Here is a 57,671-nt window from a genome sequence, read left to right as displayed (position 1 = left end):
AACCAGGTGTTCAAGCAGCAGTTTGGCGGTACGCCGGACAACAAATACAACAACTTCTTCTCCAGCGTCACCTTCTCCGGTGGCCATGAGCAGGACGTCCTCGGCGTGTTGAACGGCCAGTTTGAAGGGGCGGTGACCTGGGCCTCGATGATTGGTGATTACAACACCGGTTATACCAGCGGTGCCTTTAACCGCATGATCCGTATGGATCACCCGGATTTGATGAAGCAGATCCGCATTATCTGGCAGTCGCCGCTGATCCCGAATGGACCGATCCTGGTGAGCAACTCTCTGCCGGCGGATTTCAAAGCCAAAGTGGTCACCGCCATCAAGAAACTGGATACCGACAACCATCAGTGCTTTATCAAGGCGATGGGTGGCAAACAGCACATTGGCGACGTCAAGCTGGCGGAATACCAGACCATTATCGATATGAAGCGTGAGCTGACCAAGGGCGACCGCTAAGGTTTTCCCCACCGCAGATTCGATGCTGCGGTCAGATGCAAGGGATAACCAGTGGCACGTTCAGTCCCCTCTCCCTGTGGGAGAGGGTTAGGGTGAGGGGACAACTCTTTCGCCACAACCTATTGGAACGCGATTTTGAATACAGACTTCGCACATTACTACCAACAGATCCGCAGCAAACAGAAGCGTGAAACCCTACTCTGGTCGCTCGGGCTGGTGGTGCTCTACCTTGGCGCAGGCAATATCGCCGAGTTCAATCTGCATACCGTCTGGGTATCGATCCCCCATTTCTTTGACTATCTGGCAGAAACCATCCCGGTACTGCACTGGCCGCTGCTGTTCGCCGACGGCCATACCGAAGGTTCCTTTGCTTATTGGGGCTACCGGTTGCATATCCAATTACCGCTGATTTGGGAAACATTACAGCTGGCCTTGGCGGCGACCATTCTTTCCGTACTGGTGGCGGGCGGGCTAGCTTTCCTCGCGGCCAATAACACCCACAGCCCAGCGACGTTGCGTTTTGCTATCCGCACGCTGGTGGCGTTCTTGCGCACCATGCCGGAACTGGCTTGGGCGGTGATGTTTGTGATGGCGTTTGGCATCGGTGCCATCCCCGGATTTATGGCGCTGGCGCTGCACACCATCGGCAGCCTGACCAAACTGTTCTACGAATCGATTGAAACCGCATCTAACAAACCGGTGCGCGGGCTGGCCGCCTGTGGGGCTACGCCGTTGCAGCGTATGCGCTTCGGCCTGTGGCCACAGGTGAAGCCGATCTTCCTGTCCTACAGCTTTATGCGGCTGGAAATCAACTTCCGTCAGTCGACCATTCTCGGCCTGGTGGGGGCAGGGGGAATTGGTCAGGAACTGATGACCAATATCAAACTCGACCGCTACGATCAGGTCAGCATGACGCTGCTGCTGATTATCGTGGTGGTGTCGCTGCTGGACTATGCCTCCGGTGAATTACGTAAACGCGTTGTCGAGGGGAAAGCCTGATGTCCGTTCAACCGATATCGAACACCAACCTGCAACTGCTCAAGCAGCAGAACCCGGAAATCTTCGCCAGGCAAGGGCGCTATCTGCGGACGCTGGGCATTATTGCCGTGGCGATTGTGTTGTACTACGTGTTCTTCTTCCTGGTGTTTGGCATTTCCTGGCCGCAATTCGCCAATGGTTGCCAGCAGATTAGCCGCTACTTTTTGCGCATGTTTGTTTGGCACGATTTTGCCAACTGGCCGTTTGGTTACTATTTCCAACAGATCTTTATCACCTTGGCGATCGTGTTTGCCGGCACCATCACCGCATCGCTAATCGCCTTGCCGCTGTCGTTTTTTGCCGCGCGCAACGTGATGTCATCACCTGTTCTGCGGCCGGTGGCGACGCTGGTACGCCGCCTGCTGGATATTCTGCGGGGGATTGATATGGCCATCTGGGGCCTGATTTTCGTGCGCGCCGTGGGCATGGGGCCGCTGGCCGGCGTGTTGGCGATCGTGATGCAGGATATCGGTCTGCTTGGTAAACTGTATGCCGAAGGCCACGAAGCGGTGGATAAATCCCCAAGTCGTGGATTAACGGCGGTGGGCGCTAACGGGTTACAAAAACACCGTTACGGCATTTTTACCCAATCTTTCCCGACTTTCCTGGCGTTGAGCCTGTACCAGATTGAGTCCAACACCCGTTCTGCTGCGGTGCTCGGTTTTGTTGGCGCAGGGGGTATCGGCCTGGTCTATGCCGAGAACATGCGTCTGTGGAACTGGGACGTAGTGATGTTTATCACCCTGATCCTGGTAGTGATCGTGATGCTGATGGACAAGATCTCGGCGATCCTGCGTAATAAATATATCGTCGGTGAAGAAATTCCGCTTTACCCGAAAAATCATTAACCTCTGCGGGCAAACCCAGGTTTGCCCGTGGAAATTCCATTGAGAAACCCCCGCCGGATCCCTATACTGCCGCCATGCAAGGTGTGCAGCGCTGCACGCCTCTCCTGATTGACAAGCTAAAGGCAATTCCATGATTAACAATGATGTGCTGCGCAGCGTGCGCTACATGCTGGCTATTAACGACGCGAAGATGGTTGAGATCGTCAAGCTGGACGGTTTTGACGTCGATGTCGCAGCCATGGGGACCTACATGATCAAGGAAGGCGAACCGGGTTTTGAAAACTGCCCGGATGAAGTGATGGCGCATTTCCTCAATGGTCTGGTGTTCTTCAAGCGTGGTAAAGACGATAAATTCCCGGCGCCGGAAGTTGAGTTGCCGATCACCAACAATCTGGTGCTGAAAAAGCTGCGTGTGGCGTTTGAACTGAAAGACGTCGACCTGCATCAAATCTTTACCGCCGTGGAGTTCCGTATCTCCAAGCCTGAGCTGAGCGCCCTGTTCCGCAAGCAAGGCACCAAAAACTTCCGCCCATGCGGCGATCAGATGCTGCGCTACTTCCTGAAAGGGCTGACCCAGCGTATTCGCGGCGCATAATCCTGCCCCTCACCCTAACCCTCTCCCAAAGGGAGAGGGGACCGAACGTGCTACAAATTGTCCCCCCGCACCTGACCTCGACTCCGAACTAGCCCCCTCTCCCCAAGCAAGTGCTGAAGGTGTTTCCAATCGGTGCCTTGGGAGAGGGCTGGGGTGAGGGGAAGTTGCTAGCCTTAATTGACAACCTCTTGCTTTCCTTGAAAGTTCTTTTTTTGTACGTGCCGAGTTTGTGGATCATACTTGATCACATTACACGTCTGAACTTTCTGACTGAATTAAGGGACTTATGGCGACCGCATCCACCACGCCGCCACCGGCGCTGAACAGCACGGCAATAGAACAAAAAATCCTGCGCAGGTCGATCTTCTGCACGCTGTTTATCGCCAGTGCCGGGATCGTGTTTGGCATTATCTGCGGTTCCATGTCGATCGTGTTTGACGGCATGTTCTCGGCGTTGGATGCAGGCATGTGTTCCTTATCCCTGCTGGTGTCCCGCCTGCTGGGGCAACCCCATAGCCGCCGTTTCCAGTATGGTTTCTGGCATGTTGAACCGTTGGTGCTGGCTTTTAACGGCAGTTTATTGGCGTTGTTGTGCCTGTACGCGTTTGTGAATGCCGTCAAAGGTATTGCCGACGGTGGTCGCGAGCTCGAGTTGGGTTGGGCAATTGTCTATGCCGTTACCGTCAGCATTTTCTGCTTTACCCTCTACGTTAAGCAAAGCCGGCTGAATAAGCAGGTCAAGTCGGAACTGATCGCGCTGGATAACAAAAGCTGGCTGATGTCGGCCTGCATCAGTTCGGCACTATTGGTGGCCTTTATTCTTTCCTGGTTGATGGAGGGAACTCGCTACGAATATCTCAACGTGTATGCCGACCCCTTTGCGCTGGCACTGTTGACGCTGGTCTTGATCCCGGTGCCCATCAAAACGGTAAAATCTGCCATTCAGGAGGTGTTGCAGATGACGCCCGACAGCCTGGATGCCAAGGTGGAAGCGATTATGGCGCAGTTGACGTTGGAATATGGCTTCCTGGACTATTCCAATTACGCCACCCGCGTTGGCCGTGGGCTGTTTATCGAGATCCACATCGTGATCCCGCCGAGCATGGAAAACAGCGGCGTGCACAAGCTGGATAAAATCCGCGACCAGATAGCCGACGCCATTGGTGAAGATAGCCCGCACCGCTGGCTGACTATCTCCTTTACCCATAATGCCAAATGGCTATAGGTTTTTGGCCATTACCCACATCTCAACGGATTGGCTGACGCTGGTATAGCTGTCCTCGCCGACGATCGCCAGACCTTGGCGCTGATAAAAGCGTTGCGCGGCAAGGTTGCTTTTCAGCACGTCCAGCCACAGCAGCGTTTGCCGCTGTTCAATGGCTTGCCGCTGCACTTCGGCATAGAGTTGTTCACCATAGCCACGTCCGGCAAACCCCGGCAGGAAATAGATCTTCTGTAGCTCGGCACCGGTGGTGGCGGTTGCCGCCAGCAGGCTGTCGAGATTGAGCTTGGCAAAGCCTATTGGCGTGTCACCCTCATAGGCTAACAGCCAGCAAGTTTGGCTGCTTTGCAGTGATCCGCCCAACGCTTCTGCGGAAAAATCCTTGGCCAGAAATGCCTGCAACTCTTGTGGGTTTTGCCAAAGCTCAGCAAAGTGAGCGACGTAGCTGGCAATACCAATTTCCCGCACGGTGGCTAAATCAGCGGGCAACGCTTGACGGATCGTGAACACGATAACCTCTCTGTGATTAATCCTGAGCGATCGGCTGGTTGCCGCTCAGTGCTCCCCATTCGCTCCAGGCACCGTCATAAAGCTTCACCTGGCTGGCACCCAGCGATTGCAGGCCAAAGGCCAGTACGGCTGCCGTGACGCCAGAGCCGCAGCTGACGATGGTGGGGGCGTCGATATCGACCCCTTTATCTGCGAAGGTTTTTTTCAGCGCGTCGAGTGATTTGAAACGGCCATTTTCCAGCAGATCGCCGTAGGGGATATTGATGCTGCCCGGAATATGGCCACGATGCAGGCCAGGGCGTGGTTCAGGCGCTTGGGCATGGAAGCGGGGCGCGGCGCGGGCATCCAGGATCTGTAACTTGTCGTTCATCGCCTGCTCAACCTGCTGCATATTCACCACGGCTTCAGGATTAAACTGTGCGTGGAAGGTGGTAGCAACGGGCTGAGCAGGACCGGTTGCTAATGCGTTACCGCGTGCGGTCCAGCCCTGCAACCCTTCATCGAGCACGTAAACGTTTTGCGCACCGAAATTACGGAACGTCCACCAGCCGCGTGGGGCAGAGAACTGATTGCCTTCGTCGTAGAACACGATGGTCTGCCGATCATTGATGCCCAGCTTACCTACTGCGGCGGCAAAAGCTTCCGCCGTGGGTAGCATATGCGGCAGCGTGGTATTTTTATCTGCAACATCGTCAATATCAAAATACACCGCGCCTGGAATATGACCGGCCGCAAATTCGGCCAACATGTCTTTCTTTGGCACCAGGCCTACCGGTGACATGCGTACGTCAACCAGCGCCAGATTTTCATCGTTGATATGTTGTTCAAGCCATTGTGCGGTCACTAAAAAGGGAGAGTTCATCGCTATTGTTCGCCTGTGATGACAAAGAAGGTTTTCACTATACCTCAACGATATTGCATATTGGTATGCTGCGGTTTGAAAGGGAGCGGGGCAGATGATTGAGCAAGACTTTGGCGGGGCGAAAATTGCGTTGCTGTATCACGGGCAGGTGCTGGTCTACCTGCGTGATGACAATCCGAAGATACCCTGGCCCGGCTGCTGGGACTTGCCCGGCGGTGGGCGTGAAGGTAGGGAAACGCCGGTAGAATGTGTACAACGGGAAACCGAGGAGGAGTTCGGTATTCTGTTACCCGCTTCGCAAATTGTCTGGCAGCAGCGTTTTGCCGGGATTGAGCCGGGTCTGCCGCCTACCTGGTTTATGGTAGGGGAGATTACTCTCGCGCAGATCGCAGCTATCCGCTTCGGCAACGAAGGGCAGCGTTGGCAAATGATGCCTGCGGATGAGTTTATCCTGCACCCGCAAGGCATTGCCCATTTGCGCCAGCGGTTAGCCGATCGTCTGGGCTTACTCAACTAACTGAACACGTTCGATCAGCGCTGCGATCTGATGCTCGGAAAACACCTCAATGCCGTGTTGGCGCAGTAGCTCGGCGGTAACACCGCTGCCGGGCTGGGTCTGGCCGTTGAATGAACCGTCGTAAATCGTCTGACTACCGCACGAAGGGCTGCGATCGCTAAGCAGGGCAAAACGGCAGCCATGCAGGCGAGCGGTATCCAGCGCCAGATGGGCACCCAGTAAATAAGCATCGGTAACATCCTCCCCCAGCGCGTCGATCACTCTGGCCTGATTAGCTATGACCTCTGCTCCATTGGCTGCGGCCGCAATCTCTGCCGGTGGGCGCGGCGTGGAGAAACCGGCGGCCAGCTCAGGGCAGCAAACGATCAGCCGTCCCTCTGCTTGCCATCGCTGTAAGGTGGTATCGATAACGGTTTTGCTGGAGGCGTTGTAGCGCACGTTGAAACCGGCCAGGCAGGCACTGATCAAGATTTTCGGTGGCATGATGTGTCTTCTGTTGAGGGGGCGAAAGTGTGGCACCAAGGCAACACGCTCGGCTTTATCATAGCAGCGTCGTTTTGCTGAATGCTAGCCGTACCCTCCCACTATTTTGCCAACCCCTTGCTGTTTATCTGCCGCGTTTTATGAGGGCAGTCACGGATCTGGGGCAAAGTTGACGAACGGCTGGTTTTTGAAATTAAAATTTCATATAAGATTAAATTGAATTTTAATTTCCATTAACGGTTCGGGAGAACAGGATGAAACAGGTACGCGTCGGATTGATCGGGACGGGCTATATTGGCCGCTGTCATGCCATCACCTATGCTCAGGCTGGCACGGTATTCCCGCTGAAAGGGGAACTGGTGTTGGAGATGCTGGCGGAAGTCACGCCCGAGCTGGCAGCTCAGCGGGCGGCAGAGTTTGGCTTCTCGCGCTCAACTGCCAACTGGCGTGAGTTGGTGGCCGACCCCGCTATTAATGTCGTCGATATCTGTGCCCCAAACTTCCTGCATAAAGAGATGGCCCTGGCGGCGATTGCGCACGGTAAGCATGTTTATTCCGAAAAGCCGCTGGCATTGGATGCACAAGACGCGGCCGAGATGGTGCAGGCCGCGCGCGCCAAAGGGGTCAAAACGCTGGTCGGGTTCAACTATATGAAAAACCCGACCAGCCAGCTGGCGCGGGAAATCATCGCCAACGGTGAAATTGGTGATGTGGTGCATTTCTACGGCACCCACAATGAAGATTATCTGGCCGATCCCCGTACGCCGATAGATTGGCACTGCCGCAAAGCCACCGCCGGGTTGGGCGCATTGGGCGATCTGGCTGCGCATATCGTCAATATGGCGCATTATCTGGTGGGGGATATCGTCGCGGTGTCGGGCGACATGCAGACCCTGATCAAACAGCGTCCCGATGCCAATAACCCGGCCAAGATGTGTGAAGTCGAAAACGAAGATCAGGCCAGTGCGCTGCTGCGTTTTGCCAACGGTGCGATGGGCACGATCGAAACCTCGCGCATTGCCTGCGGGCGCAAAATGGGCCTGACCTATGTGGTAACCGGCACCAAGGGCACGCTGAGCTTTACTCAGGAACGTATGGCCGAACTGAAGCTGTATCGCCATGACGAACCGGCAGAGCGCCAGGGTTTCAAAACCATCATGGTTGGGCCGAAGCACCCGGATTACGCTGCGTTCTGTGTCAGCGCCGGGCATGGGATCGGTTTTAACGATCAGAAAACGGTGGAGATCCGCGATTTGGTCAACGGCATTGCGGCGGATGATCGGTTGTGGCCAGATTTTGAGGAAGGCTGGAAGGTGTCCTGCGTGCTGGATGCGATTGCCGCCTCTGCCGAGCAACGCCGCTGGCTGGATATCAACCGCGACTGACTGGGCGTAAAAGTTGGCCCTGCAAGCAGGGCCAACTGTCGATTAAAACGCGAAACAGGAGCAGCCGAACGCGCCCCAGAAGGCATTGTCGTCACCAATAGTAATGCTGGAGCGACGGGCAATATCATGCTGGTGAGCATGAACGCCACAAGGGCCACAACATTGGTGCGCCTGGCTTGATACGCCCACTCTGCTGGTGGCAACGGGCGGTGCCGAGCGGTAATGTCCTGGAACATTAACCACCGGCGACCATTCCGGCAGCACCGGCAACGGCGGCGGTGAGAGCGGCGAGAAACTGCCCGCGGCATAGACCACTTTGCCATCTACCACGGTCATTACCGACTCAATCCCCTTGATCTGCTCTTCCGGCACGCTGAAATAATCCTCTGACAGCACGGCCATATCCGCCAGTTGGCCTACCTTGATCTGGCCTTTTTTCCCCTGTTCGGTGGAGAACCAGGCGCTGCCCTGCGTCCAGAGCATCAATGCTGTTTCAGGATCCAAACGTGCATGGTCGTCATACATCGCCATACCGCCAACCGTACGGCCAGAAACCAGCCAGTATAGCGCCGTCCACGGGTTATAACTGGCGACGCGGGTGGCATCGGTGCCTAAGCCAACCGGCAGCTCGGCCGCCAGCATTTTAGCCACCGGAGGCGTCTGCTTGGTGGCCTCCAGGCCATAGCGTTCGGCAAAATATTCGCCTTGAAACGCCATCCGGTGCTGCACGGCAATGCCGCCACCGAGGGCTTTTACCCGTTCGATATTGCGCTCGGAGATGGTTTCCGCATGGTCAAAGATCCAATGCAGCCCGGCAAACGGGATCTCGCGGTTAACTTTTTCAAACACGTTCAGCATACGGCCGATCGATTCGTCGTAGGTCGCATGCAGGCGGAACGGCCAGCGGTGTTCTACCAGATGGCGAACCACGCGTTCCAGTTCGTCCTCGGTACCTGCTGGCAAGTCCGGACGAGGTTGCAGGAAGTCTTCGAAGTCGGCCGCCGAGAACACCAGCATTTCACCTGCGCCGTTGTGGCGGTAAAAATCTGTCCCTTGGCCGGGTTTAAGCATATCCGTCCACAGTTGGAAGTCTTCCAACTCCTGTTTTGGCCGTTGGGTAAACAGGTTATAAGCGATACGCAAAGTCAGCTGTTGCTTGTCGTGCAGCTCCGCGATGACCTGATAATCCTCTGGATAGTTCTGGAAACCGCCGCCTGCGTCAATCGCGCTGGTCAGGCCCAGACGGTTCAGCTCGCGCATAAACTGGCGGGTTGAGTTGACCTGCTGTGCCAGCGGCAGTTTTGGCCCCTTGGCCAGCGTGGCGTAGAGGATCATGGCATTGGGTTTGGCGATCAGCATCCCGGTTGGGTTGCCGTTGCTGTCGCGCTGGATTTCGCCCCCCGGTGGGTTTGGCGTGTCTTTGGTGTAGCCGACCACTTTTAGCGCCGCGCGGTTAAGCAGGGCGCGATCGTACAGGTGCAGAATAAATACTGGCGTATCTGGGGCGGCGGCGTTGATTTCATCCAACGTTGGCATGCGGCGTTCGGCGAATTGGAACTCTGTCCAGCCACCGACCACTCTGACCCATTGTGGGCTAGGCGTACGCAAAGCCTGTTCCTTGAGCATTCGCAGGGCATCGGCCAGTGACGGCACGCCTTCCCAGCGTAATTCCAGGTTGTAGTTTAATCCGCCCCGGATCAGGTGGAGGTGCGAGTCATTCAGACCGGGTACCGCCGTATGGCCGTGCAGATCGATAACCTGGGTTTCCGGCCCGGCATGTTGCATGACGTCGTTCTCACTGCCGACGGCCAGAAACTTGCCGTCCTTGATCGCCACGGCCTGAGCGGTGGGGATCTCACGATCCACGGTATGGAATTTACCGTTGGTCATGATCAATGAAGCAGTGTGACTCATAGCGTTTTCCTTTAATGGCGTGTGAGCCATTGGTGAAACAGACGGGTGACGAGCGGCATCCACAGGAATACCACCAGGGCGACGACGCTGGCATCATTGAGTAAATGCCCGGTCAGCGTGCCACCAAGCTCTGGCAGCAGCTTGCCCCAAAACCAGGGCACCAGATTGGTCGAAGGGAAAATCACCAGCAGGGTGATTAAAAACTGCTTCCACTTGGCCGGAGGTCGCACGTTGGCGCTGGCTGGGGTGAACCAGAACTCGGCACCGGGGCGGATCTCGATATGATCGCTGCCTTGCAGTAATGGGGTGACTTCCTCAACGTATTTCATACGCTGCGGCGAGTGGATCCAGCGGTACAAATTGTCCAGACTATCAAAACGGACCAGCACCGTATAAGCCTGCTCACTACCCGAGGGGCGAATGACGTTAACGCCCAGATGGCCGTCAAACTGGGCGGCATCAGGCATGATGCGTTTTAACCAGGCCTCATAGGCCGGTTCCTGACCGGGGGTCAGATGGTGAGTGATCACCAGCGTTACGTGTTGCTGATGGGGCATGGAACCGGCTCCTGAAAATCCCGGCGCGGGGCCGGGAAGGGAATGAGGTCAGTTAAGGTGAACCAGTGGTGTTATTTGGCGTTGCGGGCCGGAGCGTGATGCACCAGGGTATAAGCATAATCAACGCCCATACCGTAGGCACCGCTGTGCTCACGCACCAGGTCCATTACTGCGTCGTAGGTTTCCTTGCGTGCCCAGTCGCGCTGGTATTCAAGCAGTACTTGTTGCCAGGTCACTGGAATAGCGCCAGCCTGTACCATGCGATCGATGGAGCGTTCATGAGCATCCACCGAGGTGCCGCCAGAGGTGTCGGTGACGACATAAACCTCATAACCGGCTTCCAGAGCCATCAGCGCCGGGAAAGTCAGGCAGACTTCGGTCCACAGGGCGGAGATCACCAATTTTTTACGGCCGGTGGCTTCTACCGCTTTAACAAACGCGGCATCTTCCCAAGAGTTCATTGAGGTGCGCTCAATCGGCGTGAGTTCAGGATGCACGGCCAGTAGTTCCGGCCAGATATAGCCGCTGAAGCTTTCGCTTTCGACCGAAGTGAAAATAGTGGGGACGTTAAAGATTTTGCCGGCCTTGGCCAGCCCAACCACGTTATTTTTTAACTGTTGGCGATCGATATTCGCCACGCCAAACGCCATTTGAGGTTGATGATCGATAAAGATCAGTGCGGAATTTTTCGGATCAAGCAGTTGAAACTTGGACATAATGTACCTTCAAATAGTATTACCGTGAATAAGACAGATGCGCTGAATCAATGGAATGAATGGTAGGTAGGTGTCGTTTTCAAAGATAGCGTAGAATTTTTACCTTCTTGTTAAGTTTTTTTATCTACGGGAGAAAAGGGTGAGATTAAACCTGGACGCGCTATTGATCCTGGACGCCTTGGATCGTCATGGCTCATTTGCCGCCGCAGCTGCTGCGCTGTTTAAAACGCCTTCCGCCCTGAGCTATATGGTGCAGAAATTGGAGAGCGATCTGGCTGTCACGCTGCTCGACCGATCTGGTCACCGGGCAAAATTCACCGCGACCGGCAAGCTGATGCTGGAAAAGGGGCGGATATTGCTGCGTGCCGCGCAAGACCTGGAGCAACAGGCACGCTATGTGGAAAGTGGCTGGGAGAGCGATCTCACTCTTGCGGTGGATGCATCGTTTCCCTTTGCTCGTCTGCTGCCGCTGATTGAAGAGTTTTACCAGCATCACCATCACACCCGGTTGCGTTTTAGCCACGAGGTGCTGGCTGGCTCCTGGGAGGCGCTGGTCCATGGCTGTGCCGATATTATTATCGGTGCGATCTGCGAGCCGCCTTCGCGCGTGGGTTATGCTTTCAGCCCGTTAGGGCAGTTGGAGTATGTGTTTGCCATTGCCCCAAATCATCCGTTGGCTGCCGAGCCGGAACCGTTGCAGAAAAGCAGCATCCGCCAGCATCGTGCGGTGGTGGTTCATGACACGTCGCGGGTGAGTGCACCGCAAAATCTGCACGTGCTGGATGAACAGGATCAACTGACGGTATTCAGTTTTGAAGCCAAATTGCAGGCGCAAATCGCCGGATTAGGTTGCGGTTATCTGCCGGTTTACCTGGCCGAACCATACCTGAAAACGGGCGAACTGGTGGCGAAAGTCGTAGAAACGGAACGTTACAGCGACACCGCCTATTTTGGTTGGCGAGAAAGTGCGACGGGTTTAGCTGCTGCCTGGTGGCGTGAGCGATTGCAGGCTTATGCCGCTGATAATGGCTCAGGAGAGTAGACGGTAGGGAAGGCTCATGCTGGCCTTCCCGGCTCGACATCAACGGTAGGTTATTGGTTGAAATCGCTCAATATAGCGCTGACTTTTTCCATCACGGAGCCCGCCTCTTTGAGGCCTTTTCCTTCCTGATCTTGCACCCAGGCGGTTTGAACTTGTTGGTAGCGGGTGGCCGTCTTCCATTGCTCCAGCTCCATTGGTTGCAGAGTGCGGATTTTTACACCGTCTTTTTTCAGCTCGGCAACCTGCGCGTCAAAACTGGCGTTCATCACCGTGCCCAAGGTTTTATAGGCGGTGGCGGCAGCGCGTTGAATGGCCTGCTGATCCTGCAGCGCCAGGTTATCCCAGGTGGTTTTGTTCATTGCCAGCAGATAGACGTGCCCCATCCAAAGCTGTTTGGAGAACAACACGTTGGGAGCCACTTTATGAACGCCTAGCTGATAACCCCCGTCCACGTTCACCATCAGCCCATCCAGCGTACCGGCGCGCATCGCCTGGTAGATTTCGTCTCCCCAAGGCATGGAAACCGGCGTTGCTCCGGCATTACGCAAAAAATCCTGGTGCCAGAAACTGGGCGAGCGCCACTTTTGCCCCTTGATCGTTTCCAGACGATCTAGTGGTTTGGTGCTGAAAAACGCCACCGGGTAGCCGGTACTGAACAGCAGATTGACCGAATTTTTTTGTTGCGCCAACTCGGCTGGGAACGCGGGAATTTCTGCATAAACGCGGCGGAAGAAGGCAACCTGCTGGTCTCCGGTCGGGCCGGTGGGAAAACTTTTGAAAATCTGGTGCAAAGGCAGCTTGTTGGGAGAGTATTCGGGCACCACCGTGGCCATATCCGCCCCGCCTGATTTGCCAACTACGCTGAGGGCATCATAGCCGGTAGCGAGTTTGCTATCCCAATGTGCTGCTATCTTCAGCCGCCCCTGGGACTCTTGTTCAATCGCAGGGAAGAAAACCTCCTGGATGAAGCGGGTGCGCATGCCACCTAGGGGTTCATGATCGCTATAAATCAAGGTTTGGGTGGCGGAGACCATGGTGGGGGCGAGTAACGTGGCGAAGGCCATGGCCAACATTGTCCTGACGTGGCGCGTGAGCTGCATAACTTTTCCTTAGCGTTGCATAAGCAAATAGAGTTAATCCCGCGACAGTTTACCCGCTTGTTGATTAAAGTCTGCACAAGCCGCTGATTTTTAACTTTGCTTTGCCACTTTTGTTATTTTGAGCGCCGATCCGCTTCGCAGATACTGAGAAAAATAGCCGCCAGCGAGCCGGAAAATGCCCTCAGCCAAACCCCATAGCCAGTATCTGCACGACGAACAACGTGCCTGGATCCAACAACTTAACCAGCAGTGGTTCTGGCGGCTGGAGCTGCCGACCTGGGGTATCATGTTGCTGGTTTATGGCAGTTGGTTCGGCATCGTGTATTACTGGCAACAGCTTGGCCCGTGGTTGGGCGCACCTTTGTTGACGGTGGCCACCACTTGGTATCTCTCGTTGCAGCATGAGTTGATCCACGGTCATCCCACCCGTTGGCCACGACTCAACCAACTGTTCGGCATGTTGCCCCTGGCGGTGTGGTATCCCTACGGATTGTATCGCGACAGCCATATTAAACATCACCGAGACGATCACCTGACCCAACCTGCCGAAGATCCGGAAAGCTACTATTTCAGTCAGGTGCAGTGGCAACGTTTTCCTGCTTTGCTGCCCCTACTGGCTAAGGTACGTAATACCTTGATTGGCAGGATGATCCTTGGTCCTGCATGGGATATTACCGCCACGCTGTTTGATGCGCTGAAAGCCATTCTGGCCGGTGATTGGCGCACGTTGACCATGTGGTTAGTACACGTTACGCTGTTGTTAGCGCTGCTTGCCTGGCTGCAAACTCAGGGTATTTCTGCCGCATTTTATCTGCTGGCGGTGAGTTACCCGGCGCTGGGATTGACCAAGATCCGTTCATTTTATGAGCATCGTGCGGTGGAAGCTCCGCAGGCACGCTCTATTATTAATGAGGCAGCTTGGCCGTGGCGGCTGCTGTTTCTCAATCTGAACTATCATTTAGTGCATCACGATTTACCCGGTTTACCCTGGTATGGGCTGCGAACAGTCTATCTGGCCGAACGTGAAGCTTACCGACAACGCAGCCAGGGATTTGTGGTACAGGGCTACGGCAACTGGTTTGTTGACCATGCCGTGACGCCGATTACGGTTGAGGTGCACCCGTTTGAACAGGAGAGTGCCGGGGCGCAACGTGAACTGCGATGGACCCATACCGCTCAGGATTTTCCAATCGATCTGGCGAAATAGCCGGAAAGTATCATCAAAGAGGATCAAGCATGGCTATTACCCCATTACGCGCGCGTTTTCTGGCATTGGCATTGACGGTTCTGGCTGGGGCCTGCGGTGTTGCACAGGCGGCCGATACGGTTCGCGTGGGTTCTAAAATTGATACCGAAGGCTCGTTGCTCGGCAATATCATCGTGCAGGTGCTGGAAGCCAACGGCATCAAAACCACCAACAAACTGCAACTGGGCACCACCAAGGTGCTGCGTGGCGCGATCACCTCCGGCGAGATTGATATCTACCCGGAATATACCGGTAACGGGGCCTTTTTCTTCTCGGATGAAAAAGATGCTGCCTGGAAAAACGCTCAGGCCGGGTTTGAGAAGGTGAAAAAGCTCGACTATGACCAGAACAAAATCGTCTGGCTGGATGCGGCTCCGGCAAACAACACCTGGACGATTGCCATTCGCCAGGACGTAGCTCAAGCCAATCAGTTGAAAACCCTGGCGGATCTGGCCAAGTGGATCAACGGCGGGGGCAAGTTCAAACTGGCCGCATCGGCGGAGTTTATCGAACGCCCGGACGCGCTACCGGCTTTCCAGACTGCCTACGGCTTCAAGCTTAATCAGGATCAGTTGCTGTCATTGGCTGGCGGCGACACGGCGGTGACCATCAAAGCGGCGGCGGAGCAAACCTCTGGGGTAAATGCGGCGATGGCCTATGGCACCGACGGTCCGGTAGCGGCGCTGGGCTTACAGACGCTGGAAGATCCAAAAGGCGTACAGCCAATCTACGCGCCGGCACCGATTATCCGTGAGGCAACGTTGCAGCAGCACGCCAATATTGCCGAACTGCTCAAGCCGGTGTTCGCTACGCTGGATGGCCCAACCTTGCAGCAACTGAACGCGCAGATCGCCGTAGAAGGGCAGGATGCCAAACAGGTAGCGGTCAATTACCTGAAACAGAAAGGGTTGATTAAGTAACTTTTATTCGACGATGGAGTCCTCTCACCCCAGAGCTGCATTCAGGTGCAGAAATTAATCTGCGACGAGGTGGATGTTGAGGGCGAATACTGTCGTTAAGTTGTCGCACATTCAGTCCCCTCTCCCTGTGGGAGAGGGTTAGGGTGAGGGGGGCATCGGGAGTCATTTTGATTATTTTTTTGAAGAATCGCGTATTACTGACCTTATTTGTTTTGCTGCTGTTGGCGGCCTTTGGCCTACCGTTTCTCAGCTATGCCCCGAATCGCCTGCTGTCTGGCAAAAGTATCCCTCTGATTTCGCTGTTGCATGGCCCAGCCCTTTGGTTGCTGTTGCCCTTGCTGGCTCTGGCCGTACTCAGCCTCCTGACACCCACGCGTTACCGAGCGTTGCTGACTGCCTGCATTGCCTCCATGCTTCTCGCCACGATCTTTTGGTTGAGCGGTTATACCGCGCAGCAGTTGGCATTGCAGGGTTCCCCGCTGGCGCGTACCTCCTGGAGCAGTGGCTGTGCGCTGATGGCGGCGTTGAGCGGCCTGATCGCCGCCGATGCGATGACGCGCATCACGCCATCGCACCTGTGGCGCATTCTGGGTAATACCTTGGTCATGCTCCCTGCCGCGCTGTTGTTGTTTACTCACCAGTTGGACCATCTTTCCCTGCTCAAGGAGTATCACAACCGGCAGGAGGTATTTGACGCCGCATTGCTACAACATCTGACTATCTTGCTGGCAACCCTGGTACCGGCTTTGTTGATTGGCGTACCGCTGGGCGTGCTGTGTTTCCGCTCAACCCGCTGGCAGGGCCCGATCTTCTCGACGCTGAATATTATCCAGACCGTGCCTTCCATTGCGCTGTTTGGCCTGTTGATCGCGCCGTTGGCCGGGTTGGTTGCTGCATGGCCGTGGCTTGCCCAATTGGGTATCAGTGGTATCGGTATGGCTCCGGCGGTGGTGGCGCTGGTGCTCTATGCCCTGTTGCCGCTAGTGCGTAGCGTGGTCGCCGGTTTACAAAGCGTGCCCGCCAGCGTGATTGAGTCTGCCAGTGGGATGGGAATGACGCGCGGGCAGATTTTCTTTGGCGTGCAGCTTCCGCTGGCATTACCGCTGTTTCTGACCGGCGTGCGGATCCTGGCGGTGCAAACCGTGGGGATGGCGGTGGTGGCCGCGTTGATCGGCGCCGGCGGTTTTGGAGCGATTGTGTTTCAGGGATTGCTTAGCAGCGCGCTGGATCTGGTGCTGCTGGGCGTGATCCCGGTGATCGCCATGGCGGTGATCGTCGATTCGCTGTTTAAATTTATAATTTCAATGTTGGAAGTGACAGGCCGATGATTAACTTTGACCGGGTAAGCAAAATTTTTCAGGGGAAACCGGCGGTGGACGATCTCTCGCTGAACATGGCGGAAGGGGAGTTTACCGTGCTGATCGGCACTTCCGGCTCTGGTAAATCCACCACGTTGAAGATGATCAACCGTCTGATCGAGCATGATGAAGGCAAGATCAGGTTTGCTGGTGAGGAGATCCATAAATTCAAGCCGCAGGATCTACGCCGCCGTATGGGCTATGCCATTCAGTCGATCGGCCTGTTCCCCCATTGGACGGTGGAAGAAAATATCGCCACGGTGCCAAAGTTGTTGAAGTGGCCACGGGCACGCATTCGCGACCGAGTCACCGAGCTGCTAGAGCTGTTGCAACTGGAGCCCGAACTGTTCCGCCGCCGTTATCCGCACCAGCTTTCCGGTGGGCAGCAGCAGCGGGTTGGGGTGGCACGGGCGCTGGCAGCCGATCCCGAGGTGTTGCTGATGGACGAACCTTTTGGCGCACTCGATCCGGTAACCCGTGCCTCGTTGCAGACTGAAATTGCCCGTATTCATCAACTTTCCGGTCGCACCATCGTGCTAGTCACGCATGATATCGATGAGGCTCTGGCACTGGCCAACCGGATCGTGCTGCTGGATCAGGGGCGAGTGGTGCAGCAGGGCACGCCGTTAGAGTTGTTGACCAACCCGGTGAATGATTTTGTACGTGATTTCTTCGGGCGCAGCGATCGTGGGATCAAGCTGCTGGCGTTGGGCAAGGTAGCCGAAAGGGTGCGGCCGGGCGAGGCGGAAGGAGAGCCGATCCCTGCCATAATGAGCCTGAGAGAGGCACTTTCGGTGTTTGTTGCCCGAGGCTGCGAACGCTTACCGGTAGTTGGCGAGCAGGGGCAAGCGCTTGGCGTGTTGCATTTCAGCGATTTGATTACCCAAAAGGCCCTGTCATGAACATCAGGCGCTGGTGGCGCGATCCGCTGCCGTGGACATTTGCTCTGCTGGTGGCGTTGGTCTTTGGCATGAGCCATCTGCATTGGCTGTTTGCCGCCTGGTTCCCGGATCTGGACCGGCCGGTGTATCAGCAGGACAGCTTCTTCTCGTTGGTTGAGGCGCACTTATTGCTGGTCGCGATCTCGAGCCTGATTGCGGTAATGATTGGCGTAACCGCTGGTATTGCGGTTACGCGCAAGGCAGGGCGGGAATTCCGCTCGTTGGTGGAAACCGTGGTTGCCGTCGGGCAGACTTTTCCCCCGGTCGCGGTGCTGGCGGTGGCGGTGCCGGTGATGGGCTTTAGCGAACAGCCCGCGATTATTGCGCTGGTACTGTATGGCTTGTTGCCGATCCTGCAAGGCACCTTGACCGGGATCGAGTCGGTTCCGGCGGCCACGCGTGAAGTCGCGCAAGGGGTGGGGATGAACCGCTGGCAGATCCTGTGGCGCGTTGAACTGCCGCTGGCGGCCCCGGTGATTGTCGCGGGCATCCGCACCTCGGTGATTATCAATATCGGCACGGCAGCCATTGCTTCAACGGTGGGCACCAAAACGTTGGGTACGCCTATCATCATTGGCCTGAGTGGCTTCAACACGGCGTATGTGATCCAGGGGGCGGTGGTGGTGGCGTTGTTGGCGATCATTACCGATATGCTGTTTGAACGCTGGGTGCGCTACCTCACTGCCTGGCGCCAACAGCGGCTGACTGTCTCATCTTCTGCGGGGTAACTTCCATGGCGATAGTCTCTTTACCGATGTATGGCGTTAGCCACCAACAGGTGGAACCGTTCTGGCAGGCGCTGCGCGATAAGCTGCGGCAACTGGGTATGGTCGATGTTCCCCAAGAGCTGAGTTGGCCACCGGATTTACCGCAACACTGGCAGCGGCCGGATCTGCTACTTAGCCAGACCTGCGGTTACCCGCTGGTGACGGCACTGCCGCAGGTACAGTTGGTGGGCACTTACCATTATCGCGTGGAAGGGTGCAGCGGAGCTAACTACAGCAGTTGGTTGATCGTGCGAGAGGAAGAACCGGCCGACCGTCTGGAGGATTTTCGCGATCGCGTGGTGGCGTATAACAGCCAGGATTCCCAGTCGGGGTATAACAGCCTGCGGGCCTTGATTGCACCGTTGGCACGTGAAGGCCGATTTTTCCGTCAGGCTATCGCTTCTGGTAGTCATTATCGCTCGCTGGAGATGATCCGGGATGGGCAGGCGGATATTGCGGCTATCGATTGCATCAGCTTTGCCTTGTTGAAGCGGGCACGGCCACTGGCCGTTGCTGGCCTGAAAATTATTGGCCGTACGGCTGCGGTTCCCGGCTTGCCGTTGATCACCGCTGCGGGTACGTCACCTTCACAGTTGGTCATTTTGCGTACCGCAGCCAACGCCATGGTCAACCATGCGGCCAGTGAAAGCCTGTTAATTGGGGATTTCAGTTTGGTACCGCGCGCCGCCTATCAGCGGGTGACCGAGCTTGAGCAACTGGCGGCCAACGCTGGCGTAACGGCGTTATAACGCGGATTATTTAGCTTGGAGTGGTGCCGTTGGAGCGCTATCGGCAGCGGCGTCGTTGGTAGTCGTGGTCTCTTCTTGTGGCGTGGTGGAACGGGTGTAGATATTCAGCCCGGCCAGGAACACACCGGCCAGAGAGCCGAAGGCGCATAAGGCGATGACGATGAGAAACGCTTTTTTCCGCATAATTATTTTTTTCGCAGGTTGTCCAGAATAGCGGGAATTATAGCCCCTTCGGCAGGTGAAACAACCCTCGTTTTGTTGGGGTATGTGGTATTAAAAGACTTTGCGAGGCGGATCCAGACCCCATGCGGCCGTAATGTGAACCGGTAATAGCCTGTGGTAGTTTTTTTATGTCAAGTCCAAGGAAGAACGACATGAAAAACACCACCCCTACACCACATGATGCGGTATTTAAGCAGTTCCTCACCCATCCCGATACCGCCCGTGATTTCTTGGAGTTGCACTTGCCCCCGGCCTTGCAACAATGTTGTGATTTACGCACGCTGAAGTTGGAATCCGGCAGTTTTATCGAAAATAACCTGCGCCCCTATTACTCCGATGTGATCTACTCACTGAAAACGGAACAGGGTGACGGTTATATCTATACTCTTATCGAGCACCAAAGTGTCCCTGATAAGCATATGGCATTTCGCTTGGTACGCTATGCCATTGCTGCGATGCATCGCCATCTGCAGGAGGGACACGATCGACTGCCCCTGGTTATTCCGATGCTTTTTTATCACGGGCAGGTAACGCCCTATCCGTATTCTATGGGCTGGCTGGAGGATTTCAGCGAACCCGAAATGGCCAGGCAACTTTATGCGGGTCATTTCCCGTTGGTTGATGTTACGATCATTCCAGATGATGATATTATGCAACATCGCCGAATGGCCATTTTGGAGCTGTTGCAAAAGCACGTGCGGCAGCGTGACCTGGCTGAATTACAAGAGCAACTGGTCACATTGTTGTTGGCCGGATACACGACTCAAGAACAACTGATATCACTGATGAACTACATGTTGCAGGTAGGCAGTACGAGCGAACCGGAGCGGTTGATCCGTGAAATGGCCAGTCGTGCGCCACGGCATGAGGAGGATTTGATGACTATTGCAGAATATCTCGAGCAAAAAGGACGCGAAGAAGGGCGAAAAGAAGGGCGTGAGGCAGTCCTGAAAATAGCGAGTGCCATGCTGGCTAATGGCTTCGAACGTGCTATGGTCATGAAATTGACTGGTCTTTCAGCAGACGATTTGGCACAACTTTCGCCGCAAGCATAGGCAGTAGCTTAAGGCTTGCACGCAGGGTGTCACTGCTGTCTCTTGGGCAGGTGATATGTCAAGAGACAGCTTCGCAGGGGTCTTTATTCTTGTACGGATTGGACCTTTGCCGGCCGGCCAAACAGGTATTTACCCAGCGTCACCAACACCACCGCCGAAACGATGATCACCAACGCCAGCCACTCACGTGGGCCTAGCGTTTCGCCAGCAAAACCGACGCCGAGCAACACTGCCACCACCGGATTAACGTAGGCATAGCTGGTTGCTACCGCCGGGCGGACGTTTTTCAGCAGGAACATATAGGCGCTGATCGCCAACATCGAACCGAAAACAATCAGATAACCGAGCGCCATAAAGCCGCTGAAGCTCGGCATTTTATCCAGGTGTTCACCGCTCAATTGGCTGGCGATAGTCAGCACCACGCCCGCCACCAACATCTCTGCGGCACCGGCCATCGGCCCTGCAGGGAGTGAAATGCGCGAACCCAGTACCGACCCAAAAGCCCAACTGGCGGAGGCCAATAAGATCAGCAGCGCGCCGGTCGGGTTACCCACCAGGTTATTACCGGTATTGAGCAGCACAATGCCCACTAGGCCAAGGGCGATACCGATCCATTCCAGCTTGGTATTACGGATGCCCCAAAACATGCTGAAACACAGGGTGAACAACGGCACGGTGGCGACCATCACTGCGGCAATGCCGGAAGGCACATCCTGATGCTCGGCTACCGTGACCAGGCCGTTGCCCACGGCCAGCAACAAAATGCCAATGGTGCCAGCGGCGACCCACTGTTTCAGGGTTGGCAAGGCATGGCCCCGCAACAACAGGAAAACGAACAGGATGATACCGGCAATCAGAAAACGAATGCCCGCCATCATCAAGGGCGGCCAGCTTGCCACCCCAACTCGAATGGCAAAGTAGGTCGATCCCCAGACAATATATAAGGTAAACAGCGCCCCCACTAATGGCAGGAGATGACGATTTTGTTGGCTCAGCATGGGTTTTTATTCGGTAGGGTGAAAAATCGTTAGGACACTCAGTAAACCTTAAAGCATAGCCGATGAGCAATGCTTTTTTTGCCGGTTTAATCCTGTCGTGTTGCCGGATGATGCTCGCCAATCCCTGGCTAAAATCAAGGGATTATGTTGGAGAGATCTGATAGGCACAGCGGCGGGCACCGGTAAGAATATGTTCGCTGCGCTCCACCTTGGCCTGTAGCACCTCGGTAAATACGTTCAGCTCGGCGCGGCAAAAACCTTGGCAAACCGCAGCGGCGGTGCAAATTGGGCAGTGGTTTTCCACCAGCAGAAACTTCCCGTTGTTCTCTTCGCTCCACTCGGCCATATACCCTTCACGGCAACGGATCGCCGCCAGACGCGCCACCCGTTCACGCAGATCGGTTGCACCGACCATCGCCTGTATATAATTGATACGGGTTTCCTGCTCCCGGCTGTCGATCAGCAGATCCATCGCTTGCTCACCCAATTTGTCACGCACCGTGCGCAGCAACTGGGCGGTTAACTCGGCATGGGCGTCGGGAAAGTGGGCGTTGCCTGCGGCGGTCAACTGCCAAAGTTGTACCGGCCGACCGACGCCACGGGTTTCGGCCCTGGCTTCCACCAGACCCTCTTTTGCCAGCTTGACGAATTGCTGACGGGCGGCTTCGCCGGTCGTGCCGAGCACTTTACCCGCCTCAGAGGCTTGCTGTGGGCCGTGGGTTTTCAACAGCTTCAGCAAGCGGTCACTGACCGAATGTGCGGTGCATTCGCCATTTTCCAAGTTAATTCTTGACATATTACAGCGCCTCGCCCTTAATTATTCCAAGATATTGCTTGTTAAATTTAGCCTAATAGCAACATCAACTCAATGCCATTCCTCTGAAAACAGGACGATAACCGTGATAACCGATGATAATAGCCGTTGGAGCGATCTCTTTTCCGGCAAAAATGCCGCCAGTGCCATCGCACTGTCGCTCGGCGTCGCCTTACATGCGATCAATATTCTGGTCGCGACCACCATTTTACCCTCAGTGGTGCAGGATATCGGCGGGCTGGATCTCTATGCCTGGAACACCACGTTGTTTGTAGTGGCCTCAATATTAGGCTCGGCTCTGTCGGCACGTTTGCTCAGTGGCTACGGGGCACGTAGCGCTTATCTGGTGGCTTCGCTGTTTTTCATCGTGGGTGCGATGCTGTGCGCACTGGCCCCTTCCATGCCGGTGATGCTGATTGGTCGCACGGTGCAGGGGTTTGGCGGTGGTCTGATTTTTGCGCTTTCCTACGCCATGATTAACCTGGTGTTTGAACAAAAACTCTGGCCACGTGCCATGGCGCTGATCTCCGCGATGTGGGGGATCGCCACGCTGGTGGGGCCTGCCGTCGGAGGGATTTTTGCTGAGTTGAATGCGTGGCGTTGGGCGTTCGGTATTCTGTTGCCGATCATGGTGCTGTACGCGGCCTTTACGTTCCGTATTCTGCCCAAGGGGAAGCCACAGCAGCAGGCAGCTCCGCTGCCGCTGTTGCAGCTATTGTTGCTGGCCGGAGCGGTGCTGGTGGTGTCGGCGGGTAGTCTGGCAAATAACGGCTGGGTTAACGTGGGCGGTATTGTTGTGGCGTTGTTATTGATGATTTGGCTGATCCGGCGTGAGGGGCGTTCTAGCGCTCGCTTGTTGCCGCATCAGGCGTTGCGTCGTGGTTCGGCTTTGGCTTCGCTGTATGCCACAGTCACCCTGTTGGTGATAGGCATGACCAGTGAGATCTTTGTGCCTTACTTCTTGCAAACCCTGCATGGTCAGTCACCACTGATCTCCGGCTATATCGCGGCCACCATGGCGGCTGGCTGGACCTTGTCGGAAATTCTCAGCTCTGGATGGCGTGGGAAGGGGATCCGCCTGGCGATCGTCAGCGGGCCGATCCTGGTGCTGCTTGGCCTGTTAGGGTTGGCGGTGCTGATGCCTGTCCCTTCAAACGGGCAGTGGCAGGCGCTGGGGCCGATTGTGCTGGCCTTGACGTTGGTCGGTTTCGGTATCGGTTTTGGCTGGCCACACCTGCTGACGCGTATTTTGCAGGTGGCCCCACAGGCCGATAAGGATATTGCCGGGGCATCTATTACCACGGTGCAACTGTTTGCCACAGCGTTCGGCGCGGCACTGGCGGGGATGGTCACCAATCTGGCCGGATTTACCTCACCGGGAGGCCTTGAGGGCGCAGCTTCCGCCGCTCATTGGTTGTTCCTGCTGTTTGCCTTGGCCCCGTTGTTGGCGATCTACAGCGCCTGGCGCAGTGCGGCCATTAGCCAGCCAACCGAGGAGTCTAGCCACTCTCCGAGCACATCGATTTCTTGATAAAGCAACGGTGGCTGAACCGATGTTAATCAACCGCCATCCTGGTTTTTGTCCGCGGATGGCGGTGTTTTAAACATGGCGCAAATAACTTTATGGAGCACAATAATAAAGCAAATTGAAAAAAATAGTGAAACGACAAGTTTGGATATTCTCTCTGGGGCCGAGTAGAAATAATTGACCTCGACCCCAGCGCCGGACAGGAAAATTGAGGATATAACCAGTCCGAGGATGACTGAGACGAACCAATAGAGACTATTCATGTTTTTCCTTATACCCATTTTTTTAACCACCGTTACTATTTTATAGAAACGACTAAATTGCTGTGCCGAATAGAACAACAGGAGAGAGTCATGCAGAACGCCGACACGCCGTAACCCGGTCCTTGTGGGCTCGCAATCGCGCATCCCTATGGTCAGCGGTCGGCTAACCTGCAATGATCTCACCCTGTTTCAGGCATAGGGTGGAGCGGTATTAAATGCAGTTTTTTAGATGTGTAGTCCGATAAATATAATACGATAATCTATCATGGGAAACATTTCCCCATTGCCTGTTTTTGAATGGGTTTATTATTTATCCATTCGCGATTGATCTCAGTTGTTTTTAAATAATCAAACGTGACACTTTCTATTTAATAGTCTCTGTAAGTTTGAAGTGTTATTTTTTATCGTCATCTTAATATTTAAAACGCAAGTTAAGTCTTGGAAATGTCGCTCCATTCTCTTTAGCGGTATGCGTTGTCTGGAACAGGGGCGGGTGAGATGGGCAATTTTGTACAAACGCCCGATCTCGCTGAGTGCTAGAATGCGTTTCATTCAGCGGAGAAGGTAAGTATGGCAGAGAGCGTGAGCCGGAAAGGGCGTCAGGAACAGGCTAACTTTATGCACGTCGACGATCTCGGCGGGCTGGAAGTGTTGCAGGCCACCTATCGCCGCCAGACCTTCTCGCGCCACAGTCACGAGGGTTTCTGCGTAGGGGTGATTGACGAAGGGGCCCAGCGTTTTTACCGCACCGGTGGTGAGCATGTGGCGCCACTGGGCAGTGTGATCCTGGTTAACTCCGATGATATCCATACCGGCAGTTCTGCCAGCGAGGATGGTTGGTCCTATCAGGCCATGTATCCCAAACCGGAGTTGCTGGCGTTCTTATCCCGCGATCTGAAAACCGTAGCTGGAGCCACGCCGTACTTCCCCAATCCCGTCGTGCAGGATGCCGGGCTGGCCGGGCAACTGCGCTTGGCCTTTGGTATGATGCGCAGTAACGAAAATCGCCTGGTGAAAGAGACATTGGTGTTTTCTGCACTGACCTGGTTAATGCTCCGCCACGGAAAAAGCCGCATAGAACCTGTCGCACAAAGTAAGGCGCAGAGCCAGATCGCGCGGATCAAAGCCTTTCTGGACGACTTCCCCGAGGCTAATATCTCCCTGCTGGAATTGGCGGAGAAAGCCGGGCTTAGCCCTTACTATCTACTACGCCAGTTTCAACAGGCCACCGGTTTGCCTCCTCATGCCTATCAGATCCAGGCGCGTTTGCGTAAAGGGCGCCAGATGCTAAAGGCGGGCAGCGGCGTGCTGGAAACGGCGCTGGCGTGTGGCTTCCACGATCAGAGTCACTTCCACCGTCATTTCCGCAAGTCCATTGGCGTGACGCCTGGCGACTATGTCAAGTCGCTGAGATAAATGCGCAAATAGATACAATACTCATTCCCCATCCTGCGTTATTCTGATCCTTCGATCGAAGGAGAAGAGAATGACTTACCAATCAACACTCACGGAGCCACCAACGTTGCGCCTGCGGCCGGCTTTGCAAGGGGCGGTGGCGATCTTGCCGCTGTGCCTGGCTGTGCTGCCTTGGGGGATACTGGCAGGGTCAATGGCGATCCAGAGTGGCCTGACGGCGGCAGAAGGGCTGGGGATGTCGGCGATCGTTTTTGCCGGAGCTTCACAATTGGTGGCAATGGGGATGATCAAGAGCGGTGCCAGTATGCTGGCGATCCTGATTTCCACTTTTTTTGTTACCGCTCAGCACTTTCTCTACGGCCTGCGCCTGCGGGAATGTATTGCTCCGCTACCGCTGAGATGGCGTGTGGCGCTGGCGTTTTTGCTGACCGATGAACTCTTTGCCTTAACGGGAGATCACGGGCCAGCGCGCTTTAACCGCTGGTACGCGCTCGGGGCCGGTTTGGCGTTCTATCTGAGCTGGTTTTTTGCAACCTTGCTCGGCGTGGTGGCGGCCAGCAGCGTCAGCGATCTGGACAGCTACGGTCTTGATTTTTCGATCGCCGCGACCTTTATCGCCATTATCGTACCACTGGTGCGTAATGTGCCCGTATTGGCCTGCGTAGTGACGGCGTTGGTACTGTCTATTGGCCTACACCACTATCAGGTGCCAGGCGCATTGATTATTACCACCGTGGTGGCGATGTTGGTTGGGCTGCTGTGCAGCAGGGGGCAAGAATGATCTGGTTGACCATTGTGCTGATGGGCGTGATCGTCTTCTTCAACCGCTACTGTTTTCTGGCACCCAGCCTGCCAGTACGTTTATCACAACGGATGAGAACCCTGCTGAGCTTCTCGGTACCCGCGGTACTGACCGCTATCTGCGGACCTATCATCGCCTTCAACGGAGATGAGTGTCGCGCCCTGCCTGAAAATCCTTATCTGTGGGGGGCATTGTTCGCCATTGTCCTGGCCATATTCCTGCGTAATACGCTGGCGGTCGTGGTGCTAAGTATGCTGATGTTTATTCTGTTGCGCACATTGCTTTAACTCTTGCCTCAAAACAATCCCCAGATCCGTTCTGGGGATTGCGTTCACATTGTCATCATCATTTCAAACTGTCGCAGCGGATCTTCGCGCCAACCAAGGTGCAGGAAGAAGGGCGCAACGTCGTCTGGAACAAACACGTTGGCAGATAGCGCCAGTGGGGCAAATTGCGTTTGCAGCGCTTGCAACAGACGGCGTGCGTAGCCTTGGCCGCGAAGCGCTGGCGGCACGTAGATCATACGCAGGTGGCACTGTTGTGCGCCCGGCATCACCAAAGCAAAAGCCTGTTGCTCTAAAGTGAAGGCACGCGGGGTGCCGGGCAGTTTATACAGCGATTCTGGGGCGATCAGCCATGGCAAATCACGTTGGCCATCAGTGATCATCTGCCGGGAAAGTGCCAACGGGTCGATCTCTTGCAAGGCTGTGGAGGGCTCAGGAGTTTCCAAAGGGGCGTGAAATCCCAACAGCGTGCGGGTGATGGTTAAACCAGCCTGTTGATACAGCGCCAGTGCCGCTTGATTACCGGCGATCACCTCCAGCGACAGTTGACGGTCGCCGCGCCCACGGGCATCCGCAATAATGCGTTGCATCAACGTCTTGCCTAACCCTCTGCCACGCATTTCCGGGCGGATAGACAAGGCGGCTACGCGGCTATGCTGGCCACGGCGTGTGATCAAGGCCAGCGCCACCGGGTGCTACTGGTGAGTGACGATAATGCTGTGTTTCAGGCTGAGGTCCTCGGCGGCAAAGCGGCTGCCAAAGGTTTCGCCATCGATCACAAACGGGACAATGTAGTTTTCAAAACAGTGGCTGAGTATTTGCGCCAGCTGCATGCTGCTGTAGGGCAAGGCGGTATGAAACTCGAACTGGGTATCGCTAGGCATGGCGGTTCCAAAGGCAGCTGTGGGAACTCTATATCTAGCTGCGATTGCCTTATCAGGCAAGTATTAAGCGCTATTTTCCGGATGTTATCCGCTGTTGCGGCAGAGGCATGATGATGAAAAAACCGGGCGTTGCCGCCCGGTAAAGAACATTGAAATAGCCGAAGCTATAAATTGCAGTAGTGGTTATGGGTCACAGCGTAAATCAGAACTGATAGGTCAATGCTACGGCAACGACATCGTCGGTTTTCAAGCCCAGTTTGTTATTGTCATCAAGCTGGTTGATTTTATAATCGATGTACGTAGACATATTTTTGTTGAAGTAATAATAGGCACCGACATCAACATATTTCACCAGGTCGGTATCGCCGATATTTTCAATGTCCTTGGCTTTAGACTGGACATAGGCCAGTGACGGACGCAGGCCAAAGTCGAACTGATATTGTGCCACTACTTCCACGTTCTGGGTTTTATTGGCAAACCCGCTGACCGAGGTGGCGGCATTATTAATGGTTGCGGTCCCGGAAATTGGTGTCAGATTACGGGTTTCGGCATAAGTGGCAGCCAGATACACGCTGTTGGCATCGTATTTCAGGCCGGTTGCCCAGATGTCGGCTTTATCACCTTTGCCGAAAGCGCTCTGCTTCTGGCCGCTAGTCCGGTTGGAAGAAGCGTATGCGCCGGTCACGCTGACGCCATCGATGATTTCGTAGCTGGAAGACAGACCGAAGCCGTCGCCGTTAGCTTTGCTGCTGGCACGACCATCGTTTTCGTTTTTGCCCTGATACTGCAAGGCAAACTTCAGGCCATCAACCATACCGAAGAAGTCGTTATTACGGTAGGTGGCGACGCCGTTGGCGCGTCCGGTCATAAAGTTGTCGGTTTTGATATAGGTATCATCGCCGAATTCTGGCAGCATATCCGTCCAGGCACCGACGTCGTAAATAACGCCGTAGTTGCGGCCGTAGTCGAATGAGCCATAGTTTTTCACTTTCAGGCCGGCAAAGCCAAGACGGGTTTTCGTATCTTTAGTGCCATCCGCTTCGCTGTGGTTGGCGGCAATCTGATATTCCCACTGGCCGTAGCCGGTCAGAATATCGTTAATCTGGGTTGCCCCTTTGAAGCCGATACGCACGTAGGTTTTATCACCATCGTTGCTGGTATCGTCAGAGAAATAGTGCAATGCCTTTACACGACCATAAAAATCAAGCTTATTGCCGTCTTTATTATAGATCTCAGCTGCCTGCGCGGTCTGGGCAATTAAAAGTGCCGCGATAACGGCAAGAAGGTTAGGTTTCATGGTGTTCCCTGCTTTATACGATTGAAAGACGCTTATCATCAGTTGTATCACTGTTTCAGTTTGCTGCCGGAGCTAGCGCAGCGCAGAATTTTTACCGCAGTTGTGTGATGTATTTATGACAGAACATTGTGATCCGTATCAAAAGGTGAAAATTTACGCAGAGGCTGCATGAGAATGCTGAGCAACCCACGCCGATCTCAAAGCGTAGGGGCGCTGCACGCCGCGCCCGCCTGAACGTCGCCGAGCTATGGGCTGACGCTACGTCACTTCTCTGGTTAGCGTGAAACAGGTGTTCATTTCGTGGCTGTTTGTACCTATTTTCTGCAACAGGTTCCCTTTGCAAAGCGCAATTGTTATAACCAATACACTGAAAGCAAGTTCAATATAATGACAATAACGCCCTATCATTAGAGGAATGACTATGTCTGGACTGCGGCAACGGACTCTGGAGAATATGCAGAAATTATCCAGAGCCATGATTGGAGCTGTATTATTTTTGCCCGTGATAGGTTTGATCTTGGCATTGAGTTCTGTGCTAACCAATCCCAATATTATTGCTGAAAACAATTTCCTTCACCATCTTGGCGTATTGCTCGGCGATACCTTTTGGCCTTTGTTTGGTAATTTAGGTTTACTATTCTGTGTCGGTATCAGCTATGGCCTGGCAAAGGATAAAAAAACGGAAGTCGCGCTGGTTTCGGTGATGTGCTTTATTATGTTTCTTGGCGCGAACCACTCCTGGCTTCAGTTTACCCACGGTATCGCAGAAAAAATAAATGGCGAATATTATGGTACCGGGCAGACCCAATTGCTGGGCTTTGTGGTTGTCGATATGGGCGTTTTCCTCGGTATTATTCTGGGTTGCACCATAGCTTGGGTACATAACAAAGTCACACTAATTGAATTACCCGGTGCGCTGTCGATGTACGGTGGGGCAAAACTGACGTTAATCGTCATGACCCCGGTGATTATTATTTATGCTATGGCCTTTACCTGGATCTGGCCATATATGACCCATGGTATCACCACCCTGACCGGCTTTATGAAAAATGCCGGAGTTGCCGGGGTATTTGTTTATGGCTTCTTTGAGAAATTCCTGATCCCTACTGGCTTGCACCACTTTGTCTGGTCACCTTTCCAACTGACGCAGATTGGCGGTACGATCACCGTTGACGGACAAACGGTATCCGGTACTCAGGCCATCTTCCTGGCTTACATGCGTCACCCAGATTTAACCCCGATGATGAACGAGGGATTGCGCTTTGCACAGCAAGGCATGACGACGATCTTCGGCTTGTCCGGTGCGGCGTTGGCCTTCTATCATACCGCCAAGCCGGAGAAAAAGTTAATGGCGAAAGCCATCCTGTTACCGGCGATTATCACTTCTATTCTTACCGGGATCACTGAGCCGATTGAATTCACTTTTCTGTTCATCTCCCCGTTACTTTGGGTGATCCATGCGACGTTGACCGCGGCCTCACAGGCATTGTGCGATGTCTTTAGCGTACGGCCTTGGGGGGCCTCAGGCTTAATCGAGTTCGTCATTTATAATTTACCGTTGCCTGCTTCACTAACGCGTTGGCCGGTATATATTCTGATCGGTATCGGGCAATTCTTTGTGTATTACGTCGTATTCCGCACCATCGTAGTTAAACTGAATCTTAAGACCCCTGGGCGCGAAGATGATGATGGCGTAAAACTATACAATAAAAAAGATTATCAGGAAAAAGTACAGAAAGAGAAAAAACCTGCTGTGCAACAGGTTGGGGATATTATCAAAGGGCTAGGGGGAAAAGATAATATTGTCTCGGTAGATAATTGCTTTACCCGGCTACGTGTAGTTATTCACGATCTCACTCACGTTGACGATAGCGTATTAAAAACCACAGGCGCTAGCGCGGTGGTGCGTAACAGAAATGAAGTTCAGGTTATTTATGGTATCAAAGTTGGGCAGGTTCGCTCAAAAGTCGATGCCTGGCTTGCTGATAATTAATTGGGAGTTTGTATGAAACTGACAGTATTAGGTGGTGGTGGCGTTCGCTCGGCGTTCCTGGCTAAATCATTGGCTTATAACGCGCATCGTATTGGTTTAAAACAGGTGGTGTTCCTCGATAACAGCGAAGACAATCTGGCAATATTTGGTGAAATCGCCAGCTATATCTTTAAAACCATCCGTCCGGATATCGAGTTTAGCCTGTCAACCGAACCAAAAAGCGCGTTACAGGGCGCTAACTACGTGATCACCACGCTGCGCGTCGGTGGAGATAGCAGCCGTATTCGTGATGAACGTATTGCGCTGGATCATAATACCCTGGGCCAGGAAACTACCGGTGCTGGTGGCTTTGCCATGGCGATGCGATCCATCCCGGCGATCCTCGACTACTGCCGGTTAATTGAAGAGCATGCGGCCAGCGACGCGATCCTGTTCAACTTTACCAATCCCTCAGGGCTGGTGACCGAAGCGATCATCAAATCGGGTTTTAAACGCCGCGTGTATGGCATTTGCGATGCGCCGTCGGAGCTGATCCGTGAGCTGCCATCAATTTTGGGCTGCACAGAGCATGATTTACAGGTTGAATGCTACGGGCTGAACCATTTCTCCTGGTTTACTCACTTTACCGTTCAGGGCAAAGACGTCACAGATACCCTGATCAGCAAGCCAGAACTGTATAGTAAAACCGCGATGCAGTATTTCTCGCCTGAGTTGGTGCAGCTGTGTGATAAGCAACTGCTAAACGAGTATCTCTATTATTACTACTATAAAGAAGAGGCCCTGCAGGCCATTCAGGCGTCGGGTGAGACGCGTGGTGAGCAAATTGCGCATATCAATCAGCAAATGCGCGATGAGCTACGGTCTATCGATGTTAAAGCCAACCCGGCTCAGGCTTTTGATATCTGGATGAAGCACTATTTACGTCGCGAAAACAGCTATATGCAAAACGAATCGCAGCAGGAAAAATTCAACACCAGGGAACCTTTGACCCTTCAGCAGTTTATTGAAGAACCAGACAGCGGCGGCTATGCCGGTGTCGCGCTGGACATTCTTGAGGCGGTGAATAGCGATACCACCAAGCGTATCGTCGTCTCACTGACCAATAATGGCACACTCGATTTCTTACGTGACGACGACGTCATTGAAATCAGCTGTGACCTAAGTAAAGACGGGTTGAAGCCCGTTACGCCGATCCACGTGCCTACGGCACAGAAGAATATGATCTCCTGCGTGAAAGAGTATGAACGTCTGGCGGTTGCGGCCATCTTGCAGCAGGACAAGTCGCTAGCCGTGCGCGCATTGATGGCACACCCATTGGTCGGCTCATGGTCACTGGCCGACAAACTGGTCACCGCCTATCTAAGTGGGCCTCAATTTACCGACTGGAAATAGGTTGTGGCACTGGTGGGCGGAACTCGCCCGCCTTAAGGGGAGCCGCAAAGTTACTTATTTTGCCTGAACCAGAGCTTTAACAGGTGTTCAAATCCGAGAATACAATAACCGAAGAACGGATTGGACCAGTAAATATCATCATCGTATTTTTGTGGATCATGAATGATGAATGCCGTATTCGCCGCCTGGGCCAACGGGCTTTGATAATCGCCGGTGAAACAGACAAGTTCGGTTTGTTTATCTTTTAGGGCGTTGATCCAACTCAGTGCCGAGGAACTCCGGCCCGATTTGGAAATAATCCAGATTGAGTCAAATTTGGCGGCATTTTTTTGTTCAAGAATTTCATAGTCCGGCCATAACGCCAGACTGGCATTGACGCCAATCACCAGGAATTTATTATAAATATATTGAGCAATCAGTTGGGAAAAGCCGCTGCCGTGGATCAGGATCCGTTCGTTTTGTAATCGTTGCAATAATGGATCGAGTTGCTCGGGTGGCTGGATGCTCATAAAGTTGATGTCATTAGTCACATCCAACTTTGGCAGGGTAATATTAAATTTAATAAAGTATACCAGCTCTAACCAACCGCTAAATTTCAACTTTTTAGCCAGGCGTACCAAAGAAGAAGGGTTACTATAACATTGTTCGGCAACGCTGCGAATACCTTGACGAAGGCATGACTCCGGGTCGGACTGGATGTACTGAAGCACGGAAACTTCTGTTTTGTTTAACTGAACTTCACGGAAAAGATTGGTCAGATCCATTATTTACCCCTCATTCGGTCGCATAACAATAGCACAAATTTGCCAGAGGGCATGAATAGTCGATCACAATTACCACATTAGGGATTAAAAAAACAATATGGGTAGAAATTTTTTCATGCTGGCACCGGTGTTTTTTTTATGGGGAAATATCACTGCCATAAACAGCACCTTGATTTTATTCTTTTTTAACTATTTTCATATTTCATGGCAACAAGCCATAATCATTAACGCGATGTTTTATATTGCCCCTTTCTGCACCTGCCTTCCCTGCGCCACGCTGATTGCCAGATATGGCTACAGAAGCATGCTGAGGGCGTCGTTATCGCTGGCAGCACTGGGCTGTATGATGATTGTAGCCGCTTTGTTGAGTGACGCTTTTATGTTGTTGTTGCTGGCCGTGTTTGTTATTGCTACCGGCGTGGCGGCGATGCAGGTGGTGGCTAACCCTTATTTAGCCTTACTGAGTGAGCCGCGTAAACGAGTTGGCAACCTTAGTCTTGCTTCTGCGGTAAACTCATTGGGCGCAACGCTGGCACCTATTTTCATCGCTTTATTACTGCAATACTCCCCGATAGATTATCTTCATCGTCAAGAACCGATAAAGTGGTTATGGTTATCGCTGGCGGTATTTTCAGGATTACTGCTTATCGCCACCTATCTGTTACGCTTACCCGATGTGGCCGCCTCTGGTCATTTTCGCCAGCGCTTTGCCGATTTATGGCAACATAAAATGTTTATCTTCAGCACGGCAGCTATCTTTGTCTATGTTGGCGTTGAAGTCGCCATTGCGACCAGTGCGATGAAATATTTAACCGTGATTGCCCTGTGGAGCACGGACAAAGTCGCGGCAGGGATTGCTATTTACTGGGGAGGGGCGTTGATAGGGCGGTTTATATTTGGTCTGTTTGCACATAAAATTCGCCTGCAATTTGCTTTTCTGGCAGTGACGTTAATTTCAGTGTTGCTGGTACTGACGGCTGTAAAATTAAATAACTCGGCGGGTGGTTATCTGTTATTGCTGACAGGTCTGGGCAACGCCATTATCTATCCGGTGATTTTTGGTCATAGCATCGGCAAGCTACCTCAACTGGCAAATATTGCTGCGGGAGTGCTGGTGATGGCGGGGATTGGCGGGGCAATCATGCCCTATGTGCAGGCCACGCTGATTGATGCTTTTGGTTTACGTTTCAGTTTCTTGTTCCCCGCCGTGCTGTACTTGTTTTTGGTGCTTTGGGGCGCCATTGCGATGGGCAAAAAAGAGGGCGTGAGCTGAATAGCGTGCACACAGAACTCGCTGCAAAGAGTCGAGTTACGTTGCGGTACGCTTCGCAATGTTGGCGAGCCGACCGTAACTCGGGCTGACGCCGCCGACGGTCTGTGGGACAATAGCGCCATCATTTCGTTTAGATAAGAGTTGAATGGCGCTTTCCCCCGCAGTTAAAGATCAGATCGGCCAATGGTACAAAGCCCTGCAGCAGCAAATACCGGATTTTATTTCCCGTGCCCCTCAGCGGCAGATGATTGCCGAAGTGGCGAAGACCCTGGCTGGAGATTACCCTCGCCATCTGGCGATCGAAGCGCCAACCGGCGTGGGTAAAACGCTTTCGTACCTGATCCCGGGTATTGCCGTCGGCCGTGCCGAAAGCAAACCGCTGGTGGTCAGCACCGCCAACGTGGCGTTGCAGGATCAGATCTACAGCAAAGATTTACCGCTGTTGAAAAAGATCATTCCCGATCTGAAATTCACCGGTGCGTTTGGCCGTGGGCGCTATGTTTGTCCGCGCAACCTGGCGGCGATGAGTACCGACGTGGTCGAACAGGGCGATCTGATGCTGTACCTGGACGAAGACGAACTGGCACCGTCCAATGGTGAAGAGCAGGCGCTGTGCCAAAAGCTGGCGAAAGCCCTGGCGCGTCATGAATGGGATGGCCTGCGCGATCACTACCAGCTATCGATAACCGATCCCTTATGGGGCAAGCTGAGCACCGACAAGGCTAACTGCCTGGGGCGCAACTGCCACTATATTCGCGAATGTCCGTTCTATATCGCCCGTAAAGAGATCGAAACCGCCGACGTCGTGGTGGCCAACCATGCGTTGGTGATGGCAGCCCTGGAAACCGAGTCGGTATTGCCGAACCCGAAGGAGCTACTGTTGGTGCTTGATGAAGGCCATCATCTGCCAGAGGTAGCGCGGGATGCGTTGGAAATCGACGGTGAGATCACCGCGTTATCGACCAATCTGCAACTGGATATGATCGTGCGTCAGGTAGAACTGTGCATGACTCAGTACCGGCCAAAGAACCCGCCAGGGTTAGCCAATAGCGAGCGGTTAAAAAACCACTGCGAAGAACTGCGTGAGCTGATCCAGATTTTTGAGCATCTGGCCAACGGCTATCTGCCGCCGGACAGTAGCAATGCCGAATATCGCTTCGAAATGGGCGAACTTCCGGCCGAAATGGTAGAGATCTGCGCACGTCTGTTTAAATTGACGGACGGTCTGCGCGGCCTGGCCGAATTTATTGTTAACGATCTCAGCGAGCAGACCGGCAAGCACGATATCGTGCGGCTGCATCGTACCATCATCCAGATGAGTCGCACGCTGGGCTATCTGGAGGCGATGAGTAAGCTCTGGCGGCTGGCGGCGATGGAAAAATCCTCCAATGCGCCAATTTCCAAATGGATTGCGCGTGAGCTGCGCGATAACGTTACCCATCTTTATCTGCATTGCGTGGGCATCCGCGTCAGCGATCAGTTGGAAAAACTGCTATGGCGCAAGGTGCCGCACGTGGTGATCACCTCGGCAACGTTGCGTTCCTTGAACAGCTTTTCCCGGCTGCAAGAGATGAGCGGGTTGAGTGAGAAAGCGGGCGATCGCTTTGAAACGCTGACTTCGCCGTTTAATCACGTCGAACAGGGGAAAATTGTCATTCCCAAGATGCGTTTTGAACCGGCAATGGCCAATGAGGCCGAGCATCTGGAAGAAATGGCGCGCTTTTTCCGTGGCGAGCAGGCCAGCGGCCAGCATAAAGGGATGTTGATCCTGTTCAGCAGCCATCGTGCGATGCAAACCTTCCTCAGCTATGTCACCGATCTGCGTCTGATGCTACTGGTGCAGGGCGATCAGCCACGTTACCGCCTGGTGGAAGAACACCGCAAGCGGGTGGAAAAGGGCACGGCCAGCGTGCTGATCGGGTTACAGTCATTTGCCGAAGGGCTGGACCTGAAAGGCGAATTGCTGACCCAGGTACATATTCACAAGATCGCTTTCCCGCCGATTGACAGTCCGGTGATCCTCACCGAGGGCGAGTGGCTGAAATCCCTCAATCGTTACCCGTTTGAGGTGCAGAGCCTGCCAAGCGCATCGTTTAACCTGATCCAACAGGTGGGTCGCCTGATCCGCAGCAACGAGTGTCACGGTGAAATCGTGATCTACGATCGTCGCCTGTTGACCAAGAGTTACGGTTCGCGGCTGCTGGCGGCGCTGCCGGTATTCCCGATCGAACAGCGCGAAGTGCCGGAAGCAGACAAGGCCCATAAGGCGGCGTTGAAATCTGCGGCAGAGGCCGCCAAAAAAGAGAAAAAACGCAAAAACCCGTTCGCTCGCCGCCGTGCCCGCTGATTAAAGCAGCGGGGGCAAACGGCGTTTCACCGGTGTGGTTTTCACGATGGAGGTGTTGCACTGCGCGCGTTCGGCCAGTTTATCCAAAGCCTGATCAAGCTGTTCCATCGAGTGCGATACCAGGCGGGCGATAAAGCAGTCTTCTCCCGTGACCTTATCGCACTCGATCACTTCCGGGATCTCCTGCAGCATGAGCTCCACTTTTTTCAACATTCCGGGCAACGGCTTGATGCGCACCAGCGACTGAAAGCTGTAACCCAGAGCCTGTAGGCTGACCTTAAGCGTGTAGCGCTCAATAACCCCATTTTCCTCCAGGCGCCGTAATCGTTCGGCAGTGCTAGGGGAGGAAAGACCGACCTGGGCGCTTAAAGCCTTCAATGAAATCCGCGCATCACCGGCCAAAATGATCAGGATCTGGCGATCAATCGCATCCATAATATCTCCGTTAGGTAAAAACCACATTTAACCTTAAATATAAATGTAATTAGGTTTTTCTTCCTATTTTTCTCCATGGAAAGTTTTGCGAAAAAATCACAAGCTATGACGTAACGTTGGCGGTTGAGTCTAGCGAGATCCCTTTGGGATAGGAGCGCAATGCCGCAATACCTCGCTGGCTTCAAACCAGTGAATACCCGATTTTTTTACCAGGAGTCTGCCATGAATACAGAGATAAAACGCGGTTCGCTGGAAATGGTGGCAGCCATGTTGATCTCCGGCAGCATAGGCTGGTTTGTACTGATGTCCGGGCAGCCGGTGGTTAACGTAGTGTTCTGGCGTTGCGCAGTTGGCACTCTGGTATTGCTGGTGGTTTGTGGCCTGTTAGGGCAATTACGCCGTGACCGGCTATCGCTTGCGGTGTTGTTGCTGGCCACGGCCGGAGGTGTTGCCTTGGTGGTGAATTGGTTATTGCTGTTTGCCGCTTATTCTTATGCCTCCATCTCCATCGCTACCGCTGTCTACAATACCCAGCCATTTATGCTGGTGGGATTGGGGGCATTGTTTTTGGGAGAAAAACTCACTGCCAGCAAGTTATTTTGGCTACTACTGGCATTTTCCGGCATGGTGTTGGTGGTTTTGGCACAACCCAATGTATCGACGGGAAGCAGTCATTATCTGTGGGGCATCGTGTTGTCGCTTGGTGCAGCCTTTTTCTATGCCCTGCTGGCGCTGATTACTAAACGGCTGAAGGGGACACCTCCACATCTGATTGCCCTGATCCAGGTTATGGTAGGTACGGTGATGTTACTGCCGCTAGTCGATTTCCATGCCCCCGCCAGCAGTGCGCAATGGGGCATGCTGGCCACGCTGGGTGGGCTAGCTGCCGTGGTAAAAAACCACGGGTGGGTTACTATTGTGCCTTGAAGTTACAACCGCATCGGGTGAGATATGGTCGAAGTTTCTACGTTGCTGCTGTTTGCCGGTGCCTGTTTGGCGCTGACGGTTACTCCAGGCCCAGATATGTTGTTGATCGCCTCCCGTAGTTTAAGTCAGGGGCGAGGTGCTGGTTTTGCTTCGCTGGCAGGGATACAACTGGGGACCTATTGCCACGCGTTGGCAGCGGCTTTGGGTCTTTCCCAGCTGTTTGTCGCTGTACCGCTGGCCTATGATGCGGTACGTCTGCTAGGGGCTGCCTATCTACTATATCTTGCTTGGAAAACGCTGCGCTCGGGGAGCAAACTGCAGGCGGCAAACGGCTTGCAGAATATGTCTGCCAAACGGATTTTCCGGCAGGGATTGTTGACCAATCTGCTTAATCCCAAAATGGCGCTGTTTGTACTGGCGTTGTTCCCGCAGTTTATCAATCTACAGGCCGGTTCCATAGTGGTACAGATGCTGATATTGGCAACGATTTTGAATGTGATTGGTCTGGTGATTAATGGGGCCGTTATCTTGATGGTTAACGGTTTAAAGAGTCGTTTTACTGGCCGGCAATTCAATGTTCGCTGGCCCAACTATCTGCTGGGCAGCGTATTTGCTGGGCTGGCATGCAAGCTTATTTTCGACAGCCGAAAATAAGCTATAGCTGCGCCTCAAAGGCGACACTGGCGACTCAGCCAGTGCGCCTTACATCAATATCGTGTTGTTGTCCTAGTTAGCGGATCTACCAGCCACCACCACCGCCGCCACCGGAACCTCCTCCCGATGAACCGCCGCCAGACGAACCCGAGCCACTAGAGCTGGAACTCGATGAACTCGAGCCAGAGCTCGAACTGCTGCTAGGTGTTGCCATCGACGAGGCAATACAGGAATGGCTAAAACGATCCACGCGCTTCCAGTCTGCGTCGGCAAAGGCTTCCGACATGGCACCGGATTGGCTCAGATACTCGGCAAAGGTATTGGCCCAGGTCTTGCCTACGCCGAGCGCTAGCGCCGCCGGTAGCAAGCTCTCAAAGTGAGCCACCAGTTGATCGGGTGGGTACAGAGCCTGGTAGCGATTCCTCTCGGCGGTGCCAAGGTACAGTTTTAACCCACGCGCCGTGGCCAGATCATTCAGTCCCCGCTGAGTGTAGCGCGGGATCATCCAGCCAAAGGTGAGGCATAACAGAATGGCGACCAGCAGCGCGCCAATATACCCGGCTGGAAATTGGGTCAGGGGCAACATGGCGAACATGAAAAGGCCGCTGGCAAAGGTGGAAAATGGGCCAAATATCAGTGATATAACCAGAGGGATGAAGCCCCAGGTATTCCAGGTTTTTTTCGGGTTTAATAACAATCTCAGCGGTAAAGACAGCAGTGTGAGGCCGATCAACAGGAATATCATGGCCGGGATGGTGATTGCCGCCGCACCGGGATTAAACAATATCCCGCAGATCAACGGTATTAACAGCATGATATACACGGCGCGGCGTACCGGTTTACCCCACTTGCTGAATAATTTCTCACGCTGGTCTTCGCAGCGTTTTTCCAACCATTTTCGGGCATTTTGCATTGGCCGCTGATAGGCCAGGCTCAGGTTGATGTTTTTGCGAGCGCGGCTAAATAACAGGCCCAGCAACTGCCTGTCGCCGGTGGTTAACCGCTTGTTTGAGTCTTCGGCTTGATACGATAACCATTGTTGATCTGCCGATTGAAATTTGGAGAACCACGGGCTGGCGGATTTGCTGGCTTTGAGCGTAATCGCCGCGCCGCGTTTGGCGACCAGATCCAACAGATCGCTGCTGAAGGCCACGTCGTCATATTTACGTTGGGTAATAAACCGTAGATAGCCGGGTGATAGGTTGGTCGGCATCGCATACAGCGGCACAACGGGAGGCATCTTCAACCCGGTATTAGTCACGTTCTTACGCCACCACCACAGGCAATAGGCCATGAGCAGCAGCACCGGTATCCAGAGCGCACTGGTTGCCAGCGTGGGTACTAGCAGGTGCACCAGCGGTGAGGAGGCTTGCGGGGCGGCGGCACCGGCCAGAATATCTCGTGGCCAGGTGTAGACGACGGTCAGGCCTTCACCCTGGTCGAGCGGCTGCGTGGTTTGTATGCTGCCATTGGGCAGGATCCGGGCATTGTGCTCTTTGGCACCTCGTTCTCCGGTATAAACATCAATAGTGCGCAGGCGAGTATCTTTACCTTCGCTATTCAACGAGTTGCTGGCGTTCGGCAGTTCCAGCTGAAAACTGGCTTTGGCGATCGGGTAGGCCCAATCGTTCCCCGTGACGTTCCAATAGAGTTCGTCCCACTCCGGGAAGCGGCTGAAGTGGTTGCTGACCTGATAGCGGATCTCATAGTTATAGATCGCCGGTTGCAGGATATGATCGGCGCTACCGATACGCACGGTCAGCGTTTTCGCTGTTTTATCCAGGCTGAACGGCTCGGCAATGCCGTCACGTAACACCTGTTTGACCTGATAATCCACGCTGAAAATTTTGCCATCCTGGCGGTTCCAGGTCAGCGGCAGGGTGCGGAAAATCCCACGGCGTATCTCTTGCCCTAAAGACAGCACCTTGATGTTTTCCCGCATCTCCATGCTGCCATCCGCATTAAAACGCGCATGGGTATCGAACGAGAGAATATGTTCATAAGCCCGCACCAAACGGGGAGATCTTGGTGCTGGTGCTTCATTGTCGGGAACTGCTGCGGCAACGGGCACGGCAATATCAACGGGGACATCGTCAACCGTGGCCTGTGCGGCCCCCGTCACCACTAGTGATACCAGCCATAGAACGCGTACTACCCAGCCAGATAATGCATGCATGGTGTTAATCCATCCGTGGAACTTGGGCATCCGCGGGATCCTCAAGTTCGAAGAAAGCTTCCGTTTTAAAATTAAACAGGTGGGCCAGCAGTAAGCTTGGGAACGACTCCACCAGAATATTGAAATCGCGCACCGTGCCGTTGAAGTAGCGGCGTGCCATTTGTAGCTGCTCTTCAATCTCGGCGAGGGATTGTTGCAGGGAAAGGAAGTTCTCGTTGGCTTTCAGTTCCGGGTAGGCTTCTGCCAGCGCAAAAATGCGGCCCAAGGCTCCTGAGAACTCACGCTCGTTCTCGGCAATTTGGCGGGTGTTGCCAACCAGATCGCTGCGCTGATTTGAGAGGGTTTCAAACAACTCTTTCTCATGCTGAGCGTAGCGCTTAACCAGGCTTAACAGGTTAGGGATAAGATCGTGGCGACGCTTGAGTTGTACCGCTATACCGCTCCAGGCTTCGTCTTTGAAACGGCGCAGCGAGATAAAACGGTTGTAGGTCATTACGGCCCAGATCAGCACCACGGCGATCGCAGCCACAGCGATATAAATTTCCATTTTTACATTCCATGCTTGACGGGGAATACATCATTCCATTGTATGTTTACAGATACTATCTTAATCCGCTATGTCGGGTAAATCTCTATACCCAGCGAGCCTCATCAATTAGGAAAACGTGAGCTATGTATCAGGTAGAGTCATTCCGTGAAGACGATGTAGACGCCCAGATTGCCTTGGTGCGAGCTAACCCGCTGGGGCTGATCGTTAGCCAGGGGCCACAAGGGCTGATGGCGGATCCGCTCCCCTTTCTGATTGACCGCGATGAGCAGGGGGAGGTGACGCTCAGGGCGCATCTGTCACGGGGCAATCCGCATTGGTCGGTGCTGCAAGCGGGGCAAGAGTGCCTGGTGGTATTTCAGGGGGCCGAAGGCTATATCTCGCCAGGATGGTATGAAACCAAGCGGCGTACCGGCAAAGCGGTGCCTACCTGGGATTACGCCGCCGTACAGATGTGGGGCACGCCAACGGTCACGCAAGATAGCGCCTGGCTGCGCCAGTTGCTGACACAACAGACAGCGGTGCATGAAGGTAATCAGCCACAGCCCTGGCAGCTTGATGATGCGCCAGCGGATTATATTGCCGCCAATATCCAAGGCATTATCGGTATCGAAATCGCCGTCACCCGGCGTGAAGGGAAATGGAAAATGAGCCAGAACCGCAGCGCTGTGGATATTGACGGCGTGATCGAAGGTCTACGAGGCGGTGACGATAGCCAACAACGGCTAGCAACGGAGGTTGAGCGCCGCCGTAGATAAGGTAAGGTATGCTTAACGCAAACCTTATCCACGGAGCGAGCGATGGATTACAGCACCATTATCAAAGAAATAGGCCGTGGCAAGAACCATGCGCGCGATCTGGATCGACAAACGGCTTTTGAGCTCTATCAGGCAATGCTGGCCGATGCCGTGCCAGCACTGGAGCTGGGGGCCATCCTGATCGCTATGCGTATCAAGGGTGAGGCCGAAGAAGAGATGCTTGGCTTCTATCAGGCGATGCAACAACAGGTGATGCGGCTGCAACCTCCACAGGCCCGCCCGATGCCGGTGGTATTACCCAGTTACAACGGTGCCCGTAAACAGGCCAACCTGACGCCATTGCTGGCGCTGCTGTTGGCCAGGGTAGGGCTGCCGGTCGTGGTTCACGGCGTATTGAACGATAGCACGCGTATTACTAGCGCAGAGATTTTCCGTGAGCTTGGGGTGCCCTGGTCTGAAGATCCTATGGCTGCCCAGCAGCGTTTGGATAACGGAGAACCGGTGTTTATCCCGGTGTCGGCGCTTTCGTCCGCTTTGGAACACCAGCTTGGCCTGCGCTGGAAGATGGGGGTGCGTAACAGTGCCCACACGCTGGCAAAATTGGCGACGCCGTTTGGTGACCATGACGTGCTGCGCATTGCCAGCGTTTCTCACCCGGAATACGTCGAGCGTGTTGCCTCATTTTTCTGCCAGATTGGTGCACGGGGATTGTTGATGCATGGCACCGAGGGAGAGGTTTATGTCAACCCGCTACGTTGTCCAAAAATTCACTATATCGTTGGCGGTGAGCAGCAGATTTTGCTGGAGCGGCCAGAACAGGATGCGTTGGCTGAGGTTCCCAGCGCCAAGGATGCCGTAACGACAGCACGCTGGACTGAACGTTGTCTGGCCGGTGAGGTTGCCATTCCCCAGCCTATTGCCCGGCAGGTTGCCTGCTGCCTGGTAGCTACCGGCCAGGTGGAGACGTTGGATCAAGGATTGATCAGATTACGTTAATCTGGCTTATCATTTCCTACGGCCAGGGGCGAATACACTCGCACCTGGTATTTATCACTGTTGTGTTGGCTATTTTTAGTAAAAAAAATCTTAAATAACTAACTATATATTATTAACCACTTAAATTTTGGCGTGGGCTAGTAGTACATACGTCACGTCAGGGTAAAAACGTTTAAAACTCAGGTGTATAACTTTAAAGAAGTAGATTACACTCAGTTCATCAGCTTTGGGGTCTCGTATGACTTTCCATTGATGGCGGGGGTATACTCCGTCTTGGTTGTAAAAAAGGACTTGTAAGCTACTCTATCTAAACCAGTAAGAAGAGAAGCGCTTAAAATACATAGACGTGTTTCTATTATGTATTTGGGTTATAGATATAGATCACGTTAATTAACATTCGTGATTTGTATGTATTCATACGGTGCGAAGTGTAATCTTATAGGTCTGGATTATGAGCAAATATGATGATGTCCAAGGATTTAAAGATAAGACCAATCTGAAAGATATTGATTATAAAGAATTTCCTCGCGAGGAAACGGCGTCTGCTCTGCACCGCTGGTCTATTGTTGATCAGGTAGCAGGCCAGGGTGCTCTTCCAGCCAGCGGCTCGCAACCAACGCCGATCAATAGTTCGGATCTCGCTGCCAGTACGCCTTTAGATTTTGAGCCGCCTGTGCAAGCCAAGACGGTGACAGCGGATAATAGTGCCTTGCCTGGTCACATGACGCATAATTTTGAACGTTTTGCGCCGCCAGTGGGGCCTACGCTCAGCAAAAGCGCTCAGCCGGAAAGCCCGCGCGCAGCTCCTGCCCAGGGAAACCATTTTAATTCCCCCGCCAGCGTTCTGCCGTCTGCCCCGCAGCCAGAGAGCCAACGTTTTAAACAAATGTTCAGCAAGAAAGCATCTTCCACCGGTGAGGTCATGGATGCGGGCCGTAATACATTACTCAAACCACTTTTAGAGTCTATTGCCTCATGCCGTTAGTCTGCGTTTGTTCTCCGAAAGGAGGGGTAGGGAAAACCACGGTTACTGCTAACCTGGCTTATGCATTAGCCCGTAGCGGCAGTAAGGTTTTGGTTGTCGACTTCGATACACAGAATGCGCTAAGGCTGCATTTTGGTGTGCCTATTTCCGATAACCGGGGTTTTGTTGCCCAGTCGGCGAGTTTATCCGATTGGAGCCAGTTCATTCTTAAGGTCGGGCCGAACCTGTTTGTTTTGCCTTACGGCGACGTGACCGATGAGCAGCGCATTCAGTTCGATGACAATCTGCTCAATGAGCCGATGTTTATTCAGCGTGGCTTGAGTGCGGTGCTGAAAATTCCTGGCATGGTAGTGATTGCTGATATGCCGCCGGGGCGTAACGCGGCAGTGCAGGCGATGCAGTCCGCTGCGGACATGCGCATCATGGTGTTACTGGCCGATACCGCCTCGCTCAGCTTATTGCCCAATATTGAGCAGCATAAGTTTATGAGTGCGCCTGCCAGTAAAGAGGTCGGCGAGTATTACGTGGTAAACCAGAGCGACATGCGGCGTACGTTGAGCAGGGACGTGACGCAATTCTTCGAACAGCGTTTGCAAGACAAACTGTTGGGTACCATCCACCGCGATGAGTGTGTCCCTGAGGCCAACGCATCACAACGGGCGATCATGGATATCAGCCCGGTGTCGGCCGCCGCATTTGATATTGAGCAGATCAGCAAAAAGGTCGCAGTAATTTTAGGACTTAGCGTTGGAGATGGCACGTATCACCACACTACGTCTATTTATGGCTCTTCGTAAGGATTGTCTGGTTAGTTATGAATAAAATATTCTTTTATTTCTTACTGCTGTTGGCCTTACCTTTTATCATGTTGATTATCATTACCCCCATGAGTAGTGATAATCAGTATATTTTTGGTCTGATCTGTATTGGCATCGTGTTTATTTTAGGGGTAAGCAAAAGCAAAAAAGTGACCCTGGTCATGATTGTCCTGTCGACCCTGATGTCATTACGTTACATATACTGGCGCGCCACAGAAACCCTGCATTTCAATAGTACCCTGGAAGCGGTGCTGGGGATCGCCCTGTTTATCACCGAGCTTTATGCCCTGGTGATATTGCTGTTTGGTTATATTCAGACCACCTGGTCATTAAAACGCACCATTGAACCGCTGCCCGACGATACGTCGCTCTGGCCAACGGTAGATGTCTATATTCCCACCTACAACGAAAGTATGGACGTCGTGCGCGATACCATCCTGGCGGCACAGTGTATTGACTACCCGAAAGACAAGATGAAGATCTATGTGCTGGATGACGGCAAACGCAATGAATTTGCCGTATTCTGCGCCGATGCCGGTGTGGGTTATATTACGCGCAATAATAACCATCATGCCAAAGCGGGTAATCTGAATAACGCCATGAAAGTGACTCACGGCGAATTAATCACCGTGTTTGACTGCGATCACGTGGCAACCCGCGCCTTTTTGCAGGCGACGGTAGGCAGCTTCCTGGTGGATGAGCGTCTGGCGTTGATCCAGACTCCGCACTATTTCTATTCCCCGGACCCGTTTGAACGCAACCTGTCAGAGGCGAGCAAAGTCCCTAACGAAGGTGCTCTGTTCTACGGGCCGGTACAGCAGGGCAATGATAACTGGAACGCCACCTTCTTCTGCGGCTCCTGTGCGGTGATCCGCCGTACTGCGCTGGAAGAGGTGGGCGGTTTTGCGGTTGAAACGGTAACCGAAGATGCCCACACCGCGTTGAAAATGCAGCGTCGGGGCTGGAACACCGCATTCCTGGCGTTGCCATTGGCCGCTGGGCTGGCCACTGAACGGCTGGGCTTGCATGTGATCCAACGTACCCGTTGGGCGCGTGGTATGACGCAGATCTTCCGGGTGGATAACCCCTTGCTGGGGCGCGGCCTGACCTGGCAGCAGCGTCTATGCTATCTGAACGCCATGCTGCATTTCCAGTACGGTTTGCCCAGGGTGATATTCTGCGTGGCACCGCTGGTCTATCTGCTGTTCAACCTTAACATTATCGCCTCTTCCGCCGGGCTGATTTTCGCCTATGTGTTGCCGCATCTGGTAATGTCGATCTATATCAACTCCAGAGCCAACGGGCGTTATCGCTATTCGTTCTGGGGGGAAATCTATGAAACGGTGATGTGTTTCCATCTGGTGATCCCGACCCTGTTGACGATGATCTCGCCAAAACATGGCAAGTTTAACGTGACGGATAAAGGCGCATTGCTGGACGTTAACTATTTCGACTCCCATATTGTCCGGCCGCATATTATCGCCGCCTCCTTGCTGTTAATCGGCATCGCCTGGGGCGTGATCCGCCTGGTGATGCCGGATCACTATGGAGCAAACCCGCAGGTTATCTGGCTGAATATTGCCTGGGCCAGTTTCAGTATGATTATCCTGCTGGCTGCCATTGCCGTGGCGCGGGAAACGCGCCAGGTGCGAAAAACCATCCGTGTCGATGCCGCCTTGCCTGCGGTGCTGTATTTTGCCAGCGGTGCGGCGATGCGCACCGAAACCCTGGATCTGTCGATGGGCGGGGTCAAATTGAAAACGCCGGATGAGCGCTTCCTCAACGATCCGATCGAAGAGGTAGAAATATCGCTCAAGTCCGGTGCCGTCAGTTTCCCGGTCGAGCTGATCAATGCCGACAAGTCGGTGACACGTTTGATGTTCAAAGAGATGCCGATTGAAAAACGGCGGGAGCTGGTGCGGGTAGTATTGGCGCGGGCGGACGCCTGGATCCGTACCAAACCTTTCCCACAGGATCGGCCACTGCGTTCGTTGCTGGGCGTCCTGCGCTGCATTTTCGAGCTGTTCTATTTTTCCTGGCGCGATCGTCGGGCCAAAAAGCAAGAGCAGAGACGGCCTGGGATAAAACAGGACAAGGAACAAGCCCTATGAGCCGGGTGAAAACCATGCTGCCAGCAGGCAGAGCTACGTTCATTGCCCTGACTTGCGGCCTGATGTTGGGGATGGGACTTTCTGGTCTGGCGACAGCGGCCGATCCGCAGCCTGCGCCATCCTTTGCCAGCGATAACACCGAGATGCCAGGTTTTCCTACTCTGCCGCGGCCGGTCGATACTCCGCCTGTCGGTACCGTGCCGGGCAGCTCAGAGCAACCCGCTACGCAGAGTGCGCCGCTTGATATCGCTACGCCGCCGGTGACCGTCTTCAACCAGTCGGTCGCATCCACACTCAGCGTGAGCGAGATGGGGCAGACCGCAGGTTTGACGTTGAGCAACTGGCAGCAGCAGTCCGGCTTCACCTTTACCTTACCTGCGGACTGGGTGGTGACGGATGGCAATCTGGTGCTGGATATCGAAGTCTCACCGGCGCTGTTGGGCACCGATACCGAACTGCAACTGATGCTGAATGGGCAGCCGTTGAGCACCCAGAAGCTGAACCAATTGCAGGAAACCAAGGTGAGTTTGCAGGTGCCGATACCGGCGGCCATGATTGTGGCGCACAACAACCTGAGTTTCAGCATCGGTAACGGCAGCAATGCGGCCATGCTGTGCGAAAAGGGCGCGGCCAATAAGTATTGGCTCAAGGTGCTGCCAACCAGCCGTTTGCATCTGGAAAACCAGGTGCTGAATATCAGCCCGAATCTTGGCCGTTTCCCGAATCCGTTCTTCGATCCTCAGGCCATGCAACCTACCCTGGTCGATGTGATCTTCAGCGAAGCCAAACGGCCGGAAGAGGTGGCTGCGGCCGCCATCGTCAGCTCTTATCTGGGGAAAGTCACGCGCCACAATAACCTGGACTTCCAGGTATTGCAGGGCAGCTTGCCCGAGCAGAACGGCATTATCTTTGCACGCCCCGGCGAGCAGATTGGCCAGTTGACGCTGCCACAGGCCGATGGCCCGACCCTGCAGATGATTGATAACCCGCTGAACCCGGTTTACAAGCTGTTGCTGGTGATGGGGCGTAACGCCAGCGAGATGCGTCAGGCAGCCTATCGTCTGGTCAGCCAGCCGTTACCGGAAAAAACCGCCTCGCTGGCGGTGAAACCAGTGACTATTCCCGTGAGCAAGCCCTACGATGCCCCGCGCTGGATCGATACCACCAAGCCGGTCAGCTTTGATAAGCTGGTGGCCAATAATGATGAGTTGACCGTCACCGGCGTTTACCATGACGCGGTGCGCATTGCCTTCCGTGCCGCCCCGGATCTGTTTATCTGGGATGGCAGAAACGTCCCGCTGCAAATCAATTACCGTTTCCCTACCGACAACTGGATCGATGAGAATAAATCCCAGCTCAGCGCCACGTTGAACGGAACTTTCCTGCGTAACCTGTCGATGAACAAGGGCGGGCTGCTGGAGCTTTTGTGGCACCAGTTTGGCGGTGATATTCGCCAGGAACAGTACACCATGGCGCTGCCGCCGTATCTGATTTACGGCGACAACATGCTGGAACTCTATTTCTCTATTGTGCCGAAAAACGGCACCTCCTGTAATCCGGCGGATAGCAACACGCTCAAGAGCCATATCAGTCCCAACTCGTATATTGATTTGAGCAAGACCTATCATTTCACCGAGTTGCCGAACCTGTCTTATTTCGTTGGCGCTTCTTTCCCCTTCTCCAGGCTGGCGGATTTCTCGCAAACCGTGCTGTTAATGGCGGACAAACCAACGGCCAACGAAGTGCGCACGTTGTTGAACCTGACCGCGCGCTCAGGCGCGGCTACCGGCAGTGCGGTTGGCAATATGGATATCCGCTTTGGCCTGCGGGGCAACGAAAGCGAGCTGGATGATTTCAAGGGTAAGGACGTGCTGGTCGTGGCCTCCTTGGCTCAGAGCGCCCTGTATCAGCGGCTGCTACAGCAGGTGCCCTTTGTGCTGAACGATAGCGGTGGATTGGCGGTGAAGGCGCAGCCTACGCTGGAAAAACTGCGCTCCTACCTGAAAGGTAACTGGCGGACACAGGGCATCGACGCCGATCGCTATCTCTCTTCATTGACGGATTGGCGCGGGTTCTTCAGTTTCCGCTCCACGTGGGATCCGCAACGGGTGGTCGTGGTGGCCAGCGCCTCTTCGGATGAGGGGCTGAACAAGATCTATGGCGATCTGAAAGCCTCCCGGATTAACGCCGGGGTGCGTGGCGATCTGGCGGTGATCACCGATCAGAACGGCGTACGCAGTTTCCAGGTTGGTGAACAGTTCCCGAGCGGTGAGCTGCCCTGGTATCTGATCTTTATCTGGTATGCCAGTAAACATGTGGTGCTTTTATCCCTGACCGGGTTGGGGATTTCCGTGGTGTTGGGGCTGGGGCTGTATATTTTGCTACGCAAACATGCCGCCAAACGCCTGGGGAGAGATGCAGAAGATGAAAATTAACACCAGTCTCGACCGGCAGTCAGACAGGAGCCGCCAATGAACCTATTGCTGAAAAAGAAACTGTATTGGGTCTCCCTGGCCGGGCTGACGATTTTTTCGGTGTCGGCTCTGGCGGATGACAATAACCCGGCGCTGAAAGCCTTGTTTCAACAGGCTGCGTACTGGCATGACAAATCGCATGATGAGCTGGCCCAGGGGGCGTTGCAGAAAGTCCTGCTGATCGACGAAAACAACACCGAGGCGATGTATCTGCTTTCCCTGTATGCCATGCAAGGTGGGGATAAAGCCAAGGCCGAAATCTGGCGCAAAAAGCTGAGCGCCGTTGCGCCTAACGATCCTCGCCTCCAGGCGTTGAACAGCACCGAAGCCGCTCCGTCGGTTTCCAAAAACCTGTTGGCGCAAGCCAGGCAGTTGGCGGCCAAAGGGGAGTTTGCCCAGGCGGCTGCGGCCTATCAGACGGTATTCAATGGTAAGACACCGATCGATAATCTCGCCAACGAGTATTACCTCACCTTGGCAGGTTCACCGGCGGTTCGCCAGGAGGCCATTGACGGCCTCAAGCAGCGGCTGGCGATGCAACCTAATGACACGCAAACCCGCGTGGTGTTGGGGAAAGTGTTGACCTATCAGGAATCGACCCGCCGTGAGGGGATCGATATGCTGGCGGCGATGGCTCCGAACAATAACGAAGCGGATCAGGCGCTGAAGCAGGCGCTGCTGTGGCTGGCGCCGCAACCGACCGATAAGCCGCTGTATGATGCTTATCAGCAACGGCACCCCGCGGACAAGGCCGTGGCGGCCTATTTTCAGCAGAATATTACCGGCTCGGCCAAGGGCGTGGGTTTTTCCGAGCTGAATAAAGGGGATCTGGACAGCGCCAAGAACCAGTTTGCCACCATCCTGGCCACTAACCCGAATGATGGTGATGCGCTGGCGGGCATGGGATTTACGGCGATGCGCAGCGGCGACTTCGCACAGGCAGAAAACTACCTTACCCAGGCGGCAAAACAGGGCGGTCCACAGAGTGCACAGTGGGGATCTTTGGCTCAGGAAGCGGCATTCTACGCCACATTGGATAAGGCCAAACAGGCTGCCAATGCAGGCCAATTGGATGAGGCTTTGGCGATCAGTGCCCCTTTGAGCCGGGCCACCGGGGACAAAGGCAGTGCGGTGACGCTGTTCCGAGCCGACTTGGCACGTAAGAAAGGGGACTTCACCGCGTCCGAGCAGATGTATCGTGGCTTGCTGACGCAAAATCCGCAAAACAATGATGCCAGGCTAGGGCTGTATTATCTGTTACAGCAACAGCGCGACAAAGGTCCGGAAGCCGCACAAGTACTGCAAACTATTCCGCTCGATCAGCGACCTAAAGTTGCGCAGGCGGTGGTTGGGGTGAATGTTGATCCTCAGCGTAGGCAGGCCGAGGCCGCCATGGAGAATGGCGATCCGCAGCGGGCGATGATGATCCTGCAACAGGCGCTGGAAAAGCAGCCCTCGAACGTGTGGGTTCGCCTGGATATGGCGCGCATCCTGAACAAACAGGGGCAAGAGTTGCAGGCGCAAACCTTGATCTCCCCGTTGATGCAGGTCGGTGCTTCACCAGACAGCCTGTACGCGGCCGCGTTGTTTGCCTCCGAGCGTGACGACTGGCTGAATGTTTCCACCTTGCTGGCGCGCATTCCGGCGGCAAGACAGAACAGCAGCATGCGGGCTTTGGCTGCCACGGCGTCGGCCAACCAGCAGCGTGCCAGTGCAGAGAACTATCTTCGTCAGGGCAATACGGCCAGTGCGGCGGTCATCTTGCGGCAGTTGGCGCAAAAGCCTCCTGTCGAACCCGCAGCCCTCGGGGCACTGGCGAAAGATCTGATGACGGTGGGGGATACCTCAACGGCGGTGCAGTTGGTGCGTGACAACATGCGCCTGGGCGTTAAAGGTAACGCCGGTGACTATGCGGCCCAGATCGCGGTGCTCAATCAGGCCGGACTCAGTCAGGAAGCCGATGCCTGGCTGAATAACCCGGCGCTGCGGGCGCGCAGTTCAAGTAGCCAGATTGGCCAACTGCGTAACGGTAGCGTAATCAATGAAGCGGATAAACTGCGTTTGCAGGGGCAGTACAGCGCCGCGTATGACAAGCTGATCGGCGCGTTACAGAGCGATCCGCAAAATACCGATATCATGCTGGCGATGGGGCGTCTCTATCAGTCTGGCAACATGAACAAAGAGGCCGGGCAGGTTTACAACTACCTGCTCAGCCGGGACAGCCTGAACCAGGGCGCGCGCGAAGGTGCCGTCGGGGTGGCGCTGTCTGAAGGCGATGTCGATCGGGCCAAACAGCTGTTGCGTGGCCTGTCCGCGCTTAAAACGCCGGATCAGTTACTGTTGGCGGCACGTGTTGCCCAGGCTGATGGTAACTATCCGCAGGCCATGGTATTCCTGCGTGAGGCGAAAAACCGTGTCAATGGCGTAACCGGTGCTCCAGGTGGCGGCTCGGCAGTGATTGGCGGCTTACGGCTGGCGGATAACCCGTTTGCCGCGCAAAGCACGACATCATCGAGCGTTGACACTTCTTCCTCGGCTTACGGTGAGGTGCTGCCTTGGCAGGTGGCCGCTCCGGGTTACGCACGTGCGCCGGTAGCGGTGGCGAAAAACCCGACCTTGCAGCAAATCGACAATATGATCGATGAGGTGCAGAACAAAACGGCCACCTGGATGCAGGGGAATATTTCCCTGCGCGATAACAGCAGTGGTGAAAATGGCCTGAGCAATATCACTGAAGTGCGCAGTCCGATCACCCTGTCTGGTATGCCGTTCGATAATGGCAGGCTCAGTTTTGATGTTACTCCGGTGATGCTGAAGTCCGGCACGCCATCCGACAGTGCTAACAGCCGCTTTGGTACCGGGGCGCTGCAACAGGCCAGAGCGATTGAGGCGGCGACGCAGGCCTCTTTACAGGCTGCACAGACCTCGGCTGCCGCTGCACAAGCCGCCGAACTGCGTTATCAGCAACTGCATGCTGCTCGCGATAGCCTGTGTTCAATCGATGCCACCACGCCGGAATGTGCCGCCGCCACGGTAGCGCAGGATCAGGCCTTTACCGAAAGGCAGACGCTGGCTGGCCTGGTGACACAGCCGAAGACCTTCGGCCCCAATGATATCTATGCCGACTCTCCGGGGCAGCAGCAAGATACCGGGGTTGAGCTGGCGTTGGCGCTAGCCGGTGACAGCTACAAGCTGGACGTAGGCAGTACGCCGTTGGGCAGCAGCTTTAATTCAGTGGTAGGTGGCGTAACCTGGTCACCAAAGCTCAGCCAGCATTCTACGCTGGGTTTGACCGTTGAACGCCGGGCGGTAAAGGATAGCCTGCTGTCTTATGTCGGCACTGAGGATACGATCACCGGCAAGAAATGGGGGGCAGTAACCAAAAACGGCGGCAGCCTGAACCTGGGATTCGATGATGGCGTGGTAGGTGCCTACGGCGGTGCGGGGATTTACAATTACATTGGCGATAATGTGGCCCGTAACAAGGGCGTTACCGGCAATATTGGGGCCTATATTCGCCCTTATAAGGATGATGATAGCGAGTTGAAGGTTGGCGTTAACGTCAATTATATGAATTTTGACAAAAACCTGAGCTACTTCAGCTATGGTCAAGGGGGATACTTCAGCCCGCAGGACTACCTAAGCATCTCGCTGCCGGTGGAATACACCAAAAAGCAGGATAACTTCACCTATATTCTGAGCGGCAACGTCGGTTATCAGACCTATAACAATCAGGAAAGCCTGTATTACCCGAACGATCCACAGCTCCAGGCACAGTTGGAAAACCTGGTCAGCCAGGGTTACGGTGCTGAAGCCAAATATGCCAGCGAGGACAAGAGTGGTATTGGCTACAGCCTGAAGGCGGGGGGGACCTATAAGGTCACGCCAAGCGTGTTGGTTGGGGGGCAGTTGGGTTATGACACTTTCGGCAGCTATTCCGAGAGCACGGCTTTGCTCTATTTTAAATATCTGTTAGATGGAAAATAACCATGCAAGATATGGCTAATACCTCGTATGAGCTTGATTATTATCGCCAACGTCAGTTTAAGGCGGGTTGGCAGGATCTGATTGAAGTGGTGTTCTCCGGCATTCTGGCTTCGGCCGATGATACGGACAGCCGGGATTTTCTGCGTTTGATGGGCAGCAACCTGGCGAAGAAACTGCCGTTACCGGAGGCGGAAACGGTGGGAGAGTTGGAGGATGCCCTTAATGCTCTGCTGCTGCAATTTGACTGGGGCAGGGTGCAGATTGAGGCGAATGGCGAACAGCTGATCCTGACTCATTATGCTTACCCGCACAGCGCCGATCCGGCCAACGAAGACGCCTGGGCACTCTCTTTTGCCACGGTGATGGAGGGGGCCTATGACACCTGGCTGTTGGCTCAGGGCGGTGAACCTCATGTATCCTTGCGCTGGCGCAGCCCGGCCAAGGAAAACACGCTGGTATTTTGCTACAGAAACGAGCAGCGAAGGTAAGCATCATGGCGAAAAGCAGGTTCGGTAAGCTCCGCATAGTCCTGCTTTGGCTGGGGTTGGTATTTTCCTTCGGTACCCAGGCCGCAGATAGCGGCTGGGCGCAATACAAACAGCGTTTTCTATTAGCTGATGGGCGGATTGTCGATACCGGTAATAACAATGTCAGCCATACCGAAGGGCAGGGGTTTGCCATGCGCCTGGCGGTCTATAATAACGATCGCCCCGCGTTTGAAAAACTCTGGCAATGGACCCGCAACACCTTATATCGCCAGGATATCGGCCTGTTTTCCTGGCGCTATGAGCCGGGCAAAGCGCAGCCCATTGCGGATAAGAACAATGCCTCCGATGGTGATATTTTTATCGCCTGGGCGTTGCTGGAGGCCGGGAAGCGTTGGCATGTTCCGGCCTACCTGACCAGTTCGGCGCAAATACAGCAGGCCTTGCTCAAACACACCGTGATCGACTACGCCGGTTATCGGGTGATGTTGCCTGGCGCTAGCGGGTTCACCCAGACCGGTTCGGTGACGGTAAACCCTTCTTATTTTGTCTTCCCCGCTTGGCACGCATTTTACCTAGAGAGCCATTCCCCGGTCTGGAAAAAACTTATCGACGATAGCATGATCATGGTCAGCAGAATGCGCTTTGGCAAACAGCATCTGCCCAGTGACTGGGTCACGTTACGGGCCAGTGGGCAGATGGCTCCGGCCAGCGACTGGGCACCGCGTTTTGGTTTTGATGCGGTGCGGGTTCCGCTCTATCTCTATTGGGATAAGGCCGACAGCCTGTCGATGAGCCCCTTCGCGACCTTCTGGCGCAGTTACGATCGCCGGGCGACGCCTGCCTGGCTGGATGTGCTGAGCGGACAACGCTCCGACTATAGTCAAAACAAAGGGATGAGGTCTGTCAGGGATTTGGCGGTAGGGGATCGAGGACCGTTAACCGATCGTCTGGCACCCGATGAGGATTACTATTCTGCCAGCCTGCATCTGTTGGCCTATTGGGCACAGCGCAGCCAGCTATAGTGTTCGGCAATGGCTATTTCCCCTCACCCCAACCCTCTCCCACAGGGAGAGGGAGCCGATTCGGTGCTGAAGTCAGCCACAGGAGTCAAGTGGTGGCACGATCGGTCCCCTCTCCTTGGGGAGAGGGTTAGGGTGAGGGGCGCTACTTAACTGTCGCAAGCGCCGAGTCAGCCTTTATGCTATCTTACGCGCCAGAAAACCCTTTCAGAGAGCCCTTCACGGTGGAAAAAAAGAAAAGCTTCCCGCAGCAGAAAAGCGGCCTGCATCCGCGCAATCGCCATCGCTCACGCTATGACTTCCCTGCCTTGATCGCTACCTGTCCGGGGTTGGAACCCTTTGTGAAACCGAACTCCTGGGGCGATATTTCGGTAGATTTTGCCGATCCTGCTGCCGTGAAAATGCTCAACCGTGCCTTGCTGCAACATTTTTACGGCATCGAACATTGGGATATCCCGGCCGACTATCTTTGCCCGCCGATCCCGGGGCGTGCCGATTATCTGCATCACCTGGCCGATTTATTGGCGACCAGCAACGGTGGCGAGATCCCGCGTGGTAAAGGCGTGGCGATCCTGGACATCGGCGTGGGGGCCAACTGTATTTACCCTATTATCGGCCAGCGCGAATATGGCTGGCGCTTTACCGGCTCGGAAACCGATCCGGTCTCGTTGGGGGCTGCCAAGATGATCGTGGCGATGAACCCGACGTTAAAAAATACCGTGCGTCTGCGCCAGCAAAAACGGCTGGAGTGTATCTTCGAGGGCATTATCGGCGTTGCCGAGCGCTTCGACGCGACCTTGTGTAACCCGCCGTTCCACGGTTCAGAGCAGGAAGCACGCGCCAGCACCCGCCTCAAGCTGCATAAGTTGGGCAAAGGGGAAGTGGCGGAAAAGCCGGTGCAGAACTTTGGAGGCAAGAACAACGAACTGTGGTGCGAAGGAGGCGAAGAAGCCTTTGTGCGCAAGATGGTGGAAGAGAGCGTCGGCAAAGCGAAGAACTGCCTGTGGTTCACTTCACTGATCTCGAAAAACACCACGCTGCCCGCTATTTATTATGCGCTCAAGCAGGCCGGAGCCGCTGAGGTGCGCACCATTGAAATGGCACAGGGGCAGAAGATCAGCCGCTTTGTGGCCTGGACCTTCCTTGATGCCGAGCAGCAGGCCGCTTGGGCTGCCGAACGCTGGCAGTAATCGCTCGATCGTTGCCGGTACCCACACCGGCAACGACTATTTATTCTGTCGTTCCTTTCATTCTGCCCGGCTTGCGTTATCCTCAATACTGATAATAAATACTGACATTTATTATCAGGTAAAAAATCAATAATAACCTAACGAAATAAGGTTTTTTATCCAGTTCATCTGGAGCATTGTCGTGCGCCATTTTCAGGGAAATCGCGCTTGTTGGTGAGCAAAAGATACAGAAAAAATACAGGGTCCTAGCTGTTAACTCATCTGCCAGAAGGAATTACCCGATGTTTTTAAACCTCCGTCAGTCCAATAGCCCGTGGCGTGCCGAATTAGGTGCCATTGAAGATGCGGTAGCAATGATCGTATTTAAACCCGACGGCACCGTATTACGTGCCAACGATCTGTTCTTGCAAACGATGGGGTTCGAGCGTCAGGACGTGGTTGGCCAGCACCATCGTATTTTCTGCGATCCCAGCTATGTCGCCAGCCCGGCATATCAGCGCCATTGGCAGAGATTAAATAGCGGCGAGGCCATTACCGATAATATTCGCCGTATCCGCAAGGATGGCGAAGCCGTCTGGCTGCAAGGCACTTACACCCCGGTGTTAAATAAACACGGTGAGGTGATGGAGATCATCAAGATTGCCAGCGAGGTGACCAGCCGTATTACTCAGGCCCAGGAGCATCAGAGTTTGTTAACCGCGTTGAACCGCTCAATGGCGATGATCACTTTTTCGCCCACGGGCATTATCCTGGATGCCAACGCCAATATGCTCGATCTGATGGGCTATCGGTTGGAGGAAGCACGCGGCCAGGCGCACAGCATACTGTGTACGCCGGAATTTGCCGACTCTGACGGCTATTATCAGCACTGGCAACGGCTGGCACGGGGGGAGTTTGTGACCGGACGTTTCGAACGCATCAACCGGCGCGGGGAGCGTGTGTGGCTGGAGGCCAGCTACAACCCAATCATTGATAACGAGGGGCGGGTACTGAAGGTGGTGAAAATCGCCCAGGACATCACCCGGCAGACGTTCCAACAGCAGCATGAAGAGGAAATGGTGCGTAACGTGCATCATCTTTCGCTGGGTACCGATAAAACCGCCGCCCAGGGGGCCGTGATTGTTCAGCAGGCGGTGCAGGGGATGCAGCAGGTAGAAGTGGCTGCCCGGCAGACTTCTGACGTGGTCAGCGATCTGGGGCGCTGCTCGCAACAGATCGGCACCATTGTCGAGGCGATCCGCAAGATTGCCGCTCAGACCAATCTACTGGCGATTAATGCTTCAATCGAGGCCGCACATGCAGGCGAGCATGGGCGCGGTTTTGCCGTGGTCGCCAATGAGGTGCGTACGCTGGCTGAGCAGTCACGTAAAGCCGCCAGTGAAATTGAGCAAGTGACCAAAACCATCCAGCAAGGGGTGACTGCCGCGATCAACAAGATGGTGACCTGTGTGGAACAGGCGGGCGGCGGGGTAGCGTTGGCCAAGGATGCTGGCGAGGTGATCAATCAGGTCAATGTCGGGTCAAGTATTCAATGTGTTG

50 protein-coding genes and 2 pseudogenes (1 of these 52 running past the window's edge) are annotated in these 57,671 nt (G+C 54.3%); 36 read left to right on the top strand and 16 right to left on the bottom strand.

What is annotated here, in order from left to right:
• From phnD to U869_RS0119345, 5 genes are all read left to right on the top strand, one after another.
• A protein-coding gene (gene phnD / locus U869_RS0119365; protein ID WP_025120982.1) for a phosphonate ABC transporter substrate-binding protein crosses the window boundary here: on the top strand, positions 1 to 465 show its end. It extends 468 nt beyond the left edge of the window; only the last 465 of its 933 coding nucleotides appear in the window; its start codon lies off the left edge, out of view; the stop codon is at positions 463 to 465.
• A 135-nt stretch (positions 466 to 600) separates the two neighbouring features.
• Entirely contained in the window at positions 601 to 1,464 is an 864-nt protein-coding gene (gene phnE / locus U869_RS0119360; RefSeq protein WP_025120981.1) for a phosphonate ABC transporter, permease protein PhnE, read from the top strand.
• Positions 1,464 to 2,351: a phosphonate ABC transporter, permease protein PhnE gene (gene phnE / locus U869_RS0119355; RefSeq protein WP_025120980.1), complete on the top strand. Its 888-nt coding sequence runs from the start codon at positions 1,464 to 1,466 to the stop codon at positions 2,349 to 2,351. The genes phnE (U869_RS0119360) and phnE (U869_RS0119355) overlap by 1 nt, the downstream gene beginning before the upstream one ends.
• Positions 2,352 to 2,481: 130 nt before the next feature.
• Complete coding sequence (locus tag U869_RS0119350; RefSeq protein WP_025120979.1) at positions 2,482 to 2,946, top strand: DUF1456 family protein; 465 nt, start codon at positions 2,482 to 2,484, stop codon at positions 2,944 to 2,946.
• A gap of 286 nt (positions 2,947 to 3,232) precedes the next feature.
• Complete coding sequence (locus tag U869_RS0119345; RefSeq protein WP_025120978.1) at positions 3,233 to 4,171, top strand: cation diffusion facilitator family transporter; 939 nt, start codon at positions 3,233 to 3,235, stop codon at positions 4,169 to 4,171.
• Here the strand turns inward: U869_RS0119345 and U869_RS0119340 are convergent.
• The gene (locus tag U869_RS0119340) at positions 4,166 to 4,678 is read right to left on the bottom strand and encodes a GNAT family N-acetyltransferase (RefSeq protein WP_025120977.1); all 513 of its coding nucleotides are present in this window, start codon (positions 4,676 to 4,678) and stop codon (positions 4,166 to 4,168) included. The two genes, U869_RS0119345 and U869_RS0119340, sit on opposite strands and share 6 nt — an antisense overlap.
• 16 nt (positions 4,679 to 4,694) lie before the next feature.
• Positions 4,695 to 5,540, bottom strand: a complete 846-nt coding sequence (gene sseA / locus U869_RS0119335; protein WP_025120976.1) for a 3-mercaptopyruvate sulfurtransferase — start codon at positions 5,538 to 5,540, stop codon at positions 4,695 to 4,697.
• Between the two features lie 94 nt (positions 5,541 to 5,634).
• On the opposite strand from sseA, the gene U869_RS0119330 reads away from it, so the two are divergent.
• Positions 5,635 to 6,057 carry an NUDIX hydrolase gene (locus tag U869_RS0119330; RefSeq protein ID WP_025120975.1) on the top strand — a complete coding sequence of 141 codons (423 nt, stop codon included), beginning with the start codon at positions 5,635 to 5,637 and terminating at the stop codon, positions 6,055 to 6,057.
• On the opposite strand, the gene U869_RS0119325 is transcribed toward U869_RS0119330, so the two are convergent.
• The gene (locus U869_RS0119325) at positions 6,046 to 6,540 is read right to left on the bottom strand and encodes a DUF523 domain-containing protein (protein ID WP_025120974.1); all 495 of its coding nucleotides are present in this window, start codon (positions 6,538 to 6,540) and stop codon (positions 6,046 to 6,048) included. The genes U869_RS0119330 and U869_RS0119325 overlap by 12 nt on opposite strands.
• Before the next feature lie 254 nt (positions 6,541 to 6,794).
• Between U869_RS0119325 and U869_RS0119320 the strand changes: the two genes are divergently transcribed.
• The gene (locus U869_RS0119320; RefSeq protein ID WP_025120973.1) at positions 6,795 to 7,925 is read left to right on the top strand and encodes a Gfo/Idh/MocA family protein; all 1,131 of its coding nucleotides are present in this window, start codon (positions 6,795 to 6,797) and stop codon (positions 7,923 to 7,925) included.
• Between the two features lie 42 nt (positions 7,926 to 7,967).
• Here U869_RS0119320 and U869_RS0119315 read toward each other — a convergent pair whose 3' ends face one another.
• The 3 genes from U869_RS0119315 to U869_RS0119305 all read right to left on the bottom strand — a co-directional run bounded on the left by U869_RS0119315 (position 7,968) and on the right by U869_RS0119305 (position 11,112).
• Complete coding sequence (locus U869_RS0119315) at positions 7,968 to 9,839, bottom strand: amidohydrolase (RefSeq protein WP_025120972.1); 1,872 nt, start codon at positions 9,837 to 9,839, stop codon at positions 7,968 to 7,970.
• Between the two features lie 11 nt (positions 9,840 to 9,850).
• Complete coding sequence (locus U869_RS0119310) at positions 9,851 to 10,396, bottom strand: antibiotic biosynthesis monooxygenase (protein WP_025120971.1); 546 nt, start codon at positions 10,394 to 10,396, stop codon at positions 9,851 to 9,853.
• A gap of 71 nt (positions 10,397 to 10,467) precedes the next feature.
• A complete protein-coding gene (locus U869_RS0119305) occupies positions 10,468 to 11,112 on the bottom strand; it encodes a hydrolase (RefSeq protein ID WP_025120970.1) in 645 nt (214 codons plus the stop codon).
• 139 nt (positions 11,113 to 11,251) lie between these two features.
• On the opposite strand from U869_RS0119305, the gene U869_RS0119300 reads away from it, so the two are divergent.
• Positions 11,252 to 12,154 (top strand): LysR family transcriptional regulator, encoded by a 903-nt coding sequence (locus U869_RS0119300; RefSeq protein ID WP_025120969.1) that lies wholly within the window; start codon positions 11,252 to 11,254, stop codon positions 12,152 to 12,154.
• 50 nt (positions 12,155 to 12,204) lie between these two features.
• Here the strand turns inward: U869_RS0119300 and dctP are convergent, their stop codons facing one another.
• A complete protein-coding gene (gene dctP, locus U869_RS0119295) occupies positions 12,205 to 13,254 on the bottom strand; it encodes a TRAP transporter substrate-binding protein DctP (protein ID WP_025120968.1) in 1,050 nt (349 codons plus the stop codon).
• Positions 13,255 to 13,429: 175 nt separating this feature from the next.
• Between dctP and U869_RS0119290 the strand changes: the two genes are divergently transcribed.
• From U869_RS0119290 to U869_RS0119265, 6 genes are all read left to right on the top strand, one after another.
• Positions 13,430 to 14,461 (top strand): fatty acid desaturase, encoded by a 1,032-nt coding sequence (locus U869_RS0119290; protein ID WP_025120967.1) that lies wholly within the window; start codon positions 13,430 to 13,432, stop codon positions 14,459 to 14,461.
• Positions 14,462 to 14,490: 29 nt separating this feature from the next.
• A complete protein-coding gene (locus tag U869_RS0119285) occupies positions 14,491 to 15,420 on the top strand; it encodes an ABC transporter substrate-binding protein (protein ID WP_025120966.1) in 930 nt (309 codons plus the stop codon).
• A gap of 173 nt (positions 15,421 to 15,593) precedes the next feature.
• Positions 15,594 to 16,748, top strand: a complete 1,155-nt coding sequence (locus U869_RS0119280; RefSeq protein WP_025120965.1) for an ABC transporter permease — start codon at positions 15,594 to 15,596, stop codon at positions 16,746 to 16,748.
• Complete coding sequence (locus tag U869_RS0119275) at positions 16,745 to 17,680, top strand: ABC transporter ATP-binding protein (protein WP_025120964.1); 936 nt, start codon at positions 16,745 to 16,747, stop codon at positions 17,678 to 17,680. The genes U869_RS0119280 and U869_RS0119275 overlap by 4 nt, the downstream gene beginning before the upstream one ends.
• Complete coding sequence (locus U869_RS0119270) at positions 17,677 to 18,447, top strand: ABC transporter permease (protein ID WP_025120963.1); 771 nt, start codon at positions 17,677 to 17,679, stop codon at positions 18,445 to 18,447. The genes U869_RS0119275 and U869_RS0119270 overlap by 4 nt, the downstream gene beginning before the upstream one ends.
• A gap of 5 nt (positions 18,448 to 18,452) precedes the next feature.
• Positions 18,453 to 19,235 (top strand): phosphate/phosphite/phosphonate ABC transporter substrate-binding protein, encoded by a 783-nt coding sequence (locus U869_RS0119265; RefSeq protein ID WP_025120962.1) that lies wholly within the window; start codon positions 18,453 to 18,455, stop codon positions 19,233 to 19,235.
• A gap of 6 nt (positions 19,236 to 19,241) precedes the next feature.
• Here U869_RS0119265 and U869_RS32415 read toward each other — a convergent pair whose 3' ends face one another.
• A complete protein-coding gene (locus U869_RS32415; protein ID WP_198530681.1) occupies positions 19,242 to 19,418 on the bottom strand; it encodes a hypothetical protein in 177 nt (58 codons plus the stop codon).
• A 167-nt stretch (positions 19,419 to 19,585) separates the two neighbouring features.
• Between U869_RS32415 and U869_RS0119255 the strand changes: the two genes are divergently transcribed.
• Complete coding sequence (locus U869_RS0119255; RefSeq protein WP_369795066.1) at positions 19,586 to 20,512, top strand: Rpn family recombination-promoting nuclease/putative transposase; 927 nt, start codon at positions 19,586 to 19,588, stop codon at positions 20,510 to 20,512.
• 83 nt (positions 20,513 to 20,595) lie between these two features.
• Here U869_RS0119255 and yedA read toward each other — a convergent pair whose 3' ends face one another.
• A complete protein-coding gene (gene yedA, locus U869_RS0119250) occupies positions 20,596 to 21,510 on the bottom strand; it encodes a drug/metabolite exporter YedA (protein ID WP_025120960.1) in 915 nt (304 codons plus the stop codon).
• A 142-nt stretch (positions 21,511 to 21,652) separates the two neighbouring features.
• Positions 21,653 to 22,306 carry a metalloregulator ArsR/SmtB family transcription factor gene (locus U869_RS0119245; protein ID WP_025120959.1) on the bottom strand — a complete coding sequence of 218 codons (654 nt, stop codon included), beginning with the start codon at positions 22,304 to 22,306 and terminating at the stop codon, positions 21,653 to 21,655.
• Positions 22,307 to 22,409: 103 nt separating this feature from the next.
• Here U869_RS0119245 and U869_RS0119240 point away from each other — a divergent pair, with 103 nt between their 5' ends.
• The 4 genes from U869_RS0119240 to U869_RS0119220 all read left to right on the top strand — a co-directional run bounded on the left by U869_RS0119240 (position 22,410) and on the right by U869_RS0119220 (position 26,620).
• Positions 22,410 to 23,855 carry an MFS transporter gene (locus tag U869_RS0119240; RefSeq protein ID WP_025120958.1) on the top strand — a complete coding sequence of 482 codons (1,446 nt, stop codon included), beginning with the start codon at positions 22,410 to 22,412 and terminating at the stop codon, positions 23,853 to 23,855.
• A gap of 830 nt (positions 23,856 to 24,685) precedes the next feature.
• Entirely contained in the window at positions 24,686 to 25,531 is an 846-nt protein-coding gene (locus U869_RS0119230; protein WP_025120956.1) for an AraC family transcriptional regulator, read from the top strand.
• 70 nt (positions 25,532 to 25,601) lie between these two features.
• Positions 25,602 to 26,312 (top strand): AzlC family ABC transporter permease, encoded by a 711-nt coding sequence (locus U869_RS0119225; protein WP_025120955.1) that lies wholly within the window; start codon positions 25,602 to 25,604, stop codon positions 26,310 to 26,312.
• Entirely contained in the window at positions 26,309 to 26,620 is a 312-nt protein-coding gene (locus U869_RS0119220; protein ID WP_025120954.1) for an AzlD domain-containing protein, read from the top strand. The genes U869_RS0119225 and U869_RS0119220 overlap by 4 nt, the downstream gene beginning before the upstream one ends.
• Positions 26,621 to 26,664: 44 nt before the next feature.
• On the opposite strand, the pseudogene U869_RS29545 reads toward U869_RS0119220, so the two are convergent.
• Both U869_RS29545 and ompC read right to left on the bottom strand, forming a co-directional pair.
• Positions 26,665 to 27,501 (bottom strand): annotated as a pseudogene (locus tag U869_RS29545) (GNAT family N-acetyltransferase).
• A 202-nt stretch (positions 27,502 to 27,703) separates the two neighbouring features.
• The gene (ompC, locus tag U869_RS0119210) at positions 27,704 to 28,798 is read right to left on the bottom strand and encodes a porin OmpC (protein ID WP_025120953.1); all 1,095 of its coding nucleotides are present in this window, start codon (positions 28,796 to 28,798) and stop codon (positions 27,704 to 27,706) included.
• A gap of 421 nt (positions 28,799 to 29,219) precedes the next feature.
• Between ompC and U869_RS0119205 the strand changes: the two genes are divergently transcribed.
• Together U869_RS0119205 and U869_RS0119200 are read left to right on the top strand one after the other, a co-directional pair.
• On the top strand, positions 29,220 to 30,791 hold the full coding sequence (locus U869_RS0119205) for a PTS transporter subunit EIIC (RefSeq protein ID WP_025120952.1): 1,572 nt from the start codon (positions 29,220 to 29,222) through the stop codon (positions 30,789 to 30,791).
• A 12-nt stretch (positions 30,792 to 30,803) separates the two neighbouring features.
• A complete protein-coding gene (locus U869_RS0119200) occupies positions 30,804 to 32,183 on the top strand; it encodes a glycoside hydrolase (protein ID WP_025120951.1) in 1,380 nt (459 codons plus the stop codon).
• Positions 32,184 to 32,233: 50 nt separating this feature from the next.
• Here U869_RS0119200 and U869_RS0119195 read toward each other — a convergent pair whose 3' ends face one another.
• Positions 32,234 to 32,947 carry a MurR/RpiR family transcriptional regulator gene (locus U869_RS0119195; protein ID WP_025120950.1) on the bottom strand — a complete coding sequence of 238 codons (714 nt, stop codon included), beginning with the start codon at positions 32,945 to 32,947 and terminating at the stop codon, positions 32,234 to 32,236.
• A 115-nt stretch (positions 32,948 to 33,062) separates the two neighbouring features.
• Between U869_RS0119195 and U869_RS0119190 the strand changes: the two genes are divergently transcribed.
• Positions 33,063 to 34,220, top strand: a complete 1,158-nt coding sequence (locus U869_RS0119190; RefSeq protein ID WP_232785380.1) for an MFS transporter — start codon at positions 33,063 to 33,065, stop codon at positions 34,218 to 34,220.
• A gap of 145 nt (positions 34,221 to 34,365) precedes the next feature.
• Entirely contained in the window at positions 34,366 to 36,567 is a 2,202-nt protein-coding gene (dinG, locus tag U869_RS0119185) for an ATP-dependent DNA helicase DinG (RefSeq protein WP_025120948.1), read from the top strand.
• Here the strand turns inward: dinG and U869_RS0119180 are convergent, their stop codons facing one another.
• Positions 36,568 to 37,002 carry an Lrp/AsnC family transcriptional regulator gene (locus U869_RS0119180; protein ID WP_025120947.1) on the bottom strand — a complete coding sequence of 145 codons (435 nt, stop codon included), beginning with the start codon at positions 37,000 to 37,002 and terminating at the stop codon, positions 36,568 to 36,570.
• A 222-nt stretch (positions 37,003 to 37,224) separates the two neighbouring features.
• On the opposite strand from U869_RS0119180, the pseudogene U869_RS0119175 reads away from it, so the two are divergent.
• Together U869_RS0119175 and U869_RS0119170 are read left to right on the top strand one after the other, a co-directional pair.
• Positions 37,225 to 37,884: pseudogene (locus U869_RS0119175) on the top strand (DMT family transporter); the annotation flags it as partial.
• A gap of 69 nt (positions 37,885 to 37,953) precedes the next feature.
• Positions 37,954 to 38,583 carry a LysE family translocator gene (locus tag U869_RS0119170; protein ID WP_025120946.1) on the top strand — a complete coding sequence of 210 codons (630 nt, stop codon included), beginning with the start codon at positions 37,954 to 37,956 and terminating at the stop codon, positions 38,581 to 38,583.
• An 85-nt stretch (positions 38,584 to 38,668) separates the two neighbouring features.
• On the opposite strand, the gene U869_RS0119165 is transcribed toward U869_RS0119170, so the two are convergent.
• Positions 38,669 to 40,759: a DUF2207 domain-containing protein gene (locus U869_RS0119165; protein ID WP_025120945.1), complete on the bottom strand. Its 2,091-nt coding sequence runs from the start codon at positions 40,757 to 40,759 to the stop codon at positions 38,669 to 38,671.
• A gap of 4 nt (positions 40,760 to 40,763) precedes the next feature.
• Positions 40,764 to 41,306 carry a LemA family protein gene (locus tag U869_RS0119160; protein WP_025120944.1) on the bottom strand — a complete coding sequence of 181 codons (543 nt, stop codon included), beginning with the start codon at positions 41,304 to 41,306 and terminating at the stop codon, positions 40,764 to 40,766.
• Between the two features lie 125 nt (positions 41,307 to 41,431).
• Between U869_RS0119160 and U869_RS0119155 the strand changes: the two genes are divergently transcribed.
• The 11 genes from U869_RS0119155 to U869_RS0119105 all read left to right on the top strand — a co-directional run.
• Positions 41,432 to 42,064: an FMN-binding negative transcriptional regulator gene (locus U869_RS0119155; protein ID WP_029987574.1), complete on the top strand. Its 633-nt coding sequence runs from the start codon at positions 41,432 to 41,434 to the stop codon at positions 42,062 to 42,064.
• A gap of 42 nt (positions 42,065 to 42,106) precedes the next feature.
• Entirely contained in the window at positions 42,107 to 43,060 is a 954-nt protein-coding gene (ybiB, locus tag U869_RS0119150) for a DNA-binding protein YbiB (RefSeq protein ID WP_025120941.1), read from the top strand.
• A gap of 451 nt (positions 43,061 to 43,511) precedes the next feature.
• Entirely contained in the window at positions 43,512 to 44,045 is a 534-nt protein-coding gene (bcsO, locus tag U869_RS0119145) for a cellulose biosynthesis protein BcsO (RefSeq protein WP_025120940.1), read from the top strand.
• Positions 44,036 to 44,842 carry a cellulose biosynthesis protein BcsQ gene (bcsQ, locus tag U869_RS0119140; RefSeq protein ID WP_025120939.1) on the top strand — a complete coding sequence of 269 codons (807 nt, stop codon included), beginning with the start codon at positions 44,036 to 44,038 and terminating at the stop codon, positions 44,840 to 44,842. Before bcsO ends, bcsQ begins: the two co-directional genes overlap by 10 nt.
• Positions 44,843 to 44,859: 17 nt before the next feature.
• On the top strand, positions 44,860 to 46,974 hold the full coding sequence (gene bcsA / locus U869_RS0119135) for a UDP-forming cellulose synthase catalytic subunit (RefSeq protein ID WP_051588659.1): 2,115 nt from the start codon (positions 44,860 to 44,862) through the stop codon (positions 46,972 to 46,974).
• A complete protein-coding gene (bcsB, locus tag U869_RS0119130) occupies positions 46,971 to 49,409 on the top strand; it encodes a cellulose biosynthesis cyclic di-GMP-binding regulatory protein BcsB (protein ID WP_037408572.1) in 2,439 nt (812 codons plus the stop codon). The genes bcsA and bcsB overlap by 4 nt, the downstream gene beginning before the upstream one ends.
• 36 nt (positions 49,410 to 49,445) lie before the next feature.
• Complete coding sequence (locus U869_RS0119125) at positions 49,446 to 53,435, top strand: cellulose biosynthesis protein BcsC (protein ID WP_025120938.1); 3,990 nt, start codon at positions 49,446 to 49,448, stop codon at positions 53,433 to 53,435.
• A gap of 2 nt (positions 53,436 to 53,437) precedes the next feature.
• Positions 53,438 to 53,923: a cellulose biosynthesis protein BcsD gene (gene bcsD / locus U869_RS0119120; protein ID WP_025120937.1), complete on the top strand. Its 486-nt coding sequence runs from the start codon at positions 53,438 to 53,440 to the stop codon at positions 53,921 to 53,923.
• Positions 53,924 to 53,928: 5 nt separating this feature from the next.
• Entirely contained in the window at positions 53,929 to 54,945 is a 1,017-nt protein-coding gene (locus U869_RS0119115) for a glycosyl hydrolase family 8 (protein ID WP_025120936.1), read from the top strand.
• A gap of 221 nt (positions 54,946 to 55,166) precedes the next feature.
• The gene (gene rlmF, locus U869_RS0119110; RefSeq protein WP_198530680.1) at positions 55,167 to 56,132 is read left to right on the top strand and encodes a 23S rRNA (adenine(1618)-N(6))-methyltransferase RlmF; all 966 of its coding nucleotides are present in this window, start codon (positions 55,167 to 55,169) and stop codon (positions 56,130 to 56,132) included.
• A 281-nt stretch (positions 56,133 to 56,413) separates the two neighbouring features.
• Positions 56,414 to 57,671: PAS domain-containing methyl-accepting chemotaxis protein (locus tag U869_RS0119105; RefSeq protein ID WP_025120934.1), on the top strand; the 1,258-nt coding region annotated here is incomplete at its 3' end.

It is taken from the genome of Serratia sp. H1w (genome assembly GCF_000633355.1).
GTDB lineage: Bacteria > Pseudomonadota > Gammaproteobacteria > Enterobacterales > Enterobacteriaceae > Chania.
This window is presented reverse-complemented; position numbering and strand designations above follow the sequence as displayed.

Excerpts from the sequence above, each read along its gene's own strand:
- phnE (WP_025120980.1), top strand. The coding sequence starts at position 1,464 with ATGTCCGTTCAACCGATATCGAACACCAACCTGCAACTGCTCAAGCAG.
- U869_RS0119350 (WP_025120979.1), top strand. The coding sequence starts at position 2,482 with ATGATTAACAATGATGTGCTGCGCAGCGTGCGCTACATGCTGGCTATT.
- U869_RS0119345 (WP_025120978.1), top strand. The coding sequence starts at position 3,233 with ATGGCGACCGCATCCACCACGCCGCCACCGGCGCTGAACAGCACGGCA.
- sseA (WP_025120976.1), bottom strand. The coding sequence starts at position 5,540 with ATGAACTCTCCCTTTTTAGTGACCGCACAATGGCTTGAACAACATATC.
- U869_RS0119330 (WP_025120975.1), top strand. The coding sequence starts at position 5,635 with ATGATTGAGCAAGACTTTGGCGGGGCGAAAATTGCGTTGCTGTATCAC.
- U869_RS0119325 (WP_025120974.1), bottom strand. The coding sequence starts at position 6,540 with ATGCCACCGAAAATCTTGATCAGTGCCTGCCTGGCCGGTTTCAACGTG.
- U869_RS0119320 (WP_025120973.1), top strand. The coding sequence starts at position 6,795 with ATGAAACAGGTACGCGTCGGATTGATCGGGACGGGCTATATTGGCCGC.
- U869_RS0119315 (WP_025120972.1), bottom strand. The coding sequence starts at position 9,839 with ATGAGTCACACTGCTTCATTGATCATGACCAACGGTAAATTCCATACC.
- U869_RS0119310 (WP_025120971.1), bottom strand. The coding sequence starts at position 10,396 with ATGCCCCATCAGCAACACGTAACGCTGGTGATCACTCACCATCTGACC.
- U869_RS0119305 (WP_025120970.1), bottom strand. The coding sequence starts at position 11,112 with ATGTCCAAGTTTCAACTGCTTGATCCGAAAAATTCCGCACTGATCTTT.
- dctP (WP_025120968.1), bottom strand. The coding sequence starts at position 13,254 with ATGCAGCTCACGCGCCACGTCAGGACAATGTTGGCCATGGCCTTCGCC.
- U869_RS0119290 (WP_025120967.1), top strand. The coding sequence starts at position 13,430 with ATGCCCTCAGCCAAACCCCATAGCCAGTATCTGCACGACGAACAACGT.
- U869_RS0119285 (WP_025120966.1), top strand. The coding sequence starts at position 14,491 with ATGGCTATTACCCCATTACGCGCGCGTTTTCTGGCATTGGCATTGACG.
- U869_RS0119275 (WP_025120964.1), top strand. The coding sequence starts at position 16,745 with ATGATTAACTTTGACCGGGTAAGCAAAATTTTTCAGGGGAAACCGGCG.
- U869_RS0119270 (WP_025120963.1), top strand. The coding sequence starts at position 17,677 with ATGAACATCAGGCGCTGGTGGCGCGATCCGCTGCCGTGGACATTTGCT.
- U869_RS0119265 (WP_025120962.1), top strand. The coding sequence starts at position 18,453 with ATGGCGATAGTCTCTTTACCGATGTATGGCGTTAGCCACCAACAGGTG.
- U869_RS32415 (WP_198530681.1), bottom strand. The coding sequence starts at position 19,418 with ATGCGGAAAAAAGCGTTTCTCATCGTCATCGCCTTATGCGCCTTCGGC.
- U869_RS0119255 (WP_369795066.1), top strand. The coding sequence starts at position 19,586 with ATGTCAAGTCCAAGGAAGAACGACATGAAAAACACCACCCCTACACCA.
- yedA (WP_025120960.1), bottom strand. The coding sequence starts at position 21,510 with ATGCTGAGCCAACAAAATCGTCATCTCCTGCCATTAGTGGGGGCGCTG.
- U869_RS0119245 (WP_025120959.1), bottom strand. The coding sequence starts at position 22,306 with ATGTCAAGAATTAACTTGGAAAATGGCGAATGCACCGCACATTCGGTC.
- U869_RS0119230 (WP_025120956.1), top strand. The coding sequence starts at position 24,686 with ATGGCAGAGAGCGTGAGCCGGAAAGGGCGTCAGGAACAGGCTAACTTT.
- U869_RS0119225 (WP_025120955.1), top strand. The coding sequence starts at position 25,602 with ATGACTTACCAATCAACACTCACGGAGCCACCAACGTTGCGCCTGCGG.
- U869_RS0119220 (WP_025120954.1), top strand. The coding sequence starts at position 26,309 with ATGATCTGGTTGACCATTGTGCTGATGGGCGTGATCGTCTTCTTCAAC.
- ompC (WP_025120953.1), bottom strand. The coding sequence starts at position 28,798 with ATGAAACCTAACCTTCTTGCCGTTATCGCGGCACTTTTAATTGCCCAG.
- U869_RS0119205 (WP_025120952.1), top strand. The coding sequence starts at position 29,220 with ATGTCTGGACTGCGGCAACGGACTCTGGAGAATATGCAGAAATTATCC.
- U869_RS0119200 (WP_025120951.1), top strand. The coding sequence starts at position 30,804 with ATGAAACTGACAGTATTAGGTGGTGGTGGCGTTCGCTCGGCGTTCCTG.
- U869_RS0119195 (WP_025120950.1), bottom strand. The coding sequence starts at position 32,947 with ATGGATCTGACCAATCTTTTCCGTGAAGTTCAGTTAAACAAAACAGAA.
- U869_RS0119190 (WP_232785380.1), top strand. The coding sequence starts at position 33,063 with ATGCTGGCACCGGTGTTTTTTTTATGGGGAAATATCACTGCCATAAAC.
- dinG (WP_025120948.1), top strand. The coding sequence starts at position 34,366 with ATGGCGCTTTCCCCCGCAGTTAAAGATCAGATCGGCCAATGGTACAAA.
- U869_RS0119180 (WP_025120947.1), bottom strand. The coding sequence starts at position 37,002 with ATGGATGCGATTGATCGCCAGATCCTGATCATTTTGGCCGGTGATGCG.
- U869_RS0119170 (WP_025120946.1), top strand. The coding sequence starts at position 37,954 with ATGGTCGAAGTTTCTACGTTGCTGCTGTTTGCCGGTGCCTGTTTGGCG.
- U869_RS0119165 (WP_025120945.1), bottom strand. The coding sequence starts at position 40,759 with ATGCATGCATTATCTGGCTGGGTAGTACGCGTTCTATGGCTGGTATCA.
- U869_RS0119160 (WP_025120944.1), bottom strand. The coding sequence starts at position 41,306 with ATGGAAATTTATATCGCTGTGGCTGCGATCGCCGTGGTGCTGATCTGG.
- U869_RS0119155 (WP_029987574.1), top strand. The coding sequence starts at position 41,432 with ATGTATCAGGTAGAGTCATTCCGTGAAGACGATGTAGACGCCCAGATT.
- ybiB (WP_025120941.1), top strand. The coding sequence starts at position 42,107 with ATGGATTACAGCACCATTATCAAAGAAATAGGCCGTGGCAAGAACCAT.
- bcsO (WP_025120940.1), top strand. The coding sequence starts at position 43,512 with ATGAGCAAATATGATGATGTCCAAGGATTTAAAGATAAGACCAATCTG.
- bcsQ (WP_025120939.1), top strand. The coding sequence starts at position 44,036 with ATGCCGTTAGTCTGCGTTTGTTCTCCGAAAGGAGGGGTAGGGAAAACC.
- bcsA (WP_051588659.1), top strand. The coding sequence starts at position 44,860 with ATGAATAAAATATTCTTTTATTTCTTACTGCTGTTGGCCTTACCTTTT.
- bcsB (WP_037408572.1), top strand. The coding sequence starts at position 46,971 with ATGAGCCGGGTGAAAACCATGCTGCCAGCAGGCAGAGCTACGTTCATT.
- U869_RS0119125 (WP_025120938.1), top strand. The coding sequence starts at position 49,446 with ATGAACCTATTGCTGAAAAAGAAACTGTATTGGGTCTCCCTGGCCGGG.
- bcsD (WP_025120937.1), top strand. The coding sequence starts at position 53,438 with ATGCAAGATATGGCTAATACCTCGTATGAGCTTGATTATTATCGCCAA.
- U869_RS0119115 (WP_025120936.1), top strand. The coding sequence starts at position 53,929 with ATGGCGAAAAGCAGGTTCGGTAAGCTCCGCATAGTCCTGCTTTGGCTG.